This window comes from Pokkaliibacter plantistimulans (assembly GCF_003194385.1).
Taxonomy (GTDB): Bacteria; Pseudomonadota; Gammaproteobacteria; order Pseudomonadales; family Balneatricaceae; genus Pokkaliibacter; species Pokkaliibacter plantistimulans.
Genome location: NZ_LAPT01000009.1, coordinates 1 through 54,972, shown reverse-complemented (window position 1 = coordinate 54,972; position 54,972 = coordinate 1). Strand labels below are relative to the sequence as shown.

Here is a 54,972-nt window from a genome sequence, read left to right as displayed (position 1 = left end):
TTTTCTTGTCTCGGCTGCCTCGATAACGTTTTTCAACAGCCTGCTAAGCCATCTGATCCTGATTAGCCACGGTAGTAACGCTGTGGCACAAAAGGCATCGCGGCAACGGTCATCTTCAGGGGTTTACCACGCACCATAGCAAAGACCTCACTGCCAACAGCTGCGTACTCGGTGGCAACGTAGCCCATGGCTACCGGAACCTGAGCCGTCGGACCAAAGGTACCCGACGTCACCTGTCCAATGACCTTGCCATCCGCATCCACCAGCTCAGTGCCTTCCCGTACAGGGGCGCGACCTTCACCTTTCAGTCCAACGCGCTTGCGTGACACTTCTTTGGTGCGAATCTGCTCGAGAATGGTTGCCGCTCCGGGGAATCCACCTGCACGCTCACCGTCCTGACGACGTGACTTGGAGATTGCCCACAGCAAGCTAGCTTCGACAGGCGAGGTGGTGGTGTCAATGTCGTGGCCGTACAGGCACAAACCTGACTCCAGGCGCAGTGAGTCGCGTGCGCCCAGACCGATAAAAGCCACCTCTTCATGCTTGAGCAGCTCGCGAGAGAAACGCTCGGCATCAGCGGCAGGCACGGATATTTCGTAGCCATCTTCACCGGTATAGCCAGAGCGGCTAACCATGCACTCAATACCCAGCAACTCATAGACGCCAGCATCCATGAACACCATTCTGGCCAGTTCAGGATTGATGCGCGCCATTACCTCGGCGGCTTTCGGCCCCTGTATCGCCAGCAAAGCACGATCATCAAGCACCTCAATGGTCGCCTGCTCGCCAATATGACTGCGAAGATGAGCAATATCCTGATCTTTACAGGCGGCATTCACCACAACGAACAGATGATCACCGAAATTGGCAACCATCAGATCGTCAAGGATGCCACCCTGATCATTGGTAAACAGTGCATAACGCTGCTTGCCCAGAGGCAAGTCCTGAATATCTACAGGCACCAGCTGCTCAAGCAACGACGCCGCTTGCGGGCCATGCAGCTTCAACTGCCCCATGTGAGACACATCGAACAAACCTGCTGCTTCGCGAGTATGCTCGTGCTCCTTTTTGACACCCATTGGATACTGGACAGGCATCTCGTACCCGGCAAAGGGAACCATCTTGGCACCTAACTCGACATGCAGTGCAAAAAGAGGTGTTTTCAGCAGGTTTTGTTCAGACATGACGTACTCCAGAGCAGCACCAGACAGGATCTGGTTCCAATCTTCTATGCACTTGCCTCAATTTTGAGATCCGTGCCCATTAACGATCTTTCATCAGCATTGACTGTGCTACGCATTCACTGCCAGCAGCACTTTGCAGAATGCACGCAAGCCTAAGTCTAGTTGAGGGAGAACTCAACAGCATCACGTTCACTATTGGAAACTCAATCAACCAAAAGTGATCAACATCCAGCGATGGAGAGGCATTCTAATATGAGCCCAGGCGGCCAAATCATTAATTATGCTAATGCTTCTATTAATCCATCCCCCTGCAGCAACGTTGAGCACTCCCCTATACTGCCATCTCATCAGAGCACACTGAGCAGATTAGTACTGATGATTGAACTACTGCAGATGCGGCAAGTTTCCAATAGGAAACTTACTTGAGCATCAGACCTGCCGTACCGATTGTCATTATCAGCACTGCAATAAGCCTCACAACCACCCCAAGTAAAGAGATGCAGCCATCTTTCTATCCCGAGAGGCAGCAACTATGCAGGTGGTACCGCATGGAAAGTGAGGCACAACCATAAAAATCTGGCTCGCGCTGCAGGAATCAGTAGCAGAGCCACCCGTAGCACAGGCACAGAGCGTATGTCACTTAGCGTGTTTGATCTGTTCAAAATCGGCATTGGCCCCTCCAGCTCCCATACCGTGGGGCCCATGTGGGCAAGCTTTCGCTTTATTCAGGAACTGAAAGACCGCGATGTTTTTGCCAGCACCGCTCGTGTCGATGCTCATCTCTATGGTTCTCTGGCCCTCACAGGCAAGGGCCATGCAACGGATGTAGCCACCTTACTGGGTTTGATGGGGGAACGCCCCGACCTGACAGACCCCGATCAGGTCAACCACCGGATTGAACTGCTACGCAGCTCGGGTGCGCTGATGCTGGGCGGAGAGCGCCCGATTCCTTTTAACGAGACAGATAATCTGGTGTTCCATTTCACCCACTTTCTCGCCAAGCATCCTAACGGCATGGAGCTGAGAGCCTTCGACAGCGCTGGCATCATCCTGCACCAACAAACCTACTATTCAGTAGGGGGCGGATTTGTGCTGTCTGAACCAGAAACAGAACAAAGCAGTGAAGACCGCACCCGCCGGGACGATGACGTACCCTACCCGTTCCGTAACGCACAGGAACTGCTGGCCCTGTGCAAAGAGCACAAGATGACACTGGCGCAGCTGGTACGTGAAAACGAAAAGACCTGGCGCAGTGAGGACGAGTTTCGTCAGGGTGTGCTGAACATCTGGCAGGTCATGGATAACTGCATCCGTCGGGGCTGCAAGGAAACCGGTGAGCTGCCGGGCGGGCTGAAAATCAAACGGCGCGCCGCCAAGCTTTATAAAGAGCTGACCGAACGCCCGGAAGCAGGTTTCAAGGATCAGTTGACCGTCATGGACTGGATCAACCTCTACGCCATGGCCGTCAATGAAGAGAATGCAGCAGGCGGGCGTGTAGTGACGGCGCCAACCAATGGTGCTGCAGGCGTCATCCCGGCGGTACTGGCCTATTACGACCGCTTTATCCCCAACTCCAATGAAGAAGGCATCATCAACTTCCTCACGGTCGCCGCGGCCATTGGCATGCTGTACAAACGCAATGCATCCATTTCTGCAGCTGAAGTAGGCTGTCAGGGTGAAATCGGTGTCGCCTGTTCCATGGCCGCAGGTGCACTTTGCGCAGTACTCGGCGGCACGAATGAACAGATCGAGAATGCCGCTGAAATCGGTATGGAGCATAACCTTGGCCTGACCTGCGACCCCATCGGTGGTCTGGTGCAGGTCCCCTGTATCGAGCGCAATACCATGGGTGCTGTGAAGGCGATCAATGCGGCTCGACTGGCGTTGCGTGGGTCAGGTGAGCATCACGTTTCTCTCGACAGCGTGATCGAGACCATGCGCCAGACGGGCATGGATATGCAGGCAAAATATAAAGAAACCTCCACCGGCGGCCTGGCCGTCAATGTCGTCAACTGCTGATCTCATGCATCTGGGGACGTGTGCTCAAAAACATGCCCCCTGCAACCTTTATCCGCGTTAGAGGCCATTTCATGTCAGACAATATCGCTGCGTTTTTTACCCAGTCACTGACGGAAAGTGATCCGATCCTGCACCAGGCACTGTCTGGTGAAGGTCACCGCCAACAGGATCAGATTGAACTGATCGCCTCTGAAAATCTGGTATCACAAGCCGTGCTTGATGCCCAGGGCAGCCTGCTGACCAATAAATATGCCGAAGGCTATCCGAGTAAGCGTTACTACGGTGGCTGTGAATACGTCGATATTGCTGAAGGTCTGGCCATTGAGCGGGTGAAAAAACTGTTCGGCTGCCAGTTCGCTAACGTTCAGCCCCACTCAGGCGCACAGGCCAATGGCGCCGTCATGCTGGCACTCCTGCAGCCCGGCGACACCATACTTGGCATGGCACTGGATGCCGGTGGCCATCTGACTCACGGCGCGCGCCCCGCCCTCTCAGGCAAGTGGTTCAATGCCGTGCAGTATGGCGTGAGAGAAGACAACCATCTTATCGACTTTGATCAGGTTGAAGCGTTGGCACTGGAACACAGACCCCGCCTGATCATTGCTGGAGCCTCTGCCTATCCCCGTGTACTCGACTTTCCTCGATTCAGGGCTATCGCTGACAAAGTAGGCGCCATACTGATGGTCGATATGGCCCATATCGCCGGTTTGGTTGCCACTGGCCATCATCCCAGCCCATTCCCTCACGCCCATGTTGTCACCAGTACCACGCACAAAACCCTGCGTGGTCCGCGCGGCGGACTTATCCTCACCAACGACGAAACGCTGGCGAAAAAGATCAACTCCGCCATTTTCCCCGGCTTACAGGGTGGCCCTCTGATGCATGTTATTGCAGCGAAAGCTGTCGCCTTCGGCGAAGCACTGCGCCCGAGCTTTACCGGCTATATCGAAAAGGTGATTGCCAACACCCAGGCACTGGCCGATGTCATGCTGGAACGCGGTTGCCAGCTGGTATCAGGGGGAAGTGACAATCACCTGCTGCTGGTTGACCTGCGCAGCAAAGGACTGACCGGCACCGCGGCAGAACAGGCACTGGAGCGTGCAGGTATCACCTGTAACAAGAATGGAATTCCTTTCGATCCACAGAAGCCTACGGTGACCTCAGGCATTCGTCTGGGCACACCGGCTGGCACTACACGTGGGTTTGGTAGCAATGAGTTTCGTCAGATCGGCCACTGGATCAATGACGTACTGGATGCGTTGCATCAGAACCCTGAAGGTGACGATGCCACTGAGCGACGGGTGCGCAGGGAAGTCCAATCCCTGTGCAAACGCTTTCCTATATACGACTACTAATTAGCGGGAAAAACCGGATAATAGCGGGAAAATTTTTCCTTTAATCAACTTTTTCAATAATGACGGTCAGAAATAGACCGTATTTAACCCATAGGAAAAGAAAATGAGTCAGATTCCAGCCAACCTGCTTTACACCGATACCCACGAGTGGATTCAGGACAACGGCGACGGCACCGTCACCATCGGCGTTACTGATCATGCTCAGGAACTGCTTGGTGATGTCGTTTTCGTTGAGCTGCCAGAAGTAGGCCGCGAGCTGGCTGCCGGTGAAGAGTTTGGTGTTATCGAGTCTGTAAAGGCAGCGTCTGATCTGTACGCCCCCGTCTCTGGTGAGGTGGTTGAAGTCAACGATGCGTTGAACGACAGCCCTGAACTGACCAACAACGAGCCTTATGCCGAAGGCTGGATCTTGAAAGTATGCCTGAGCAATGCTGATGAATTGTCTCAGCTGCTCAGCGCTGACAACTATACTCAGGTTGTCGAAGACGAAGCTCACTAAGAATGCAGCCAGCGATCGCGTGAGCAGAAGCCGCCAGGGCCGTTCTTCAAGCCGTGTGGCCGATGCGCAACCGATCATGAGCATGTCCTATTAGAAAGCTCGCCATTCAACATGCCAAGGAAGGCAAAACACCCTGAAGAGAGCGCCCCAGCTCATCTTCAGGATACTCGGTGAAATCTCAGCGGAACCTCCGATCAGGCTTTACCGAAAACCATTGGGCTTCGGGCCGGGCTACCGACCCAGCAAATTGACCTTTTTACGGTTGTCCGGGCTATCCCACTGATACAGGGAAGCACTTCCGGCCACATTGCGAGAAACAGGTACTACGATGAGCACCCTAAGCAACCAGAGTCTGCAGCAGTTAGAGCAGCACGACGATTTTATTCAACGTCACATTGGCCCCTCTGCCACTGACGTCAATGCCATGCTGGCCAGCCTCGACCAGCCTTCCCTGGAAGCCCTGATCAACAACACCGTGCCTGCCAGCATCCGTCTGCAGACTCAGCTCAATCTGGGTGACAGCAAAACGGAAGAGGAAGTGCTGGGTTACCTGCGCAGCCTCGCCGACCAGAACATCGTCAACAAGTCCTACATCGGTATGGGCTACTACGACACTATCGTGCCCCCTGTCATTCTGCGTAACGTGCTGGAAAATCCGGGCTGGTACACTGCCTACACTCCTTATCAGCCCGAAATTTCCCAGGGCCGTCTGGAAGGTCTGCTGAACTTCCAGCAAATGGTCATCGACCTGACTGGTATGGAGCTGGCCAACGCCTCTTTGCTGGACGAAGCCACTGCAGCTGCCGAAGCCATGGCACTGTGCAAGCGCTCCAACCGCCTGAAGACCGACAAGTTCTTCGTGGCCTCCGACGTGCACCCGCAAACCATCGATGTGCTGGCCACCCGTGCCAAGTACTTTGGTTTCGAGCTGGTTGTAGGCAATCCCTACACCGAACTGGCCAGTCAGGAAGTCTTTGGTGTGTTGCTGCAATACCCCGGCAGCACTGGTGAAGTGCACGATCTGGAATCCCTGATCAAACAGGCCCACAGTCAGAAAGCATTGGTTTGCGTAGCCGCAGACCTGATGAGCCTGGTGATGCTAAAGTCTCCCGGTGAACTGGGCGCAGACGTCGTTGTCGGCTCTGCCCAGCGTTTCGGCGTCCCCATGGGCTTTGGTGGTCCACACGCCGCGTTCTTCGCGACCAAAGATGCCTACAAGCGCACCATGCCCGGCCGCATCATCGGTGTTTCCATTGATGCCCGTGGCAAGATGGCCCTGCGTATGGCCATGCAGACCCGCGAACAGCATATCCGCCGTGAGAAAGCAACATCAAACATCTGTACCGCACAGGCGCTGCTGGCCAACATGGCAGGCTTCTACGCCACTTTCCACGGCCCTGAAGGTCTAAAGAAAATCGCTGGCCGCATTCACCGCCTGACCTCCATTCTGGCGCGCGGCCTGCAGCAGAAAGGCATGGCTCTGCTACATGACTCCTGGTTCGATACCATCACTGTGGTTGCTGGTGAGAAGCAAGACGCACTGTACCAGGCAGCACTGGATGCAGGCATCAACCTGCGTAAGCTGGATAGCGACAAGCTGGGTATCAGCCTGGATGAGCGCAAGACTGCTGCGGATGTTGCGGAACTGTTTGACGTTCTGCTGGGCGCTGGCCATGGTCTGAACGTCACCGATCTGGATGCCAGTATTGTGACTGACAGCTATACCGGCATTCCTGCCGCCTATCAGCGCAGCAGTGCCTTCCTGACCCATGAGACATTCAATCGCTACCATTCCGAAACCGAAATGCTGCGTTACCTGAAGCGTCTGGAAAACAAGGATCTGTCACTGGTTCACGCCATGATCCCGCTGGGCTCCTGTACCATGAAGCTGAACTCCACCAGCGAAATGATGCCTGTGACCTGGAACGAATTCGCCAATATCCACCCCTTCGCACCGAAAGATCAGACACGTGGCTACCATGCCATGATCAAAGAGCTGGAAGACGCACTGGCAGAAATCACCGGCTATGACGCGGTTTCCATGCAGCCTAACTCAGGTGCTCAGGGTGAATACGCCGGTCTGGTCGCCATTCGTCGCTACTATGCCAGCATTGGTCAGGATCACCGTGATATCTGTCTGATCCCCAGCTCAGCACATGGTACCAACCCTGCCTCTGCTGCCATGGCCAATATGAAAGTGGTTATCGTCGAGTGCGACGAACAGGGTAACGTCGATATCGCTGACCTGCGTGCCAAGGCAGAAGCCCACTCTGCTGATCTGGCCTGCATCATGATCACCTACCCTTCTACTCACGGTGTATTCGAGGAAGACGTGGTGGAAATCTGTGACATCATCCACCAGCACGGTGGTCAGGTGTACATGGACGGCGCCAACCTGAATGCGCAGGTAGGTCTGTCTCAGCCCGGCAAGTTCGGCTCAGACGTTTCTCACCTCAACCTGCACAAGACCTTCTGTATCCCTCACGGTGGTGGCGGCCCCGGTATGGGACCCATCGGAGTGAAGAGCCATCTGGCCCCCTTCCTGCCCAACCATGTGGTCAACAACATTGACGGTCTGGAAGTGGAAGGCAACACCGCGATTTCGGCTGCGCCCTTTGGCAGCGCCCTGATCCTGCCCATCTCCTGGGTATACATCAAGCTGATGGGGGCTGCTGGCCTGCGTCAGGCAACCCAGCTGGCCATTCTCAACGCCAACTACGTCATGAACCGTCTGGCACCGCACTACCCAGTGCTGTTCCGCGGCAAAAACGGCAACGTGGCGCACGAATGCATCATCGACATTCGTCCGATCAAGGCAGCTTCCGGTATCAGCGAAGAAGACATCGCCAAGCGTCTGATGGACTACGGTTTCCACGCTCCCACCATGTCCTTCCCTGTGGCAGGCACACTGATGATCGAGCCTACCGAGTCTGAATCGAAGGCCGAACTGGATCGCTTCTGTGATGCGATGATTGCCATCCGTGAAGAGATTGCCAAGGTACAGGAAGGTGTCTGGTCTGCGGAAAGCAACCCGTTGGTACTTGCTCCTCATACTCTGGGTGACCTGACCGATGGCTGGGAGCGCGCATACTCTCAGGCTGAAGCGATCTTCCCCAAAGGGGTATCGCCCACCAGCAAATACTGGCCAACCGTGAACCGTATCGACAACGTCTACGGTGACCGTAATCTGGTGTGCTCATGCCCAAGCGTTGACAGCTATCGCTGATAACGCGGGCAACCCTTCTGCAGCAACATGATCGTTACAGAAGAACCACCCCAGTAAAAGCAAAGCCCGGCAGAGATGCCGGGCTTTGTTGTTTCATGATGACAAAACTCACTCATCCTTTCAGGACAACAGATCGTAGTCACGGAATTTATCAGCCAGAAAGCGGCTATGAGCCTCAATGGCGTTGATGTCTTCACGATGCAGGATATCGATAACCTTTAACGTCTCGTCCTGAAGCAACTGTAATTGCTGACCAAATAAGTCACTGCTGGTTTTCCCCTCTTTGACTATATGCAATCGCCGGTACGCTGGAGGGAGATTCAGATAGTGCTGAATAGCCGTTGGCAGGTAATCCGTCACAGTTTGGGTTACGAAATGGACCAGAAAGGGTGAAGCATTGAACTCAGCGGTCTTACCGATGACATAACTGAGGTTATCGCTCAATTCCTGCAGCAAAGCAGCCAGTCCAGGCGTCAACCTGGGTTTCACCCGGCGTGTCATTTTCTGCAAAGCGTCCTGCAGCTGTTCTTCTTTTTGCGACATTTCCTGCCGCAGGTCCCAGGTCTGAGAGCGCGGCACCCCCAGAGCACCAACGCCATACAGCCCCAGTACGATGGCCAGCCAGTAATCGGCAATAATGCCCCCGAAATAAAGCGCCATACCGATGATGCCCAGCAGGCAACCTGCAATATTGCTGTTGGAATAGAGATAGCGCCACGCCCGGTCCGACACTTACTGATATCCCCTGATCGCTTTGAATACCTGCACCAGATCCTGTTTGCGTGCATCAAAGGTACGCCCACCAGTGGTACTGGCGATAGCTTCCATTTCGTCATTGCTGGCGCTGCCAAACAGTATGGGAAACACTCGCACTCGCTTCAGATAGGCCGGTGCCGATTGCCACCATGACCGCCAGGCAGTGAAGTCAACGCCCTGGTTATTCTGCCCATCGGTCATCAGCACGATGGTGTAGTAACGCTGCGGGTCCTGCCGATACTGCTCGTCGATGTCCTGATAGGCTCTCAGCAAAGCATCATAAATGGCCGTACCTCCCTGCGCCTCCAAACCCGCCACCGTGTTGCGGATGGCCATCATGTCGCCACTGTCCTGCCGCACATCATGGATGGCAAAGCTATGCTCATCACGTACCTGATTTGAGAAGGGAATCAGCGTTAGCTGCTCACGGGCACGAAAACGTGCGAACTTCCCACTCAGAGTGGTATCCACGCCAGTCAGGTTGGTCACTGCTGCGCGTAACTGAGCGATACGTTCACCCGCCATGCTACCCGATACATCCAACACGAACAGCGATGAGGACGGCACACGATTCTGGTCAAGGAACATGAACAACGCCTGATCAACCGTCTCCAGCGTGCCGGGGAACGGAAGTTCAATCAGCCCGCTCCTGAACTCGCTGGCGAGTTTGACCTTGCGATTGACTGGCCTGCGGAAAGTCTTTTCCTGAATCAGAGCCTGAAAAGCCTCAGAGGTCAGATAGGTCACCAGACGGTTATAGGCTTCACGCTTGTCGGCCTTCAGCAGCATCAGCGGATAATCTGCCGTGACAATACCCTCCTGCGGATACAGCAAGAGCAGTGGCTCCTGTAACTCACCGGACTGATTAAGCGACAACAGCACACTTTCGTAGTTCACCAAGCCATCAAAGTGCTGCTGCTCCTGGACATAACGGTCAGCCAGCCAGCCTGAGCTGCCAGAGCGTCCGGTATTACCCTTGAAGAACGCCTGCAGTAACGTCTGATCCACATTCGCAAAATCAGGCTGCGCCGGATTGGGCGAAAACGCCGCCAGCAAACCAAACAGCGCAGAAAACCCACTGTTGGACGCAGTGGCATCGGTCATCATGAAGTCCAGCTTGCCCGCACTGGCCTGTTCGGCCATCTGCCGCCAGGTGACAGGGGTCTTATCATCCCACCCAAGGCGGGCAGCCACAGAGCGCTTGATACCCATCACTACCGGCGACAGCATGATTTTTTCCTGAGCGACAATCAGCCTGCTTTTCGCCTGCTCCTGTGTCAACGCGATATATTTGCCATGGCTGAACCAGGCCAGATCATAACGGCTGTCATGCATCAAACGATCGGCACCATCCAGCGTGCCAATATAGTCAAATGCCAGCTGCACACCCGTTGCATCACGGATCTGCTCAAGATAGGGCTCCAGATCCTTGAGCTCCGATCCCGCCAGCACATGCATCACCTCCGTGTCCTGCTTGTTGCAGGCTGTCAGTAACAGCAGCACAAACAGGCTGATCATCAAACGCATGACCACCACCATATCTCCTCCTACAGACTCAGCTCAGTAGCATCCTTGCTCTCCAATGCAGCCACCGCTGCGCTTTGTCGCTGCTCAGACATATATTGCTTGGCCTTGCCAACCTCGGCTTCCAACACGCCGATGGTTTGTTTCATCGTGTCCAACGCCTGAAGTTTGTAGTTATTGACGTTGTCGATGGATTCGTAAATATCACGGAAGGCCGCTTTCAGCGCCTCAATCTGCACCGCAGGTTCAGCGGCCTGCCTGGCCACTTCACTTCCCTGCTGCTTGAGCAGTGCGGCAGTTGACTGAATCAGGCTGCTGGTCGTGGTGTTGAGTGCATTGATCTGGTCAAGCACGAGCTTCTGGTTCGCCAGCGCCTGTGCCGTCATCACGGCATTGCGCAACGCCTGAATGGTGGTGGTAGTAGCACGATCAACGCCCTTCACCAGCTCCAGATTATTCTTGCGCACCACATCCAGCGACAGATAGGTCTGCACGTTGACAGCCAGATTGACCAACAAATCCTGCACTTTCTGCCTGACGTAAAACAGCATTTCCTCCTTGACGATGCGTGCCTTCTCCGGGCTTTGCGCCTCAATCTCGGCAATGCGCCTCTCCAGCTCTTCATCAATACGTTTACCGAGAAAAATGTACTGCTCAAGCCTGGACATCAATGTCCACAACGTGGCCCGTTCCTGCTCGATAGCGGCATTGTCTTTACGCAATTCGTCCTGACCATTCAACAATGCCTGAATGATGCCATTGAGGTGTGTTTGCGCACTCTGATAACGCTGGAAGTAATCACGCAGCTTGTTGCCAAAGGGTATTAACCCTAACAACTTGCGAGGTTCGAGCAGGTTACCCTGACGGCTGGGATCAAGCTCCTCACAGGTATTGCGCAGATCAACCAGCGCGCCCGCGACAGGAGACTTGTCATCCATCAGCCCCTGATTAATGGCATTAACAGGACGCTCCATCATGCGATTGGAGACTGAAACCGCAGTACGAAGCTCGGCATTCCCCATACTATGAATGGCCGACACCCGCTCCTTGAACTCGGCGGAGTCAGCCTCGGCACTGACAACCGTATTGACGAAGCCAACCACACGCTGCTCCAGATCGGCCCGTTGCTCTGCCGAGAGCGGCACCATGCCATAGGCTTCTTCTGCGGCGACAGCCGCAACTGCTGCAGGCGGTTGTAATGGGGTATGGCTCATAGCTGACTCCTGTCCGTTGCCTGAGGATTATTGATATGCCGACTCAATACGCGAGATGACTCTTTCGATCACTTCGTAGCTGGGCGGCTCTATGACATCAATGAAACTGGGGGCCAGTTGCAGCCCCAGCGATTTGACCTGCTGATCGAAGTAATCTCGCTGGTCATTACGAAAGCCATGAATGTTGGCCAGCCGCTTTAACTCCGGATCATTCTGCAGCAGCTCACCCAGCTTCCTGCCCCCTTCCGTCAGCGCCAGAAACACATGCTTGGAGAAGATCTCCGGTTGCGGATAGAGCAACGCTGCCTGGGGTGGCAAGCCTCCCTGCTCGGCATGGGCAGCTCCGATGTACTGCGCCTCATAGATGAACAACAGCGGTGTGTGCCCCATGCCCATCACCAGATAGTCGTCGAACGGTACCTGCGAGCTGCTTTCAACAAAGCCCTGATCAACAAACAACTGCTGGATTGTCGGAAACAGGCCATCGACCGAGGCACTGTCGGTGACTACCTGCTGCTGGTTAATCAGATACGCCATCAGCGCCAGATACATGGCCGCCGAGTTGCTTTTGCGCACATCGGTCGTTTTGATCAGGATCTGTCGTGACGAGGGATAACTGCGGTTGCCGGGCAGATCGGACCAACGCAACTGGTGTTTGAAGGCATCGAGGTAAGCCCTCATGTTCAGCACTTTATAACTGCCCTGAGATTGCACCAGCCCAGCCTGCTCCAACACTGCCGTGATGGGTTGCCAGGTAGCGATGGCCATAGGAGCGTAGAAAGGGGTGAAAGCAACCGCTTTCGGTCTCTGCTGCCTGATCAGCGCAGCAGCAGGTGTCCCGGCCGGGAAAGCAAAATCGACTTTATCCAGATCCGGGTGAGTTGCAATCTGGCGCGAACCAGCTTGCCGGGCGTCCACCACTAAACCGTGCTGAGCTAACACAGCGATGACCTGAGGGTCCTGAAAGAATGGCAGTTTTTCACTGCCCGTCAGCCCGACCACATGCAGTTGTTTACGTGCGGCCCACTGATCACTGGCAGAAAACCAAATACCTATACCGACCAGCACCAGCAATACCATTGCCAGTAGCGGGCCAAACAATCGCTTCATCTTTCGCCCTACCTTCCGTGTAACTCAGCGTTCAGACAATTTATTGCATAAATATTTCAAAATTGTGTCAAAACAACCTGTACACAGCAGTGCCTCGAAATTCTACCCAAATATAGGAAGCAATTCAGAGACAGGCGGAGAGATATGCCATTGCTAGCCACATTTGCCCATAGCGTTAATCCCCATCAGGTGAATGATGTCGTGAATGTGACAGCGATGGCCGTGATTATGGGCAGGTCCATTAGCAACTTTAAGATGGCTCCGGGTTGAATACTTATTAACCCTGAGTTGAGGATTCGTACCTGAAGTGTATTGATTAGGACTCCGACAGCAGCTACGGCGGCGCCGAATACCGCCTCTCCCGATAACAGATTCTTCGCCCTCCGGTCTGGTTTGCTGTAAGGCACCGCTGACCCTGTTACGCACCAACCAGCCGGATGGCGTTGACTGCCCGGCTGCGCCTGGCCGAATAAAGAACACAAGTCCACCTTCCAGTTCTGTGAGAACGGCGCCAAAACCGTTACCTGGGAAGCCACCTCCAAACGTGCCCCCCCGGAGTACTTCGCCCGTCATCCTGTCGCCACCCTGCTGAATCGCTCCGGCTATGAGCTGCGTTTAACCCATCCGATGGCCTGTGACCGTGCCTCCGATACCAATCAGCCCGTCAGCTGGGTGGACGCCTTTGCGGATATCGGCAAACCCTGCGCAGTCTGGCCCCTGACTCGGTGGCGTTTTATACCTCTGGCCGAGCCTCCAACGAGGCCGCTTATCTCTATCAGCTGTTTGCCCAGCCTTCGGCACCAATAACTTTCCCTACTGCTCCAGCATGTGCCACGAGCCCGCCATTGCCCCTGGTACCGCCATTGACGCTGATCCGTACCGGGGTGCATAGCCCGGCACTAACCTGCAGCGATGGTGGCAATCCGATTACCGGGCGAAGCCTTTTCAACCTTGATGGCGACAAATTTCGAGGTGGGCGTGAACGTGCGGTCACCATAGCTCTCAAGCGGCACCAGCGGATTGGTTTCGGGATAGTAGGCCGCCGCCTGCCCTTCCGGGATGTCATAGGCCACCAACTGGAACCCGCTTACCCGCCGCTCCTTGCCGTCTTCCCACAGGGATACCAGATCCACCTTGTCTCCCGGTGCAAAGCCCAGCCGCCGAATATCCTGCTCATTAACAAATACCACATCACGCAGCCCAAACACGCCACGATAACGGTCATCCAGTCCGTACAGGGTGGTGTTGTACTGATCATGAGAGCGTATAGTTTGCAGAATCAGATCCGGCTGATCACCCCGCTCCGTCACCCGCTCGTTGACCAGCTGTCCGGGCAGGGTCGTGGCGGTAAACTGCGCCTTGCCGCTGGCCGTTTTCCAGAGACGCTGCGCGGCGGTGTTCCCCAGATAGAAGCCGCCGGGCTTTTGCAGGCGAAGATTGAAGTCCTGAAATCCGGGAATGGTATCAGCGATCAGGTCACGGATGCGGTTGTAGTCTTCCAGCAGCCAGTCCCAGTCAACCGGATGGTTACCCAGTGTGGCTTTAGCGATACCGGCAATAATGGCAGGCTCGGAGCGCAGCTCGACTGAATGGGGCGGCAGCTGACCAAACGACAGATGTACCATGCTAAACGTGTCTTCAACGGTAATGCCCTGAACACCCTCCACCTGCATATCGATTTCGGTACGCCCGAGGCAAGGCAGAATCAGCGAATCATGCCCGGTAACCAGATGTGAACGATTGAGTTTGGTCGCAATATTGACGGTCAGGGCACATTGTCGCAGGGCATCGTGGGTTCGTCGGGTGTCAGACGTGGCCTGGGCAAAGTTGCCACCCAGACCAACAAATACCTTGGCCCGCCCCTCCTCCATCGCCTGAATGGCCCGCACGGCATTGTGTCCGTGGGCACGCGGCACCCTGAGCCGAAAGCGTTGCTCAATCGCATCCAGCAGCCATGCGGGCGGCTGCTCATCAATGCCCATGGTTCGATCACCCTGCACATTACTGTGGCCACGCACAGGCGACAGACCTGCTCCGGGTTTACCCACATTGCCGCGCAACAGCTGCAGGTTGATCACTTCCTGAATCGTCGGTACGGAGTGACGGTGCTGTGTCAGCCCCATCGCCCAGCACATGATGACACGCTCGGCCCGACAGTAGATGCGTGCAGCCAGCTCGATATCCGCCAGCGTCAGCCCTGACTGTGCCTCAATATGCTCCCACGGAGTGGCATCCACTTCAGCCAGATACCGCTGCAGCCCCGAGGTGTGCTTGTTGATGAAGGCATGGTCAAACACGGCAGGAGCCCCTGTCACCTCCGCTTCACGCTCCCACTTCAGCAGGAACTTGGCCATGCCGCGGAACATCGCCATATCCCCGCCCAGCGCAGGCCGAAAGTAGGCACTGCTGGTGGGCTCAGAGCGATTGCTGAGCATTTCCAGCGGATGCTGCGGATGCTGGAAGCGCTCAAGACCCCGTTCCTTCAGCGGATTGATACACACCACCTGTGCACCGCGTTTGACCGCTTCACGCAGCGGCTCCAGCATGCGGGGGTGATTGGTCCCCGGGTTCTGACCGATAACAAAGATGGCATCAGCCAGTTCCAGATCGTGAAACACCACCGTGCCTTTACCCACCCCGAGGGTCTCCTTCATGCTGACACCACTGGCTTCATGGCACATGTTGGAGCAATCCGGGAAGTTGTTGGTGCCGTATGCTCGGACGAATAGCTGATAAAGAAAAGCCGCCTCGTTGCTGGCCCGACCGGAGGTGTAAAACTCGGCCTGATCAGGTGACTCCAGACGATGCAGATGATCGGCGATCAGGGTAAAAGCGTCATCCCAGCTGACAGGGACATAGTGATCGGTAGTACGGTCATATTTCATCGGCTGTGCCAGGCGCCCCTGATACTCCAGCCAGTAATCCGTCTGCCGGGCCAGCTCACTGACACTGTATCTGGCAAAAAACGCCTGGTCCACGGAGCGCCCGGTAGACTCCCAGTTCACCGCTTTGGCGCCGTTTTCACAGAACCTTACCAGAGCACTTTCACTGGATTCTCACCAGGCACAGCCCGGGCAGTCAAAGCCGTTGCTCTGATTGGTCTTGAGCATGGCCTTCAGGTTCTTGAAGGCATTCTCACTGCCTAACCAGCTTTTGGTAACGCTTTTCAATGCGCCCCATCCTGCCGCCGGGCCACCATAGGGACGAATATGACCTTTTTCATTCATCTTGATATCTCTGCGATTAGGCCATTTACGTTTCAGCTCAACTTTAATTGAGATCCAATTAACGCTTTGGCTCTGTTTCTATGGAAAGGGAATTATTGAGGCGCAGACATAAAGAGAAATAAGCCATATTCAAATGCCTTGTTAAAAGGACAAATAGCGATTAGGCCTGGATCTTTTTACGTCGCATCGATTCACGGATCGCCTGTATTAATAGCCTACGACCAGTAATGAGCGGCCGTCCAATCGAAAGTAATGACGGCATCATTGATGGCGTCTATCAATAAGAGTTACGGAAAAATAAAACGACCCAAAAACAAATCACTTCAATTCATGATAGATAGCCTTTATTACTCAGTCAGCTTTTTCGATTTGACCTGTTACAGGATTAATCAAACAATTCCCGAACTAAAGGCTGTATTCAGTGTGATACGTGATATTCCACAAAAAAACGACCGGCAACACGGAAAAGGGGTACTGAATGAGCATCATCCGGCATGCACTGGTCGACCCTTTTCAGCGTCAGATCGACTACCTGCGGCTTTCTGTCACCGACCGCTGTAATTTCCGCTGTGTGTACTGCATGGCTGACGATATGCGCTTCCTGCCCAGAGAACAGGTGTTGAGTCTGGATGAGCTGGCACGTGTTGCTGAACGCTTTGTCGCTCTGGGCACACGCAAGATATGCCTGACCGGCGGAGAGCCTCTGATCAGGCAGGGTATTGTTGACCTCTGCCGACGTATAGCCCGTCTCGATGGCCTCAAGGAACTGTGCATTACCACCAATGGAGCGCTGTCGCCCACGCTGGCCACCCCGCTGTTCGATGCCGGTGTCGACCACATCAATATCAGCTTTGACAGCCTGAATCCCTCACTGTTCAGGGCCATGACCCGCACTGGCGACCGGGATCAGGTGATTGCCGGTATTGATGCCGCTAAAGCAGCGGGCTTCCGGCATATCAAGCTCAATACGGTGGTCATGCGCGGCCGCAACGATACTGAGGTCAATGAGCTGGTCCGGTTTGCCATTGAACGCCAGCTTGATCTGGCCTTTCTCGAAGAAATGCCACTGGGCACCATCAGTGATCACCAGCGTGGCGACACCTATTGCTCCAGTGATGAGGTAAGAGCCCGCATTGCAGAGCAATTCAGCTTGATGGCGGCAACGGACAATACTGCCGGGCCAGCACGGTACTGGCGCATAGCAGAAGCACCTGACATACGTATCGGCTTTATCTCCCCCCACAGCCACCATTTTTGCAGTAGCTGCAATCGCGTCCGAGTGACGGCCGAAGGTCGGCTTCTGCTTTGTCTGGGCAATGAGCATTCTCAGGATCTGCGCGAGGTATTGCGGAGCGCGCCTGGCGATGATGCTCTGCTCGATAACGCCATCATCAGTGCCATGGCCAACAAACCATATCGTCATCACTTTGAAGTCAATAACGAGGTGCAAATCGTCCGTTTCATGAACATGACCGGCGGTTAATCCCAGCGCAGGCACCCGATTATGATCGTTGCACCCAAGCCCAATTTCATCAGTATACTAACCACCCTGCGTGGCTCCATCGCCCGGAAGATAGCCGTACAGATTGTCATGGTAACCCTGCTGGCTTCGCTGATTGTCTATATCGAAGGGCAACACCCGCAGTTCTTTTCTCACTTCAGTGCCACTCCTTTCACCTTGTTGGGTATTTCCCTCTCCATCTTCATGAGCTTTCGCAATAACGCCTGTTATGACCGCTGGTGGGAAGGCCGGAAAGCCTGGGGCAAGGTGCTGGTGGAGGTGCGCTCTTTTATCCGTGAAAGTGTCGTTATCACCGACCCGGCTACACGAGCCTCGTTGCTGTCAGCGTTGTGCGGCTACACCCACGCACTCAATGCCCGTTTACGCAATGAAGATGAATTCGAAGCCGCACGTGAGTGGTTATCCTGCCCTGAAGCAGAGTATGGCATTCACGTCAGCGCAGGCATTCTGCGCCAGATCGGCCATCGCTGCTCAGAACTAGCGGCGCAGCAACAGATCAGCGAATGGCGTTACATCACTCTCGAGCAACGCCTGACAGGGCTGTCTGAAGCTCAGGCTGTCTGCGAGCGACTCTAGTTCACGCCCTTGCCTTTCCCCTATACGTTGTTGCTGCACCGGACCATCTATCTGTTTTGCGTACTGCTGCCCTTTGTGATGGCGCAACCGCTGGGCTGGCTGGCACCGGTTTTCACCGCCATCGTCAGTTACACCTTCTTTGGTCTGGATGCCATCAGTGATCAGCTCGAAGACCCTTTCGGTCATGATGACAATGACCTGCCCACCGATGCACTGGTACGCACCGTGGAGCGGGAAATACTCGACAGTCTCGGGCACACCGAGCTGCCACCCGCTCTGGTGCCCATCGACCATGTACTGAATTGAATAGATATGCACACCGTTTGCCCTATTTGTGCAGAGCAACAAGCCCGTCGGCTTCTGGCACGGTATACTTCGCCCACCAGCGAGGACCGGGACGTCCTGATTGCGCCTATCAACCAGGAGACCGTTCGATGGATATCAAACAGCTTAAATTCCTTATTGCTCTCGACCAAACCCGTCATTTCGGTCAGGCTGCGGCGCTCTGTCATGTCACTCAGCCGACACTGTCAATGCGTTTGCGTAATCTGGAAGAAGAGCTGGATCTGGTACTGGTCGCCCGGGGCCAACGTTTTGAGGGCTTTACTGAAGAAGGTGAACGCATTTTGGCCTGGGCCAAAACCCTGCTTGCCGCCCACGATGGACTGCAGGCAGAGGCAGCAAACTGTCGGGGCCAGCTGGTTGGCAATCTGCGCCTGGGCATGGTCCCGTTGTATAGCATGGACCCGATGCAGCTGCTGACACCCTTGTCGCAACGCTACCCTGAACTGCGCTTTCAACTGTCGTCCCTGACTTCCGAGCAAATTATTGATGGCCTGAGTCGCAACCTTCTGGATCTGGGGCTCTGTTATCTTGATCAGATCGACACCAGCTACTTTGATGTCATCGAACTGACCTCAACCACCATGGGGTTACTCTACAACCCTGCACATTTTGCCTTTGACCAGCATGAGTTGCCCTGGGAGGCACTCGCCTCTATTCCCCTTGGCTTGCTGACACGGGGTATGCACTTCCGCCAGTCCATTGATCTGGCGTTCCGTGGCCGGGGGATCACACCGCATATCCTGCTGGAGAGTGACTCAACCTTTCAGTTGATACAGGCCGTCAACTCGGGTCTGTGCTGCGCCATCATGCCTTTGCAGGGCGGCTATGAATCCATCAATGTCAGCTTGCGTATTGCCGCTATTGCCGATGCCACCGTTCATGCTCCGATTGGGTTACTGATTCGGCGTAATGAACCTCGGTCTGCGCTGGCAGAGCGCTGCTTTATGGAGGCCAAGACCATCTGGGCAGACAAGAACTTCGTGTCATAAGCGGGAACAACGCCAGTGTCCGCTGGGAGGCGATACGTCAGAGGGTACTCAAGGCTTGCCGTCTTTTTTCTGCCGCTTGAGTGAGTACATGGCCTGATCAGCAACCTCAATCAGACTGGCGATTTCCTGCCCATGATCGGGAGCGACGGCATAACCAATGCTGGCACTGAGGGAAAGCGGACAGGATTCAAACACGAAGTCGCCGCTAATCAGGTGTTCAAGCTGGCGAATAAACCGATCTATACGTAGCAGTGCCGCCTCAGAACGCAGAATAATAACGAATTCATCCCCGCCTATTCTTGCCAGCAAGTCAGTATTGCTGACCCCTTCACTGATGCGTCTGGCCACTTCGCAGATGGCGGCATCGCCCGCACGGTGCCCATAGCTGTCATTGATCCTTTTAAGGTCATCAAGGTCGATGATCAGCAACCCGATTGCTCGGCCATGGGCAATGCTTTGTGCCAGATGATAACGGAACTTGTCAAAAAACAGCGCCCGGTTAGCCAGCCCCGTCATTTCATCGTGCGTTGCCTTGTAATACAGATCACTCATGGCGTATTTCGCCGCATAGAACATGTGGGCAGCCAGTACATCCGAGAGTATTCCCAGCACCGCTTCATCGACTTTATTGAAGGAGTCAGTGGTTTTCGAAATCACCTTGAGCACGCCTACGGTGATGTCGGCATAGCGCAAAGGCACCACCATCATGGAGCGAATCCCCGTCAGACGACAGGCCGCGCGATCAACGCGAGGGTCAGTCTCGGAGTCGGCACAATACTGGATCTGTCCACTGGTCAGGCACAGTCCAGACAAACTGTTTTTAATCGCCAGGCGCAATCCTAACAGACCATCGGCCATACCATAGACAGCCCGATAGACCATTTCGTCGTTTTCCTGCAACTCAATGACGGCGCCATCTGACTGAATAAGGTCAACAGAACGTTCAGTTACCAGAGACATGACCTGGTAAAAATCCAGACCCAACTTAGCCACATCCGATTGAATTTGAATGATGCTCAGTAATTGCTCACGCGAGGGTAAGCTAAGGTCAGGTTTTAACGACATACCACACCTGTAATTGCAGATCCAATTCCGGCCAATATCGATAATGACCGGACTAATCAGAGCCGAAAGAGCATCAGTGGATGCTATTTAGTCAGCGGCTCCTCATTAGCAATCAGGAATCAGATAACAGCGAAGTATAGAATTTGCCTTGGGCGGGGATGTGTCAGTTTTTCCCATTCTAATGACAGCTTGGAGTTCATTCACACAGGGAAAAACTCAATTAGCTGTCTAAACAGACATTGCTTCAAATCAATCGTTGTCAGCCAGCTTAAATAAAAAAGCCTCCGCTATTTGGCGGAGGCTTTCCTGAAATGAATGATATATATGAATCGATATCTGGATATGGGTTACGAAGCCTGTAGCTCCTCTTTGCTGTACCCCATCATGGCTGAGTGTCGCTCGAACAACACCGAAACGATCATCACCATCAGCCCACCCAACGCCAGATAGGCACCGACCCAGCCAGTCGACTGCCAGCCATAATTGAGGCTGATCGCCACACCGCCAAACCAGGCACCGAGCGCATTGGCGATATTGAAAGCCGAGTGATTGAGGGCTGCCGCTACTGACTGTGCATCCCCAGCTACATCCATCAATCGGGTCTGTGCTGCAGGGACCACAGCCACACCAATACCAATAAGGAAGATAATCAGCACAGCGCTCCAGACCTGATGGACAGCCAGAGTAAACAGCGACAGCACGATGGCGTTCCAGATCAGCACACCAATAATGGTCCAGATGCGCGACCGATCAGTGAACCAGCCGCCAATCAGGTTACCCACCGTCATTCCGACACCAAACAGCCCGAGCACCAGGGGTACGGATGACTCAGCAAGACCCGTGACATTAACCAGCGTGGGTGTGATGTAAGTGTAGATCGAGAAGACCCCGCCGAAGCCGATGGCTACCACGCCAAGTGTCAACCACACCTGCAGGCGTTTGAATACACCTAGCTCTTTTGCCGGACTGGCACCTTCATGGGGCACGACCGGAACACACAGCCGGACCATGGTCGCCGTCAATATGCCAAGCACACCCACGATCACAAATACCGAGCGCCAGCCCAGAGCCTGACCTAACCAAGTAGCGAACGGAACACCAACAATATTGGCGATGGTCAGCCCGAGCATGACTTTGGCCACGGCCCTGCCACGATGGTCAGGAGGTACCAGCGAAGCAGCCACCAGTGCAGCCAGACCAAAATAGGCACCGTGAGGAATGCCCGCGACAAAACGTGAAAGCACCACGGCACTGTAACTATCAGTGATGGTGCTCAGCAGGTTACCCACGGCAAACAGCAGCATCAGGCAAATCAACATGATGCGCCGGGGCACCCGTGCGAACAGAATGGTAATCAGCGGTGCACCAACCACCACGCCAAAGGCATAAGAGCTGATCATATGCCCCATCTTTGGTACAGATGTTCCCATGTCGTCGGCAATATCCGGCAAGATGCTCATGGCAGCAAACTCACCAGTACCGATGGCAAGGCCACCAATAGCCAGCGCCAGCTCGGCAAAGCCGACACCGTAGGGCGTGGCAACCTGAGTCCTAGAATCGTTCATGTGATGTATCTTGAAACAGATGAGAAAAGTTGAAGCCAGTGGAAGAGGCTTCAAGATGAGTGAATCTGTGAGATTATGTTGCAACTACATCCAAAGGCCAATGACCTCGGGAAGAATTATTCGGTAATCATGCCGTTTTGCCCCAGCCAGTCTGTTGCCATGAAGAAACAAACAGCATCGGGTTAGTAATCTTACTTTGCGTAAGAAAACTCAGCGCTCGTTCCCATCCTGTGTCGTCAGGATATTTTGCCGAACCCAGGCAGCTAATGGGAATACTGGCAGGTGGCTTCTTGAAACCGGGAAATGCTAACTCTTTTACATTTGTAACAGATCAATTTTTGTTCAACCTGGGGCTTGCAAGCCTCCTCAGGCCATTTTAATATCGATCGCTATGAAAACACTAAGCACCTGTCCTCCCAAACCACGTGGCCGTCCCCGCGCTTTTGACCGGGACAAAGCACTTGATGCTGCTATGCGCCTGTTCTGGCAACAGGGCTATGAGGCGACATCTCTGAGTGACCTGACCTGCGCCATGGGAATCAATCCTCCTAGCTTATACAGTGCCTTTGGTGACAAAGAGCAGCTGTTTCTGGCAGCAATCGAGCACTATCTGAATGAAGGCCCCGGTACCTCACTGAGCTGCCTGCTCAGTTATGGCACTACAGCCAAAGAAGCTATCCAGAAAGTCCTTACCAATGCAGCCAATGAGCTGGCTAATCCTGACCATCCCCCTGGCTGCATGGTCGTGACATCTGCCACTAACTGTTCAGTAGGTTCTGCCAGAGTTCAGGAAGCCGTTGCGCGCTACCGGGCACGCAAGGAAGAGGAAATTATTGCTCGTATCGAGAAAGGCAAAGTGGACGGTGATTTACCCGCCGATACCGATGCCGTTGCACTGGCACGATTTTACGGCACGGTGATGCAAGGCATGACCATGCAGGCGCGAGATGGCGCCACAGCAGATGTATTGTTGAATATTGCGATGGCGGCTATGCGGGCATGGCCGTCATCCTGAAAAAGTCACTCCACTGAAGAGTGATACCCCCATGCCCACAGGGAGACGCACCATGTCTGTGTCGATGTACGAAGCTTCAATTCCCGTGTTTGTTCGTGGTCTGAAAAACCTTTCAGCCATTCTTGAAAAGGCGGTCACCAACGCCGAGATCCGTCGCATCAAACCAGAGGTTCTGGTCAATGCCCGCCTCGCACCTGACATGCTTCCTCTATCTGCCCAGATTCAGATTCTCAGTGACTCAGCCAAGGGTTGTGCAGCCCGGCTGGCTGGCGTTGAAGTCCCCTCCTTCGCCGACGCCGAAGTGACCTTCGATGATCTGCAGGAGCGCATTGAAAAGACGCTGACCTTTATTCAGGGTATTGCGGCTGCAGATGTTGATGGCAGTGAAGATCGTACCGTCGTTCTGAAAATTGGTGGTCGTGAACTGAGCTTCAGTGGCAAGAGCTATCTGCTGAACTTCGCCATGCCTAATTTCTACTTTCACCTGACCACTGCGTACGCGATTCTGCGACACAACGGTGTGGATATAGGTAAGCGGGATTATCTGGGCGATATCTGACGAAAGTGGTCAGCTAATTTCACCACGGCTATAAACAGAAAACCCGGCATCGCGCCGGGTTTCCTGTTTATGACGGATTAATGTTTACTGAAATGAGCAAAGGGATTGGAAAGGAAGAAAATCAATAGCGACAGCATAAAGAATACCGGGATAAACATTTCCACGGTTTCTTCGAGATAGTTTCGCGTATAGCCAGACATTGTCAGATCAAATATCTGTACGGCACCATTTCCCGCATCCAGCATCGTACTCAACACCATGGCCAGAGCCGCCAGAAATGTGGCCACCGCCGCCGGACTGAACTCAAACAGGCCTTTAACGAAAGGCTTCGCACAATATCGCGCTAATTGAAACAGACACGTACCGAGCGTCGCTCCATAGGCGACAATTAATAGCTGCCACCACAGTGCCAGCTTTTCAAAGCCGCCCCGGTATAGGGGGGCAATCCAATACTGCAGATCCAGCTCTCGTAAACCCAGCGACACCAGCAGAAAAATAAACACCAGAGGAAACCTGAGACGTCCGGCCAGTAACAAGGTCAGTAACGCACATACAAAATAGCCGGCTGCGGAAAGGTTCTCTACTGGCCCATCTTCACGAATGATGCTCATGGCCTGATCTGTCGGCAACACATCAAGCCAGATGGTCAGCAGGAACGGTAGCAGCAGGATCACACCAAAGAACAGCGCTGTATTTCTTGTCATGGTACTTCGACATCCAACAAGCCAGACGTTAATTACCCACCCATTCTGAACCAACCCCGTGACAACAGGATGACGTCTTCAGTGGGCCGGAAACAATACCACAGTGCCCGCGGCCACCCTGCTTCCATATGTTCCAGATTTTTCAGGCTTTGGTCAGGATTGACCATGTAACTTGATATATACATCTACTGCCACCAACTGAAGGCTACCAAGTAGCTGTGTAGCGCCAGAGCAGCCATTGCAAACCACGGCGCGGGCAACAGTGGAAATAAACCTGCCGGTAAACCAGGGCCAAATATCAATGACCGACAACCACAACAGTTCCAACCTGCCAGAACAGATGACGGCAATTGCCATCCGTGAATTCGGTGGCCCGGATGTTCTTGTACCAACACAACGTTCCCTGCCTTCTCCTGATGCAGGTGAAGTGCTGGTCAAAGTAAAAGTTGCGGGTGTTAATCGGCCGGACGTCATGCAACGCAAAGGGGGTTATGCACCACCTGGTGCATCTGATCTTCCTGGGCTCGAAATCGCCGGTGAAGTCGTGGCACTGGGCACAGGGGTGAGCCGCTACCAGCTGGGCGATCAGGTCTGTGCACTGGTCGCAGGGGGTGGCTATGCCGAATATTGTACCGTTCACGAAAGCAACGCCTTGCCAGTCCCCCAGGGCTACTCACTGACAGAAGCGGCAGCTCTGCCAGAAACCTTCTTTACCGTCTGGACTAACGTCTTCCAGAGCGGAGCACTTAAGTCCGGCGAAACCTTGCTGGTACACGGTGGCTCTTCTGGCATCGGCACGACCGCCATCATGCTTGGCAAAGCTTTCGGTGCGCGGGTTATCGTCACGGTCGGGTCTGATGACAAAGCAGCCAGCTGCATCGCGCTGGGAGCCGACGCAGCCATCAACTACAAAACCCAGGACTTCGTCGAAGAAGTGAAACAGCTTACCGGTGGCGCAGGGGCCGATGTGATTCTGGATATGGTCGGCGGCGACTATGTCCCTCGCAACTATCAGGTAGCCGCCAAGTTTGGCCGCATTGTACAGATCGCCACCCAACACGGAGCCGTCGAACGGCTTAACCTGTTGCCCCTCATGGTCAAGCGTCTGGTGCACACCGGCTCCACCCTTCGCCCGCGCAGCGTGGCAGAAAAAGCGGAGATTGCGGTGGAACTGGAAGAAAAGGTGTGGCCGTTATTGAACCGCGGGGAAATCAGACCGCAAATCTTCAAATGTTTTGCGTTGAAAGAAGCCAGCAAGGCCCATGCCCTGATGGAGAGCAGCAGCCATACCGGCAAGATCATGCTGCTGGTGGACAGTGAACAGTAAAGCCCGGGCGCAATAACGACACCAGCACGCCTGAGTAACATTCTCGAAGCGATGCCTGCCAGAAGGTACTCACCTCTGGCAGGCATGATGTCACTTTTGCAGCAGTGCCAGTATCTCAGCATGCAGGCGTTTGTCGCCACAGGCCACGATAGCACCACCGTTTTGCGCATCACCACCATCCCACGTGGTCATCACACCACCCGCCCCCTCGATGATAGGCATCAGCGCCTGCACATCGTAAGGTTTGAGATCCGCCTCAACCACCGCATCAATATGACCCGCTGCCAGCATGCAGTAGGCATAGCAGTCACCACCGAAACGCACCAGTCGGGCCTTCTCAGCAACACTATTGAACAGAGCCAATTGCGGTGTATCGAACATCTGCGGCGTAGTGCAGGTTATCTTTGCTTGTGCCAGTGAGGCACAGGGGCGAACCTTCAGCGGTTCGCCGTTGAGCCAGGCTCCCTCGGGGGTACCGACAAAGCGCTCTCTGGTGTACGGCTGGTTCATCACCCCAATGCGCGGATACTGGCCATCATTCAGTGCGATCAGCGTACCCCACAGCGGTAAGCCAGTGATAAAGGCACGGGTGCCATCGATAGGATCCAGCACCCAGGTCAGCGGACTGCTACCCACATAGCGATCCTCTTCCTCTCCAAGGATGCCATGCTCAGGATAATGCTGAGCCAGCAGATCACGCATGGCGCGCTCAGCCGCCTTGTCACCCAGCGTTACCGGATCAAACAAGGCACGGCCTTTATCCTCAACATCCATCTGTGTGCGGAAGTAAGGGGCAATGGCCGTAGCGGCCGCCTCTGCCAGCTGCTCAGCAAAAGCGCGGTAAGTCTGAATGTCCTGTAGGGTCAACGTCATGGTGCAATATCCGCCTGCGGAGGTCAGTGTCCGGTAGTCTTTAATTGGCTCTTGAGCTGATGCTCTTCTATGGCCAGCTCAATAATGCGGCTGATCAGCTCGGTATAACTGATACCTGATGCCTGCCACAGTTTGGGATACATACTGATGGAGGTGAAGCCCGGGATAGTGTTGATCTCATTAACGAACAGCTCACCTGTCGCGCTCAGGAACATATCTACCCGCGCCAGACCACGTGCTTCCAGCGCCCTGAAGGTCTGAATTGCCAGGATTCGGATACGCTCGAAAGTGGCATCATCCAGAGCAGCCGGGATAACCAGCGTGGCACCCTTCTCATCGATGTACTTACGCTCGTAGGAGTAGAAGCCGTCCTCGGTCACTATCTCACCGGCAATGGAGGCCATTGGCTGGTCATTCCCGAGCACAGCGCATTCGACTTCACGACCACTGATATTGGCCTCGATCAGCACCTTGGTGTCGTACTGGAACGCGTAATCCAGTGCCTCAGCCAGCGTCGACAGTTCTTTCACCTTGACCACGCCCACCGAAGACCCCATGTTGGCGGGCTTCACATAGACCGGAAAGCCAAACTCCTCAGCGACCTTCGTCAGCAGGGTATCGTTGACCTCATACCGGCGCAGACACACATGACGAGCAACGGGTATCCCGGCGTCACGCAGTAATCGTTTGGCAACGTCCTTGTCCATGCCCACGGCAGAGCCAAGAATATCACTGCCCACACAAGGCACATTGGCCAGACGAGCAAGCCCCTGTACTGAACCATCCTCACCATAAGGGCCATGCAGTACCGGGAAGATCACATCGACCGCCTCGGCCATACCGGCATGCTGCAACCTGACCAGCTGCCCGGCAGACTCACCCGCCACCAGAGACACCGCTTGTGAACGGGCATTCAGCACGCCCAGTTCGGGATTCTCGCTGTTGAGCAGAGCCAGTGAGTCGGTATTCAGATACCAGGCGCCCTGACGATCGATACCGATCAGAACAGGTTCGAAGCGCGTTTTATCCATCGCCTCAATGACGTTACGTGCTGATTGCAGCGATACCTCATGCTCGGCAGAGCGACCTCCAAAGAGCACAGCGACCTTAAGCTTCTTGGTCATTGCAACATATCCATACTGACAGGGTGAACGACAGGCAGGGTCCGCACCAGAGCGGAGCAAGGCCCTACTATAACAGCAGCTCAGCAGGATTTTTGACTTAATAATGAAGGTTTTACAGGCCGACGGCCTGTATCGGTAGCACGATTACACGCCTCCGAAGGCCGCGCCATTGCAAGATGTTGCCTAAACCGCGATGGATGTAGCATTGCCGCCCAGAAGTGTAACTTTACATTCTCCGACAGCCTCAAGTAGCATCCTTCGCAAACCCGCCCTGTACCCGTCACCGCGTGCCCTATGACAGTGACTGCCAGTACAGGCGCAGCAAGCGATACACCGTACAAGCAGCAAAGATTTCCTCTCCCGGCGTTGGCTGCTGGGCTACACTTTTCCAACCCATTTATTTGCCTATCGAAAGAGAACCATGCTGAATCGTCGATCATTTATGGCTGCCGCAGGCACCTCCCTGGGTTTGACCGCACTAGGCCTGCCGGTGCAATCCCTGGCAGACGCTGGCCTGAAGCTTGGCAAGCCGGAAGGATTTTCCTTTGATAGCCTGATCGAACAGGCCAAAGAGCTGGCCAGAAAACCCTACCATCAGGAAAACAAGTTACCCAAGGATGTGCTGGAACGGATCGACTATGACCAGCACGGCAAGATTATCTTCAATACTGATAACGCCCTGTTCAAAGACGGTCCGGGTGAGTTTCCGGTGACCTTTTTCCACCTAGGTCGCTATTTCCAGATTCCCGTGCACACGCATGTGCTGGAGAAAAGCGGTGATGAGTGGGCAGCGAAGGAAATTGTCTACGATCCGGACTACTTCAGCATGCCCAAGGACAGCCCGGCGCGTGAGCTGCCCAAGGGCGCGGGCTTTGCAGGTTTCCGCTTTCAGGAAAGCCGCTTTGGTGACCAGAAAAAGCTCGATTGGCACAAGAATGACTGGGTAGCCTTCCTTGGTGCATCCTACTTCCGCGCTATCGGCGAACTCTATCAGTACGGCCTGTCAGCGCGTGGTATTGCCATGGATGTGGCCATGCCCAATGCCGCAGAAGAATTCCCAACGTTCACCCACTTCTATTTCGAACCACCATCGGCCTTTGCCAATGACCACCAGGTCACTGTCTATGCCCTGCTGGAAGGTCCAGGTATCACCGGTGCCTTCAAGTTCATCATGCAACGTACCAATAAAGTGCTGATGGATATCGACAGCCACGTCTTTTTGCGTCGTGACGTGGGCAGACTCGGCTTTGCTCCCCTGACGTCCATGTACTGGTTCTCGGAGAGTGTGAAACAGACGGCCATTGACTGGCGCCCGGAAGTGCATGATTCAGACGGTCTGGCGCTGTGGACCGGCAATGGCGAACATATCTGGCGCCCACTGGTCAATCCTCCCCACACCTCGGCATCGGCCTTCAGCGACAAAGCACCGCGGGGTTTTGGTCTGCTGCAACGGGACCGCAACTTTGATCACTATCTGGATGGCGTGAACTACGAGCGTCGCCCCAGCCTGTGGGTGGAGCCTGTTGGTGACTGGGGTGAAGGTGCGGTACAACTGATTGAAATCCCCACCGATGATGAAATTCATGACAACGTCGTCGCCTTTTGGGTACCCAGTGCACCTGCCCAGAAGGGTAATGCCTACCACTTCCAGTACAAGTTGCACTGGAGTGCGGATGAGCCCTACCCCACCACACTTGGCCGCTGTGTAGCCACCCGACTGGGACGCGGCGGTCAGCCCGGCCAGCCAAGGCCTCAGGGCGTGCGCAAATTTATGGTGGAATTCTCCGGCGGTCCGCTCAAGGATATCCCCTTTGGCGTCAAACCTGAGGTGGTGCTGTGGTCATCCAGTGGTCACTTCTCCTATGTTTTTGCCGAGGCCGTACCGGACGGCGTACCCGGTCACTGGCGCGCGCAGTTTGACTTCACATCAGACAGCCCGCAGCCGGTAGATATGCGCCTGTACCTGAAAAATGGGGATCAGACCCTGACAGAAACCTGGTTATATCAATATCATCCGTTCTGAATCAGCCGCTCTGAGCAGGTCAGAATCTAACCTCAAAAATAAAGAAGGCGAGCCATTGGCTCGCCTTCTTTGTCTTTGCACTTGTCTCGAACCTGGAAACCTCGCTCTACGCACCACAGCACCGACTGAAATCATGCATGTCGTCCAGACAACGGCCGTCATCTGCCACTTTCTTGCAAGGCTGGCGACGAAAGGGGATGACGTTATCGGGCAACTCCGCCTCTGCACTCTGAGACTCCGCCAAAGCAGGCACCACCGCAATATCATCAACACTGAAGGAAGGCTCGACTGCATCCACTGACGCTGCCGCCTGAGCCACCTGCTGAGAACGCTGACTGGCACCGCGCAGCTGACGAGCAATCACTACCAGCGCCGCGAAGGTGGCTACAACCACGCCGATAATCATCCCTGCCTCCTTGATGATCTGCACAAGGTTGTCGACCTGATCAGAGAAGGTCACACCAGACAGTAGTCCGAAACCAACCCAGATACCTGAGCCCAGGGCGTCATAGCGAACGAAGGACAGTGTAGAAACGGAGGAAGCACCGGCCATAGGCACGGCCACCGCAGACAAACCGGGAATGAAACGGGCAAACAACAGGATATAGAGGCCATTACCCTGCAGCCCCTGACGACCAGTCGCAGGACGACGGGTCAGACGCCGCAGACGCGACAGAACACGCTCACCATAGCGCGCCCCGATCCAGTACCAGACGATGTCCCCCACCATGGCACCGGCCAGGGCACTGGCGAAACTCACTGCCAGTACGCTGGAATCAGCCTGCGCCAGTGAGCTGCCCACCAGAATCAGAGTCAGCATGGCAGGCACCGGAATGCCCAGAGAGGCCAACAGAACGATCATAAAGGGCACCAGCACACTGAGTGTCTGTTGATCCATGTAGCTGGTGAGTATGCCGTTCATCAATGTATCTCCTTGGTTCCCTTTCGGGCATTGCTTATCTGATCGGGGCAGAACGTGGCATTTATGTACTACTCAATACAAAAACGATGTGAGCACTTTACGGGGCAGGGAAAAGTCAGTCAATCGAATTTCTTAATGACTGATATAGAATTATTTGAACGACTTGCTCAGCGTAGTTGAAGAGCGCAAATGCAACACTGAACGGATGACCTGAAAGGCCCAAAAACACTGGAATATCAGTCTTATCAGCAAATCGATAACCAATACAATTTCGCACTTCAGACAATCAGAACATATTGTTCCAATGTTTTGATCGGGGTATGCAGGAGGGGTTTTATCGCGAGAATGCAGCAGTGAAACCTGAGGTTCAGACAGGTCTCACCGCTGTTGTAACACTATACAGATCAGCGTTTCGCCAGCTGGTTGGCTGGGTTGTCAGCAGCATTCTGCTGTGCCGCGACGGCTGGCTTGCTCGCCTCCCAGCTACCGCCAATCGCCCGGATTAACGCAACAGTGGCCTGATACTGCTCAGAACGTACCTGCAACGCCTGTCTGCGATTACTCAACTCGCTGCGCCGGGCATCCAGCAAGTCCAGCTGACTGATAAAACCATCGCGGTAGCGCGCGTCGGAAATGGCGGTCGCCCTCTCTGCCGCCTGCACTGCCAGCGCCTGACTCTGCGCCTGTTTATCCAGCAGACGCAATGCTGACAGCTGATCCTCAACATCACGGAAGGCAACCAGCACTTGCTCACGATAGCTGGCCAGTGCTTCCTGCAGCTGTGCGTTGGCCTGATCGACGCCCGCCTGACGACGCCCGCCATCAAACACAGGCAATGACAGCAAGGCTCCGATACCCCAGGAGCGGGCAGACCAGGTGAACAGATCTGCCAGATCAGTTGAGGCAAAACCTGCACTGCCCGTCAGATTGATATCCGGGAACCAGGCACGTTCAGCCACACCGACGCGGGCTTCGGCGGCTTTCATGGTGCGTTGAGCTGCCGCCACATCAGGTCGCCGCGCCAGCACCGTACTGGGAACGCCTGCCGGAATCACCGGTAATGCCGTCTGCCACCGGGCCACGGGTAAGGTAAAGGTCGATGCGACCGAGCCAGTCAACACCGCCAGCGCATGCTCCAGCGCGGCACGCTGACGATCCAGCGCCAGTGCATCTGACTCCGTTGAGGAAACCTCCGCGCGGACACGCACAACATCCAGCTCTGGCACATCGCCCGCATCGTAACGTTGTTCGGTCAGCGTCAGGGTGTCCTGATACGCTGCCACGGTATCGCGAACCAGTTGTCGCTCTTCATCCAGCGCACGCAGCTGCAGATAGGTCTGCGCGACATTGGCCTGCACCAGCAGGCGGGTACTTTGCAACAAGGCCTCGCGTGACTGCGCATCCAGGCTGGCAGCCTGCGATGCCTTGTCCAGCTTACCGAACAGATCGACTTCGTAACTCAGCCCCAGCAGCGGTGATTGATTAGTGTAGGTATCCAGCGAATAGGCACGCTGCAATCCGCCACCGGCGTTAACCTGTACGGCCTTGTCAGCGTTAGTAGTACGCAGCAGTGCCTGAGCCTCTTTCAGGCGCGCTGCGGCCACCTGGATATCGTTATTCTGTTTACCTGCCAGGGTAACCAGTCGGCTCATTTCCGGGTCAGCAAACGCAGCCCACCATTCCCCCCTTGGCTGAACATCAGCAGGAGGCACCGCAGCCCAGCGGCCATCCCCTTCCTTGAAGGTGACCGGCATAGGCGTCGGGTCGGTCAGCCCTGCGGTACTGGACGGATTACTGACACAACCGCTGAGTACCAGGGCAGCCAGCAACGGCGCCAGCACCCAGCGCCCTGCTCCTTTGGGGGCGCCGGGCGCCCCAGTATTAGACGTTAGAACTCGCATAATTTCCTCGCACTGACACTGTTGATCATCAGTCTTGATGAGGTTCAGAACTCATGGGCAGGGCATGTACCAGCGGACGACCGTCGGGCTGCGCCTCGCCACCCTGCTCGGGCTGGGCGGGAACGCCACCGTGGTGACGCAATGGCCGGTTCCCGGTCAGGCGACGCATCAGCACATAAAACACCGGCGTCAGGAACAGGCCAAACAAGGTCACTCCAATCATTCCGGCGAACACCGCCACCCCCATGGCCTGACGCATTTCAGCGCCCGCCCCGGTGGACAGCACCAGCGGCAGTACCCCCATGATGAATGCCATCGACGTCATCAGAATCGGCCGTAAACGCAGACGGCTGGCTTCAATCGCCGCTTGCAGTGGCTTGCGTCCGGCGAACTCCAGCTCACGGGCAAACTCGACAATGAGGATGGCGTTCTTGGCCGACAGCCCCACCAGCACAATCAGGCCGATCTGGGTAAAGACGTTGTTGTCACCATGGGATAGCCACACCCCGACCATCGCCGCAAACAGACTCATAGGCACGATCAGAATGATGGCGATGGGCAGTGTCAGGCTTTCGTACTGCGCCGCCAGCACCAGGAACACCAGAATCAGCGCCAGAGGGAACACCAGTACGCCTGAATTGCCCGCCAGAATCTGCTGATAGGTCAGGTCAGTCCATTCATAACTGATCCCTGCTGGCAGCGTTTCTCTGGCAATACGATCAATCGCTTCCTGCGCCTGTCCGGTGGAATAACCCGGGGCAGGAGCACCGTTGATGTCTGCCGCCAGGAAGCCGTTGTAGCGCATGGCACGATCCGGTCCGAAGGTGGATGACACATTCAGCAGTGCCGACAGCGGAATCATCTCACCTGTCGAAGAACGTACTTTCAGCTGGCCAATATCTTCAGCATGAGCGCGGAAGGGCGCATCGGCCTGCACACGTACCGAGTAGGTACGTCCAAAGGCGTTGAAGTCATTGACGTAGAGGCTGCCCAGATAGATCTGCATGGTGTCGAATACATCCGTCACCGATACCCCCAGCTGCCGTGCACGGGTGCGGTCAAGATCGGCATACAGCTGTGGCACGTTGATCTGATAGCTGGAGAACATACCTGTCAGCTCCGGTGCCTGTGCAGCCTTGGCCATAAAGGCTTTGACAGCATTGTTCATACCCTCGTAACCCAGTGATCCACGGTCTTCCAGCTCCAGTTTGAAACCACCGGTCGTACCCAGCCCCTGCACAGGGGGCGGCGGGAAGATCACGATAAAGGCATCCTGAATAGCCGCGAACTTCTGGTTCAGCTGTGCCGCAATGGCAGCACCGGACAGCTCAGGCGAACGGCGCTTGTCGAAGTCATCCAGTGCGGCAAAAACGATGCCCGAGCTGGAACTGTTGGTGAAGCCGTTGATAGACAGGCCGGGGAAAGACACCGCGTGGGTGACACCGGGCTGTTTGAGGACGATGTCACTCATGCGACGGATAACATCTTCGGTACGATCCAGCGTGGCGCCATCCGGCAACTGGGCGAAACCGATCAGGTATTGCTTGTCTTGTCCGGGGACGAAACCACTGGGCACGGATTTGAACAGCCCGCCCGTTACGCCTACCAGAATCAGATACAGCACAACCATCAGACCCTTACCTGCAATCGCACGCTTCACGCCGCCACTGTAATGCTCAGCACCGCGATGGAATGCCTTGTTGAACAGGCGGAAGAAGCCGCCCAGCAGAGAGTCCATCAGGCGGGTCAGACCGTCTTTGGGGGCGTCATGACCTTTCAGCAGCAATGCAGACAGTGCAGGTGACAGCGTCAGCGAGTTGATAGCCGAGATCACAGTGGAGATGGCGATGGTCAAGGCAAACTGCTTGTAGAACTGACCGGTCAGTCCACTGATAAAGGCCAGTGGCACGAACACAGCAATCAGCACCAGCGCGATGGCAATGATCGGTCCCGACACTTCCTGCATCGCCTTGTACGTCGCCTGACGTGGAGACAGACCCGACTCGATATTACGTTCGACGTTCTCCACGACCACGATGGCGTCATCCACCACGATACCGATGGCCAGAACCAGACCAAACAGACTCAGGGCATTCACCGAAAAGCCAAAGACATGCATAACGGCAAAGGTACCAACCACCGATACCGGCACGGCCAGCAGCGGGATGATCGACGCGCGCCAGGTCTGCAGGAACAGGATGACTACCACCACCACCAGCGCAATGGCTTCCAGCAGGGTATGCACTACCGCTTCGATGGAAGCGCGGATGAACTGGGTGGGATCGTAGACGATGCTGTAGTCCACACCTTCGGGCATGTACTGTTTCAGCTCGGCCATGGTCTTGCGCACATTGTCAGAGATCTGGATGGCATTGGAGCCAGGCGCCTGGAAGATCGGGATGGCGACCGCATCCTTGTTATCCAGCAGTGAGCGCAGTGCGTACTCGGACGCGCCCATTTCAATGCGGGCAATGTCACCCAGACGGGTAACAGCGCCATCCGCGGTGCTCTGCACAATAATGTTGGCAAAGTCAGACTCATTCTGCAGGCGACCACGCGCATTGATCGGCAACTGCAGCTCAAGACCGGGAACGGAAGGTGAGGCACCGATCATACCGGCAGCCGCCTGCACGTTCTGCTCACGGATAGCCGCCACCACTTCACTGGCGGACAGACCATGCTCGGCAACCTTCTGCGGATCCAGCCAGATACGCATGGAATAATCGCCCGAACCAAACAGGTTGACCTGCCCGACCCCTTCAATACGAGCCAGACGATCCTTGACGTTGAGCACCGCGTAGTTGCGCAGATAAGTCATGTCGTAACGATGGTTGGGCGACAGCAGATGCACCACCATGGTCAGATCAGGTGAACTCTTGATGGTCGTCACTCCCAGCCGGCGCACTTCTTCCGGCAGGCGCGGCTCGGCCTGAGTCACGCGGTTCTGCACCATTTGCTGCGCCAGATCCGGATCAGTACCCAGTTTGAAGGTAATGGTCAGCGTCATCAGGCCATCGGTTGTGGCCTGACTGCTCATGTAGAGCATCCCTTCCACACCATTGATGGACTCTTCCAGAGGCGTTGCGACCGTCTCAGCGATGACCTTGGGGTTGGCGCCGGGATACTGCGCCCGCACCACCACGGTCGGTGGCACTACTTCGGGATATTCCGAGATCGGTAATACCCGCATTGAGATCAGACCTGCAATCAGAATCATCAGGGACAGCACCCCGGCGAAGATCGGTCGGTCAATAAAGAATTTGGAAAGATTCATGGTTGGCTCCCTGGTCCTGATTTAGCTCAGGACGGGTTAGCATCGCTGCCTTCAGCCCCGGCAGAGGCTTCGGATAAGGCAGGTTTATTGGAGGCATTGGCAGCCGCTGCGGCCGCATCGCTGGCCATCGGGACGACCTGCGGCATGACCAGTGATCCGGGGCGGACACGCTGCAAGCCGTTGATGACGATACGCTCTCCGGCATGCAGGCCACTGGTGACTTCACGCAAGCCATCGATAGAGTCACCCAGTGCCACTTCGCGATAGCTGGTGATGTTGTCTTCTTCCAAGACCATCACGAACTTCTTGTTCTGGTCTGTACCTACGGCGCGGTCATTGATCAGCACCACGGGCTCGGCGGCCGCTTCACCCAGATGGATACGGGCAAACTGACCAGGAATCAGGTTACCGTCCTGATTATCAAACACCGCCCGCAGACGAATGGTGCCGCTGCGACTGTCGACCTGGTTATCAACCAGCTGCAGATGCCCGCTGATTTCGGCATCGTTACCTGTGCTGATCTGTACCGGTACGCTGTCCAGCTGCTTACGGCTGCTGAGCCCTTCAAGCGTGCGGGCAACCGTCCGCTCATCAGCATCGAAGCTGGCATAAATGGGGCTGACGGACACCAGACTGGTCAGCACCGGCGCACCGGGGCCAGCCGCTACCAGGTTACCGACCGTGATTTCCACCTTGCCAACCCGACCGGCAACCGGAGCACGGACTTCGGTATAGCTGAGATTGAGCTTGGCCGTTTGTAGCGCAGCCTGAGCGGCCAGCAAATTGGCGTCGGCTTCGCGGCGCTCATTCAGGCGCTGATCCACTTCACGCTGGGCAATGGCATTTTTACTGACCAGACGCTGAGCGCGCTCAAGCTCGCTGCGGGTATAGGCCACACGGGCTTTGGCAGCAGCAACCTGAGCCGCGGCCTGATCAACGGCAGCCTGATACAGCGCCGGGTCAATGCTGAACAGCAAATCCCCTTTCTTCACCAGCGCACCTTCGACGAAATGCACTTCCTGTACGGCACCTGCCACCCGTGAACGCACATCCACGCGTTCAACCGCTTCCATACGACCGGAGAATTCGCTCCAGCGTGTCACGTTACGCTTGATGACCGAAGCCACTGATACGGGGGTCGCCTGAGGGACGGCAGCGGGCACATCCTCTGCCTGAGAGGACTGCAAGCCAAGGGCGGAAACCAGCACTGCGGCCAGTAGCGTCATGGCGCCCCCCGCAGCAAAGGTCAGTTTGGTTTGTCGTTTCATGATGTTCGCTCTTGCAATCGGTTCAATTCAGAAGTCAGAAAAATCTTTGGATTATTGTTGTGCCTATAGTGAAGAATCCGGCCTATCCCGTGTTAGATGGATGGTCTTGATGTCTTGCACGATATTCCAGGGTGATTTCTCAGCAGCCGGTACAGGCCGGAACAGCGAGATGAATGGTTAAAAAAGTTGTCTTCACACCCTTGAAAGAACCGGGAAGAGACAACAAAAGAGGCGGCTGAGCGTGAAAACAGGAAGTAAGTGATGGCATGCTGGCGGCTCCTCCGGACATTAATGTATCGATCAATACATATATTTGACGCCAATGTAGTGATCGTTACGTAATGAGTCAACAGTTTTTATAGTGATCACTACACTTTATTCAGCAGTACTGCCAGATAGCGCCATTGAAAGCGGCAAATAGCCGTGAGAAAGGTGGCTGAGGAAAAGCGCGCCTGAGAGACAAGGCGCTCATGGAGTCAGGCACAATCGTGCGCATCAGAGGCCAACAAGGCGGTAGTAGCGGTAGATAAAGCACCCTGCCCTATAGCACTGCGGTGCAAGATGGCGCCGCTGTTTCAAATAACGCGCTAATCACATCCTTATCTGCGCACTTCATAAAACATCTGCGGCTCCAACACTCCAAGGTAGTGGCCGCGAACTCATCTCTTATTGCTCCCTGAAGACCCCAAAAACCTCTTTTTCAGAATTTCTTTGATATTTTTTCTTTATTAAATTCAGAGACTTAAAACCAAATTCAGGTCCGACTGCGATTCTTCTGAAAATTAGCGCTTGCTTTTAAATAGCGCGCTATACAATAATGCACTCAACGAAGCGATACACCTCTCCAGACAGCACACAGAACAATCGCAGACGGATGAGGAGGATAGGCAAGCGTGCTTCAACCAGACTTACCGTGCTTCAAAGCAACACCAAATACATAGCGAGCTATTTAATAGCAAAAAAACAGACACCTCAGGAGAAAGATCATGGCAATTGAACAAGTCCTTTACCGCGCTCAGGCAACCGCTACCGGTGGTCGTGATGGCCGCGCCATCTCTTCCGATAACGTACTCGACGTCAAACTGACGACCCCCAAAGAACTGGGCGGCGCTGGTGTAACGGCACCAATCCTGAACAGCTGTTTGCTGCTGGCTACTCAGCCTGCTTCCTGGGTGCCATGAAATTCGTCGGCGCCCGCGACAAGATCAGGGTGCCTGCGGATGTCGCCATCGAAGGTCACGTGGGTATCGGAGCCATCCCGAACGGCTTCGGCATCGAAGTAGAGCTGAAGATTTCTCTGCCCGGTCTGGAGCGCGCAGTAGCTGAAGAGCTGGTGAGTAAAGCTCACGTCGTCTGCCCCTACTCCAATGCGACTCGCGGCAATATCGACGTGACCCTGACCATCGTTTAAGCGATGGTCTGACACCAGACTCTGAATACAACGAAGCACTCAATAAGTAGCGCACGATTTAAAATCAGCTGCGCAACAGGAGAAAGATCATGGCAATTGAACAAGTCCTTTACCGCGCTCAGGCAACCGCTACCGGTGGTCGTGATGGCCGCGCCATCTCTTCCGATAACGTGCTCGACGTCAAACTGACAACCCCCAAAGAACTGGGCGGCGCTGGCGGTAATGGCACCAACCCTGAACAACTGTTTGCTGCTGGTTACTCGGCCTGCTTCCTGGGAGCCATGAAGTTCGTCGGCGCCCGCGACAAGATCAGGGTACCTGCTGATGTCGCTATCGAAGGGCACGTGGGTATCGGTGCCATTCCGAACGGCTTCGGCATCGAAGTAGAGCTGAAGATTTCTCTGCCCGGTCTGGAGCGCGCGGTGGCTGAAGAGCTGGTGAATAAAGCTCACATCGTCTGCCCCTATTCCAATGCGACTCGCGGCAATATCGACGTGACCCTGACCATCGTTTGATGAACCCAACATCTTCTCTCAGCGGCTGGGGCTGATACTGCCCCGCCGCTGACTTCAGGCACTCGTTCCGGGTGCAGCAAACAGGAGAGAACAGCATGCAAGGCTATAAAACCCTTTTGGCTTCCGCCGTCATGGCATTTTCTGTCGCTAGCGTTTCACAGGTGCAGGCAGCCACTGACAGCGGCGTGGAACATCAGGTACAGGGCTTTCTGACTGCGCTGGCTCAGGGTGGCGGCAAGCCCATCGAGCAGCTGTCGCCGAAAGACGCGCGGGCAGTGCTGGCCGGTGCTCAGGCCAGTGTGAAAGAAGATATGTCCGGGGTCAGCATCAGCGACAAAACCATTCATGTGGATGGCCAGGACATCAAGCTGACTGTTGTCCGCCCGGCTCATGCCAAGGGCACGCTGCCCGTGTTCATGTTCTTCCATGGCGGTGGCTGGGTACTGGGAGACTTCCCCACTCACGCCCGGCTGGTGCGCGATCTGGTGGAGAACTCGGGTGCAGCAGCGGTCTTTGTCAATTACACACCCTCTCCTGAGGCGCACTACCCGGTCGCCATCAATCAGGCATACGCTGCCACACGCTGGGTGGCTGAACACGGTCAGGACATCCATGTGGATGGTTCGCGTCTGGCCGTCGCGGGTAACAGCGTAGGTGGCAACATGGCGGCGGTGGTCAGCCTGATGGCCAAACACTATGGCACCCCGAAACTGCGCGCTCAGGTACTGCTCTGGCCGGTAACCGATGCCAACTTTGAGAATGGCTCCTACAGCGCCTATCAGGATGGTTACTTCCTGACCCGCAACATGATGAAGTGGTTCTGGGACAGCTACACACTGGATAATCAGCAGCGACAGGAAATCTATGCCTCGCCTCTGCAAGCCAGCACGACTCAGCTACAGGGCTTACCACCGGCGCTGATTCAGACTGCAGAGTTCGATGTATTGCGTGATGAAGGTGAGGCCTATGGCCGCAAACTGGATGCCGCAGGAGTGGATGTCACGGTGACCCGCTACAACGGCATGATCCATGACTTTGGTTTGCTGAACGCACTGGCCGAAGTGCCGGCAGTCAAATCCGCCATGCGGCAGGCGGGGCAGGAACTCAAAGCACATCTTGAATAAAGCCTCAAATAAGTAGCTTGCTATTTAATAGCAAAAAAAGGTAGCCATCATCTGCTGGCTACCTTTTGTCTTTCTACCCTACATCGCTGACACGCTGCAGGTAGCAAGCCCACTATCAGAGCATACCGAGCAACGACTGATGAGCACCCACGCCTGCATTCACTCCTGACGCGGAGGCCAGCGTGGCATTATGTCGCTGGATGGCGATGTCGCCCGCGGCGAAGACCCCTTCTACCGAGGTTCGCCCCCAGACATCGACGTCCACACAGGGGCCGAGCGGGCCGTCCAGTAAGCGACAACCCAGTTGCTCAATCAGGCCACTGTTCAGATGTACGCGTGGTGCGGTAAACAGCGCCTTCATGACGATTTCCCGGCCATCCTCAAGACGCACAGCATCCATCTCTGTGCCGTTGCCCAGAATGGCTACAACGGGGCTGGATTCAATCTGGATGCCCCGCACCTGCATGTGTTGCCGCTGCTCCTCATCAGGTGTGAACTGCCCTTGCGAGAAATAGATCACCGGCCCCCAGTCGGCAACCAGCAATGACTGGTGCGGTGCCATGGCGTGATTGGCCAGAATACCCAGCTGCCCCTCACCAATTTCATAGCCATGACAGTAAGGGCAATGCAGTACCGACCGCCCCCAGCGTGGCTGCAGTCCGGCAATGTCGGGCAGCTCATCACGCACACCGGAGGCCAGAATGAGTTTCCGCCCGACCACCTGACGATCATCGCCGAGCATCACGATGAACTCATCTTCGACCCTGAACACCCATTCTGCACTCCCCTCCAGCCAGCTGACCGTTGGATACGCCAGCAACTGACGTTTGGCAACGGCCTGAATAGCAATCGGAGAAGATCCATCCTGCCCCAGAAATCCCTGAGATGCAGAAGCAAAACGATTACGTGGCTGCCCGGCATCCACGACCACGACCCGCTTGCGCGCACGGGCCAGCTGCATGGCAGCCGACACCCCGGCAAAGTTACCTCCGATGACGATGACATCGCTCTCTAACCTGATGACATCACTTTCCATAACGCCTCCTCCATCGACTCTGCATAACCGACCACTACACGCCAGTCATTTCAAGTAACACATTAAGTTACTTGAAATACATCCGTCAACTCAGGAAACTTCATTTGTTTCTTGAAGTACTCGCTCGCATTATCCAGACCGGATCAGCGGGTGTGCTATTGTCTGCCTCCCGGCTTATCAGGAGAGACCGCCATGCGGACCGATAACCGACTGTCACGGATGCTGCACGTACTACTGCACATGCAACAACATGACTGTTCGGCGACATCAGACAGCCTCGCGCAAATGCTCAACACCCACCCGGTAGTGGTGCGGCGGACCATGGCCAGCCTCAAACAGCAGGGTTATGTGGACGCTGTAAAAGGGCATGGCGGCGGCTGGACACTGAGCTGTGACTTTGAGCAGGTCACCCTGCTGGATATCTACAAGGCGCTGGGAGAGTCACCGGTCTTTGCGCTTGGTCTGTCCATCGACAACCCGGACTGCCTGATCGAACAGGCCGTCAACGCAGCACTGGCGGAAGCCATGCAGCAGGCGGAAGCCGTACTGATCGAGCGACTGGGCCATCTGACGCTGGCTGAGCTGGCACGAGGTATCGTGCAGAAGATTGGCTACTGTGCTGAGCCTCAGCCAGCCATCGATGCGGTGGATGAGGAACCACCCGGGGTGGAGTAGAAACGTTGTAGTTTTAGAAAGGTGAAAGGCGCTGAGGCAGCGCCTTTATCCGTGAGAATGAGGAGTTGCCCGGCGTAAGTATTTCGCAAGGCTTGTTAACGCCGTCGCCGACATACCGCAGAGCGTAAACACCTGCTCAGCCAGCAGAGTAGGCACTCATGCGCCTGCCCACTGCACCTCGATCTGATCCTGACAGACCCGTACCGGCCAGACCCGCAGGCGCAACTCGGATTTTTCCAGACACTGTCCGGTTTCCAGATTGTAGTGCTGCTTCAGCAAAGGCGATGCGACTACCCACTGGCCTTTCAGATCGCCGATGATGCCATGGCAGATCACATTGGCATCCATCACCGGGTCGTGATTGTCGATGGCGAAAACACGATCCAGCTCGGCCTGATAAAACAGTGCAATCTGGTGCCCATGGACCAGTGCTCCCACACCGGAATCGTCCGGCAATTCACTCTTTCTGCAAACCTTGACCCACTCAGTCATCATTTCGCCCTCACTGATCACTATGCGCAGGAGCGATGGTTGCATCGCTCCTCTCTGGTTCTATCTGGAAAGTGGTTTCTATCTGGAATGTGGTTTCTATCTGGAACGTGGAGAGATGCTTAACCCACCTTCGCCAGTGGAATAAGCTCGCCCTTCTCGGCCTGTGTGGCGGGTCGCAGCTGACCGCGCTCCTCAACCATCACGATGCCACTGTCCTTTTCTGCCGAGTTGATGAACGGGCGGAAACGCTTGAGTTTTTCCGGATCATTCAGCGTGGCTTTCCATTCACACTCAAAGGTATCGACCACACTGGCCATGTGAGACTCCAGCTCTGCGCCAAGGCCCAGACTGTCTTCGATGATGACCTGCTGCAGGTACTCAAGCCCCCCTTCCATGTTGTCCAGCCACACTGATGTGCGCTGCAGGCGATCAGCAGTCTTGACGTAGAACATCAGAATGCGGTCGATGTAGCGGATCAGGGTTTCAGTATCCAGATCGGTGGCGAACAGATCCGCATGACGTGGCTTCATGCCGCCGTTGCCGCAGACGTAGAGGTTCCAGCCGTGCTCGGTCGCAATCACGCCGATGTCTTTACTCTGTGCCTCAGCACACTCGCGGGTACAGCCAGATACGGCAAATTTCAGTTTGTGCGGTGAACGCAGGCCCTTGTAGCGGTTCTCGATATCCAGTGCCAGCTTGACCGAATCCTGCACGCCGTAACGGCACCAGGTGGAACCCACACAGGACTTCACAGTACGCACTGATTTGCCATAGGCCTGACCGGTTTCAAACCCGGCATCGATCAGCTCGCCCCAGATGGCAGGCAGGTCTTCCAGACGGGCACCGAACAGGTCGATACGCTGACCACCGGTAATCTTGGTGTACAGCTCATACTTCTTCGCCACCTGACCGATGACGATGAGTTTTTCCGGTGTAATTTCACCACCGGGAATACGGGGCACGACGGAATAGGTGCCGTTTTTCTGCATGTTCGCCAGAAAACGGTCATTGGTGTCCTGCAGGCCACGGTGGGGCTTCTTCAGGACGTGTTCATTCCAGCAGGAGGCCAGAATCGAGGCCACCGCCGGTTTGCAGATGTCGCAACCGTGGCCCTTACCGTGCCTGCTGATCAGCTCGTTGAAGGTTTTGATCTGGTCATATCGGACCAGCGTGAACAGCTCCTGACGGGAGTACGGGAAGTGCTCACAGATATCCTTGCTGACTTCCACTCCGCGACTGGCCAGCTCATGGTTGACTACCTGAGTCAGCAGTGCTGAGCAGCCGCCACAACCGGTGGCCGCCTTGGTGGCCGCTTTCACTCCACCGACATCGACACAGCCCGCATCCAGCGCAGCGACAATATCGCCCTTGCATACGCCGTGGCAGGAACAGATCGCCGCGGTGGCAGGCAGTGCAGCTACACCGAGACCGGCAGGCTTGCCACCTTCACTGACCGGCAGGATCAGACCTTCAGGATTTTTTGGCAATTCAATGCCATTCAGGGCGTACTGCAGCAGCGTCCCGTAATCTTCCGCATCACCTACCAGAATGGCGCCGAGCAGATGCTTGCCCTCGGCATCCACCACAATCTTCTTGTACACCTCGGTACGCTCGTTGAGGTACACATAGCTGCGGCTGCCTGCACTGCGGCCGTGCGCATCGCCGATGCTGGCCACATCCACACCCAGCAGTTTGAGTTTGGTACTCATATCCGCACCGGTGAAGCTGTCTTCACCGCCGAGCAGATGGCTGACGGCCACCTTGGCCATCTGATAACCCGGGGCGACCAGCCCGAATATCTGCCTGTTCCACAGGGCACATTCGCCGATAGCGTAAATGGCCGGGTCCGATGTCTGACACTGATTATTGATGGCAATACCGCCCCGCTCACCCAGCTCCAGCGATGACTGGCGTGCCAGCGCATCCTGTGGCCGGATCCCTGCCGAAAACAGGATCAGATCGGTTTCCAGCACCTCACCATCGGTAAACACCATGCGATGACGCGACTGCTCGCCATCCTCGATCACCTGGGTGTTCTTGCAGGTATGCACCCTGACGCCCAGTGATTCGATCTTGGAGCGCAGCAACGCACCGCCAGCATCATCCAGCTGCACGGCCATCAGACGCGGAGCAAACTCCACCACGTGGGTTTCCAGCCCGAGATCACGCAAGGCTTTGGCAGCTTCAAGGCCCAGCAGCCCGCCACCGACAACCACGCCCGTTTTAGCGCCCTGCGCCGAGGCCATGATGGCTTCCAGATCCTCAATGGTGCGATACACCAGACAGTGCTCGCGATCATGCCCCGGCACCGGAGGCACAAAGGGATAGGAGCCGGTGGCCAGCACCAGCGCGTCGTAGCGCAGCTCAGCACTACTTCTCAGGGCAACGGACTTGGAGCCACGATCAATGGCGGTGACGGGATCCGCCAGCACCACGTTCAGCCCCCAGTTTTCATACTGGTCGGGGGCAACCATGGACAACTCCGCAGCACTGCGACCAGTGAAGAATTCAGAAAGGTGAACACGGTCATAGGCCACACGAGGCTCGCCGGAGATCACTGTCACCTCGTAATGATCCAGACCGCCCTGATCAGCCAGGGTTTGCAGGTACTGGTGGCCGACCATGCCGTTACCGACAACGATTAATTTGGCTTTGCTCATCTCTGTTTCCTCATGCCCATCTCAAGCGGCCGTTGCCACGGGTTCATTTGCGTCTTCCACCGCCTCGGGCTCAGCCTCAAGTGCCGTGGTTTGCGGTCCGAATAGCAGGTCAGTGCCCAGATGGCTGACCTGTTTTTGTTGTTTCATCAGATCAATAAAGGCGTTACCGGCACTGACATCGCCATAGAGCACGATGCCGCTGATACGCCCCTGCTCATCCAGATTGATCCGGCGATAATGGCCATACTCGCGGTCTTCATAGGTCAGGCAGCTGTTGCTGCTGGTCACCCCGGCCGCCAGCAGATCGATGCCGGAAACCTTGAGCCTGGTCGCGAAATCCTGATAGCGATAACCGTCCTGCTCCCCGGCCAGCGCACGGGCCAGCACTCTGGCCTGATCCCAGATCGGTGCGACCAGACCGAAGGTCTGGCTTTGCCACTGGCAGCACTCGCCCAGGGCATAAACACCACTGGCGCTGGTGGCCATCTGGTCGTTGACCAGAATGCCTTTGTGTACCTGCAGCCCAGCCTGACGGGCCAGCTCGGTGCGTGGCGTCACCCCCAGTGCCTGCACTGCCAGATCGGCGAAGAGAATTTCGCCATCATTCAGCTCCAGCGCCTCCAAATGCTCTGCGCCGATAAAGCGTCGGGTACTTACGCCGAGGCGAACCTCAATGCCGAGTCGCTGCAGATGACGCTGCAAGTAGCCGCCCGCCACTTCATCCAGCTGTCGATTCAGCAGCCATTGACCACGCTGCAACAGGGTGACCTGCTTGCCCTGCTGCACCAGACCGTAAGCCGCTTCGATACCCAGCAAACCACCACCAATCACCACTACCTGCCTGCACGCTGCGGGCAGCTGCCGCAGATAACGGGCATCTGCCAGGGTGCGAAACGCCATCACGCCGGGTAGCTGCTCACCTTCAACCCCGAGTGACAGCGGCAACGAACCGGTAGCCATTACCAGCCGGTCAAAGTCATGGCGACGGCCATCGCTGGTCATGGCAAAACCCTGCTCAACATGCAGCTGTTCAACCGCACCGCCGAGATGAACCTCAATGCCACGCTCGCGATACCAGTGATGCGTCTTCAGGAACAGATCCTGCTCGTTGTACTCACCGGTCAGATAGGGCGACAACAGAATGCGGTTATAGGCGGCGCTGTTTTCTTCACCACACAGGGTGATGGCATAACGGCCGGGACAATGGTGATGGAGCTCGTCAAGCAGGCGGTCTGCGGCCATGCCGTTGCCGACAATGAGAAGGCGTTCTGCTGTCATCTCGTGCATCCCCTCTTGGCTTGCCTGCTGAACGGCTGGGCCGATGCTCAGTGGCACGCTTTTTCCAGAAGCAGAAAACAAAAAAGGCGTTCCCCTCTGATGTTATTCAGAGCGAGAACGCCTTCGTTCGTGTGCTGACCCGACAACGTAACCGGATCAACACTGCTGTAATTAATGCGAGGTCCCTTCGCGGTGGCTTCCTGCCATTCCCCAAACTCACTTTCACTAAAGCAGATCGCGTGCCAACTTCCGTATGCGGTCCTTAGCCATTGAATAAGGGGTTGAAGTTTCGATCATTTTCAGTGGAGTCAGCCAGGTTTACGCAGGCACGAGCCTGACCAACAGGATATTCTGGCAAACGGCAGCGCCCAAACACAGGTCATCCTGCGAACGGAACGCACTAACAGGAGGCACCGCCGACAGGAGGCATGGCCAATAGCGTAGAAGACATCACCAGTAGTCAGGCTGCCATCAGAGGCGGAATACAAGCAGACGGGAGGTGAACAGGAAGCAGAAAAAGAAAAACCCTGGATGAAGGGGGTATCCAGGGTCTTCTGTAGAAGTCGATCAGGCAGTAACGTTCAGGATCTGACCAATAGTCTGACCGCTTGCATTGGTTGTGGGCGCCGAACTGCTTGAACTGGCAGCAACAGTTTTGTCATCGCTGTCACCATCACGATCAGGTCCGGCAGTCTTGGGCTCTGCAGATTCGGGCTTTGACTGCAGGGATTGCGGTCCATAGTAACCAGCACCGCCACTCACCGAATTGATATTCATGGAACCTCCATACTCCCGCAGGAGTGTTGAACCAACCAAGATGTTAGCTAGTGCTCAGAGGTTAGATAATCAACCTTAACGCAAACTTAACTTTCCCCTTTTACACGTCAAAGTTTCCGTTAGCAGCATCTACCCAACGCGCAGCCGCCCCGTCACCCTCCTGATGGACACGTTCTAGGCAACTTTACCCCGCGCGGCGACCCGTTCACACCTCTCAACTCTGGCTTCACCCTGACTGTCCCGGCGATAGAAATACACCTCGTCGAACAGGTTGGACACCGGGCAAGCATGATTGGGTAACAGCAACAGCTGATCACCAATCTGTGGTTGCTGCACACAGGCGGTGGTATCCAGCGTGCCATGTTCCTCACTCAGCCCCACCACCTGACCATATCCGTCCAGACCAAGCAGATCCGATGTCAGCGCCTTGCTGCCCGCATCGACAATCACCCGCTCTGCTACAACGACGGTTTAACGAGCGGCTACGACCGTCAGCCTGATGCGCCGTGCCAGTGCCAGCAGCCGTTGCAGCTTGGGCGCGCCGACAATATTGAAGGTCAGCAAGATGTCATCGCCCCCTGCGTCGGCAAACACTTCCGCCTCGCCAATCTTCTGACAGGTAATGCCACAGGCACCGGCTCTGGAAAACATCCGCCGGATCAAGCATCAGCTGATGGCATACCGCGATCACGACGATGACAGTCAGCCACTGGTCGAATGACCGTACGCTGCTACAGAAAAGCAAGAAGCCGATGGAGTGATTCCATCGGCTTCTTGTATTGTGGGCTCTGTACCCGCCTGCTACCGGGTACGTTATTGAGCAGGTTACCTAGTTGGGCAGGTTACCTTATTGGGCGGGTTGATAGTGGTAGAGGCTCTGGCTTTCCTCTTCCATGTACAGGCACTTGAAGCCCTTATCGGCGGGCATCAGAGTGCAGCGCGCGGTGTAGGGCTCAGGTGCTGTCCACTCTGCATCACAGCTGTCGCGGTGAGTGGATTTACCCTCGCTCATGACCATGGCACTGCCTTTCTGGGTCCACTTGTAGTCGATCTTGGACAGATCACACTGACCAGCATCGTCTTTCATGACGTACGAACCCGTGCCATCAGCGCGAATCTCTTCGCTACCCACCATGTCGCCCTGAGCGCAGTCGAAGGTCTGATCATAAACGTTGAACTTGCCCACCGGAGAAATCGCTTTCTCTGGCTGCTCTTTGGTCAGCGTCATGGAGGTATTTGCCAACAGGCCATCCTTGCTGAAGTCAGCGTTGTAGCTGATGACAGCGGGCAGACGCAGCATGTGCGCCAGCGTCGCTTTCTGCACGCAGCCACTGCCCATCTCATTGGACATGGCATCGGTCACCATACCGGGAAGCTGATCAACCAGCTGAGCCACTTTCGGGTAGTTGAACGACAGGCTCTGCATGCCGTTGGCATCGATGGTTTCCTTATCCAGCGCATCCACCGCCTTCTGCGCAGGCTCACCGGCGTAAGCAACAATGAACTTCCCTTTCACCCCTGCCTTGATTTTCAGACCAGGAGCAACGTCAGACAGATCGACATCAGCGATACTGCCGTCGGCCGGAATCTGCACCATGGCACCAAACGGAGAACTGCTCAGCATGGACAGCAGCATCTGCGGGTTCTCGGTGGCAATACTGAGCAGGAAGGAATACTTCTCAGGGATGGGGCTGTCTTTAGACATCACCAGATCGTAAAGGGAGAAACCAGCCCCTTTTACGCCCTGCAGCATACCGGTCGCCATCCCCAGATAGGCGGGGCTGACACTGGCCATCTGCTGCTGAGCCTCAACCAGCTCAGGGCAACTGAACTTGGCCTGAGTGAAAGCATTCCACAACTCGGTAGTAGCAGGCACCAGATTATTAACATCCAGACCCAGACCGAAACCGACGATCTGGCCATTGGCATCCAGAGTGTGTGCGGGAATATGCCCACGCAGTTTCTGCAGGCTGGCCAGGGTAGGCGCATTCTTGATTTCCAGTAGCAGCGGGCTGCTTTGTGTCATTTTGCCGTCTTTTTCTACCGCTGGCAGATAGCTCGACATCAGACGTGGTACCTGGCCTGCAAGGCCAGCCATTTCCTGACGGCATTCGGCGGTGAAGCGGGTTGCCACGGGGGAAGGCTTGCCACCATCAGTCAGGATGGCATTCAGTTCGCGTCCGAAACCATTGCTGTCTGGCAACAGGATGCCTTCAGCCAGTCGCTTAATATTCAGCATCGCCACGGTAGAACCCGTCCATCCGTAGGTTTTGGACAATTCGGCGATTTCGCCGCTGTCCGTCAGTGACTTCTGCGGCTTCACATAAGCCAGGCGTTGCAGCCTGGACTGCTCGGTATCCTTGAAATAGAACGCGGTCACTGTGGCAATGCCATTTTCGACACTCACCACCAGATCAGCCGTTTTGGCTTCGCCCTCAGGCGTCAGACGCCAGCGGGTAAATGTGTGGCCCTGAACGGTTTCCTGCTGTGCTTTAAGCCCACTCTTTTCAGAAGCTTCGTTGAATGCCTTCCAGAAGGTGTCCTGGTTGGCCAGACTGATGCGGATGACAGGTACAACGCCATCCATGTAGAACGCTTGTGGCTTGCTGACATCAATACCGTAATGATCGACCAGCTCACCGTAAGTGGTCATATTGCCGAACAGGTCGACAGCGAGGTATTTGATGAATCGGACGGTCGGATTGTCCTTCAGCTCGCCCTTATCCATGTCCGCCAGCATTGAATCCAGGTCACCCTGCATGCCGCGGAAGATGTCCATATTACGCAGGTACTCGAAGGCTTTGGCATCAGCGGTACCACCAGCGTAGAACACGGTATCGGCCGGTACGTAGTCGGTCATATTGACCTTGGCAGACATGGAAGTGGTATTCAGCCATCCTTGCTGCCAAGCCACACCCGCTCCCACTGCGACAGCAAGAACGCCGATACCTATCCATTTATTCATTACCACTACTCCTTTTGTTAGCTGACGGAGGCTGTACTGCGATGCCTTCACGCCCATTGACCGGCTCCACTGATGCAGGGCCTACAGAATGCAACGCAATATATATACAAACTTACAAACAATCCAGATTGCGCCGGAAGCGTGTGCTGATTATGGATGCCGGTAATCAATTACACGAATCAGGTGGTTTCTGCAGATGTCTGCACAGGCGAATCACCCGCAGCTTTGTCAGGATGTCCGGCAGAAAAAAACCGGTATGGGGCGTCATACCGGTTCTATGTAAACGTCAGCAGCGATCAGCCAGCCAGACGCTCACTCAGCATTTTTTCCAGCTTGTTCTGATCAACAGCAAACAGGCGAATGCCTTCAGCCAGCTTTTCAGTAGCCATGGCATCTTCGTTGTGCAGCCAGCGGAACTCAGCCTCTGACAAGGCCTGGGGTTTGTCGGCACTGGCCGCCTGAGCGTGCAGACGTACCTGAAGATCACCTTCACTGGCTGACAGCTCTTCGAGCAGGTTGGGGCTGATAGTCAGTCGATCACAGCCTGCCAGCGCAATAATTTCCCCGATGTTACGGAAGCTCGCGCCCATGACGATGGTGTTATAACCATGACGCTTGTAGTAGTTGAAGATATCACTGACAGAAATGACACCAGGCTCTTCTTCAGGTGCGTAGTCGGTGCCAGGGTTTTGCTTCTTGAACCAGTCCAGAATGCGGCCAACAAAGGGAGAAATCAGAAATACACCCGATTCCGCACAGGCACGCGCCTGCGCAAAGCTGAACAGCAGGGTCAGGTTGCAGTTAATACCTTCCTTTTCCAGAATCTCAGCAGCTTTGATGCCTTCCCATGTAGAGGCAATCTTGATCAGCACACGCTCACGGCCGATGCCAGCGTCTTCATAAAGCTTGATCAGCTTGCGAGCCTTGGCCAGTGTTTTCTCGGTATCAAAGGAAAGGCGGGCGTCCACTTCGGTAGAAACACGACCCGGGATGTACTTGAGGATTTCCATGCCAAGGCTGACCACCAGTTTGTCGGCGGTATTGTCCAACTGGGTAGCCTGATCACCACCCTGCTTTTTGGCCCAGGCAACAGCGGTGCTGATCAGAGACTCAGCCAGCGGCTGGCCCATGGCCTTGAGTACCAGAGATGGATTGGTGGTGGCATCGATTGGCTGGAAAGCCTGAATAGCTGCAAGGTCACCGGTATCGGCGACGACAGTGGTAACGTTACTCAGTTGTTGCAGAAGCGTAGCCATATTCCCTCACGCAAAATACGACAGACGGCGAGTCCGTCTGGCTGACGGGGCTCAGGAGGGGCAAATCAGAAGATTTGTCCACTGCTGTAACCGGTGCGCCGATTATGCACCAGCCTCGACATATGATCACGGGGAAATAACGATTTGGTTACAGACGGCAGTACAAGCACTGACAACAGCAAAACAGCACACCAGATAAGGAAAAACCCGCTGGGAGGCGGGTTTTTGAGGGTAAAACAAAGTCGGTGGTATGCGCTGAACCGCTGAATCAAGTAACGCTATCAGAAAGCACGGGAACTGATAGTCAAATGCAATCAATGTGCGAGGTATTGATTGAACAGAAAAAATAAAGTGACTCAGTTGCAGCGATAGTTAGTCAAATTCGTTTCGAGATACTGGTCCACCAGACATCGTTTTGGTGTCTGTTGCTGCGGATGCGGCATCCTTTTCCTCATCTTTCACAACGACATGGCATTTTCCATTTATGCCGTGTAACAAGTGTACTCTGGGCGTCTTTTTTGTCAATTTGCGACAACATTGTCAGGCCAGTGCAATGGCATGTTTCCGCACCTGAACGAAGGGATTGTTTCAGCTATTGGACAGTCACGATGCATCGTACGCAATAATAAAATTTTCGTTTGAAACAAAATAAAACCACCACAACGCGCGAATGAAGAACTACAATATGAAACATATTTTATCCAGATCATGCCCTTTCATCGCCTACCAGTAAGGAACTCAACCATGATGAGACCAGGAGGGTTGCCGGAGACTCTGCCCTTTTTGCCTCGTTACCTGTTCACTGATGTGGATGACACTCTTACGTGGCAGGGCCGCCTGCCCGCTGAGACTTACTCCGCGATGGAAAACCTGCAGCAGGCAGGCGTGAAGATCATCCCTGTGACCGGCGCCTGCTCTGGATGGTGCGACTGCATGATTCGCACCTGGCCTATTGCCGCTGTAATAGGTGAAAACGGCGCATTCTGGATTCAGAAGGATCAGCAGGGGCGCCTGCAGCAGCGCTTCCGCTTACCCTTTGCAGAGCGCTCCCAGAATCGATCACAGCTTGAACAACTGATCGAGAATATTGCCAGAGAGTTACCCCAGGCCAGACTGACCCAGGACCATCCTTATCGGTTGACGGATATTGCATACGATATTGGTCAGGATGAACGGCTCGCTAACAGCGATTTAGACAGGCTACTCGCACTCATTCGTCTTTCGCCAGCGTCAGTAAGAGTCAGCTCGATTCACGTCAATATCTGGATGGGTGCCTATGACAAAGCCTCCAGTGCGCTGGCCTGGTTAGAGCAGGAACAGCAATTGAGTCGCGAAGAGGCACTGGCGCAGAGCATATTCATCGGCGACTCACCCAATGATGCCAACATGTTTTCGGCCTTCCCTCACACGGTAGGCGTCGCCAATATCCAGCGTTTCCTGACTACACTCAATCCACCACCGCGCTATATCACCTTTAACCCCGGTGGATACGGTTTTGTCGAACTGGCAGACACTGTTCTGCGGAGTCTTTAGAGAAGTTGACGCTATGAATCTCGATGTAGTGCAGCCTAAAGCCAAAGATTCATCATTTCGACGCAAAAGGGTAATAGGTTTACAACGTGGTGAATCCGATATCCAATACGGCCAGACGCGCCACAATGCCTCAGCTAAGCCCGAAGTACTGGTTGCCTGTCAGCGCACGCAGCTGTTGTCAGTGACATGGAATGCAAAGCGGTAAGTTGAGGTATCGACCTCACCATGCGAATGAGCGAACTGGCCTGTGAAACGAATCATATGACATTGGCTGCCCAGGCAAGCGATGTACTCAGGAGATGCGATCTATGGGGTTGTCTTCTAGACAAAAAAAGATTCTGGACTGGTTACAACAGACGGGTGGAACACTTTCCAGCGGTACCATTACCGAAGCCTTCGGCGTCTCCGCGCAGACCATACGCAAAGATCTCAATGAATTAAGCGATCAGGGTCTGGTCAAGCGTGTGCACGGTGGCATTACCCTACCCACCACGAACCGCAACCTGTCTTTCAGTAATCGTCAGGTTATGAATCTGGGTGCCAAACAGGCCATTGCCAAGGCGATCGTAGACAGCCTGCCGGAAGGTTCCAGCGTATTTCTCGGCATCGGCACCACACCCCAGCAGATTGCGCTGGCCATGGTAGATCACCCCGGCCTGATCGTCGTAACCAATAACCTCAACGTCGCTCTCACCCTATGCCACAACCCTCGCATCGAAACCTTGCTGGCCGGCGGCAGAGTACGCCCGGATGACCAGGACATCATGGGCGAAGACACCACACGCTTCTTTCGACGGTTCCGCATCAATTACGGCATTTTCGGCGTTGGGGGAATCGGTGCCGACGGCACACTGGTCGACTTCTCTCCTGAAGAGTCACATCTGTCTCAGTCCATTATCGCCAACAGCGAGAAACGTATTCTGGTCGCCGATGCCAGCAAATATTTGCGCAATGCACCGGTGATCAGCAGTCACCTGAACGAAGTGGATGAGTTTTTTACCGACTATCTGCCCGCCCCGCTACGCGCCCTGTGTGAGACTGAATCCGTACCAGTGATTGAATGCCTGCCACAATCCGAGCTTGCCGCCTCGCTTTCAACTGCTGAATGACAGGGTCATCGAACAGATGAAGATTCTTACCTGGAACATCCAATGTGGTCTCGGTTGCGACGGGCAAATCAGACTGGATCGCATCATTGAAGAGGCGAAAGCCTTTGCTGCCGATGTGCTGTGTCTACAAGAAGTAGCAAGACACTTTCCCGAATACTGCCATGCGCAGCAGCCAGATCAGTTGTCGGCCATCACTGAAGCTTTCACCGACTATGTGCCATTTTGGGGAGCAGCCATCAACTGGCCGGGCGAAGGTGGCAGCAGGCGCGAATTTGGTAACCTCACACTGGTGCGCCAGCCTCTGGCTCTGGATGGCCGCATCCATACTCTGCCTATGCCACCCGCCCACGGCGTCAAGCAGATGCCACGCTGCGCAGTGGAAGCCATAGTGCAAATGCCCGAATCAACCCGATCACTGCGTATCATGAACACTCATCTGGCATTCCATAGTCAGGCAGAACGTCGGGCACAGCTTGGCTATCTACTTGATTGGGAGCACAGCATCAGGCAGTGGAACGAAGCTCCCTGTGCAACTGCTCAGGGCTCCTATCAGTTTCCTCCCCGACCACTGGCCAGCATGCTGTGTGGCGATCTGAACCTTGCCGAGACCAGTGATGACTACCAATGGCTGCTACAGCAGCATTTCTGGCTGGATGCCTGGCATCTGCTGCACCCGGAAAGCGCACACGCCCCTACCTGTGGTGTGCATGATGCTGACCAATGGCCTGAAGGCCCTCATTGCCGTGACTTTGCCCTGGTCAGTGAAGCTCTGGCCAGCTGGGTCAAGGCCATTGAAGTCGATGTCAGGACAGCCAGTTCCGATCACCAACCCCTGCTGGTCACCTTGGCCTGAGTCAACATCCAACCCAGCAGGCTGTTGAAAAACGTTATCGAGGCAGTCGAGACAAGGAAATACCCCGAGGGCACAAGAAACAGGCGAAAAAGCGGAGTTTAGTGAACTAAATGAGCATTTGA

41 protein-coding genes and 2 pseudogenes are annotated in these 54,972 nt (G+C 55.2%); 18 read left to right on the top strand and 25 right to left on the bottom strand.

Going from position 1 to position 54,972, the window contains the following annotated elements; all coding sequences use genetic code 11:
- Positions 1 to 62 precede the first annotated feature (62 nt).
- Positions 63 to 1,184 carry a glycine cleavage system aminomethyltransferase GcvT gene (gene gcvT, locus WH50_RS02955; protein ID WP_110185951.1) on the bottom strand — a complete coding sequence of 374 codons (1,122 nt, stop codon included), beginning with the start codon at positions 1,182 to 1,184 and terminating at the stop codon, positions 63 to 65.
- A gap of 633 nt (positions 1,185 to 1,817) precedes the next feature.
- On the opposite strand from gcvT, the gene WH50_RS02950 reads away from it, so the two are divergent.
- The 4 genes from WH50_RS02950 (at position 1,818) to gcvP (ending at position 8,283) form a co-directional block, all read left to right on the top strand.
- Positions 1,818 to 3,203, top strand: a complete 1,386-nt coding sequence (locus tag WH50_RS02950; protein ID WP_110185950.1) for an L-serine ammonia-lyase — start codon at positions 1,818 to 1,820, stop codon at positions 3,201 to 3,203.
- 71 nt (positions 3,204 to 3,274) lie between these two features.
- The gene (gene glyA, locus WH50_RS02945) at positions 3,275 to 4,558 is read left to right on the top strand and encodes a serine hydroxymethyltransferase (RefSeq protein WP_110185949.1); all 1,284 of its coding nucleotides are present in this window, start codon (positions 3,275 to 3,277) and stop codon (positions 4,556 to 4,558) included.
- Between the two features lie 103 nt (positions 4,559 to 4,661).
- The gene (gene gcvH / locus WH50_RS02940; RefSeq protein WP_110185948.1) at positions 4,662 to 5,057 is read left to right on the top strand and encodes a glycine cleavage system protein GcvH; all 396 of its coding nucleotides are present in this window, start codon (positions 4,662 to 4,664) and stop codon (positions 5,055 to 5,057) included.
- 328 nt (positions 5,058 to 5,385) lie between these two features.
- Positions 5,386 to 8,283 carry an aminomethyl-transferring glycine dehydrogenase gene (gene gcvP / locus WH50_RS02935; RefSeq protein WP_110185947.1) on the top strand — a complete coding sequence of 966 codons (2,898 nt, stop codon included), beginning with the start codon at positions 5,386 to 5,388 and terminating at the stop codon, positions 8,281 to 8,283.
- A 120-nt stretch (positions 8,284 to 8,403) separates the two neighbouring features.
- On the opposite strand, the gene WH50_RS02930 is transcribed toward gcvP, so the two are convergent.
- The 6 genes from WH50_RS02930 to WH50_RS27215 form a co-directional block, all read right to left on the bottom strand.
- Entirely contained in the window at positions 8,404 to 9,015 is a 612-nt protein-coding gene (locus tag WH50_RS02930) for a hypothetical protein (protein WP_110185946.1), read from the bottom strand.
- The gene (locus tag WH50_RS02925) at positions 9,016 to 10,566 is read right to left on the bottom strand and encodes a VWA domain-containing protein (RefSeq protein WP_165838285.1); all 1,551 of its coding nucleotides are present in this window, start codon (positions 10,564 to 10,566) and stop codon (positions 9,016 to 9,018) included.
- 20 nt (positions 10,567 to 10,586) lie between these two features.
- Complete coding sequence (locus WH50_RS02920; RefSeq protein ID WP_110185944.1) at positions 10,587 to 11,777, bottom strand: toxic anion resistance protein; 1,191 nt, start codon at positions 11,775 to 11,777, stop codon at positions 10,587 to 10,589.
- Between the two features lie 27 nt (positions 11,778 to 11,804).
- Positions 11,805 to 12,887, bottom strand: coding sequence for a hypothetical protein (locus WH50_RS02915; protein WP_110185943.1), 1,083 nt, complete (start codon positions 12,885 to 12,887; stop codon positions 11,805 to 11,807).
- A gap of 899 nt (positions 12,888 to 13,786) precedes the next feature.
- Positions 13,787 to 15,925 (bottom strand): FdhF/YdeP family oxidoreductase, encoded by a 2,139-nt coding sequence (locus WH50_RS02900; protein ID WP_341476819.1) that lies wholly within the window; start codon positions 15,923 to 15,925, stop codon positions 13,787 to 13,789.
- 18 nt (positions 15,926 to 15,943) lie between these two features.
- Positions 15,944 to 16,114 (bottom strand): hypothetical protein, encoded by a 171-nt coding sequence (locus WH50_RS27215; protein WP_341476818.1) that lies wholly within the window; start codon positions 16,112 to 16,114, stop codon positions 15,944 to 15,946.
- 478 nt (positions 16,115 to 16,592) lie between these two features.
- Here WH50_RS27215 and moaA point away from each other — a divergent pair, with 478 nt between their 5' ends.
- The 3 genes and pseudogenes from moaA (at position 16,593) to WH50_RS02885 (ending at position 19,546) form a co-directional block, all read left to right on the top strand.
- On the top strand, positions 16,593 to 17,597 hold the full coding sequence (moaA, locus tag WH50_RS02895) for a GTP 3',8-cyclase MoaA (protein WP_110185941.1): 1,005 nt from the start codon (positions 16,593 to 16,595) through the stop codon (positions 17,595 to 17,597).
- Between the two features lie 21 nt (positions 17,598 to 17,618).
- A pseudogene (locus tag WH50_RS02890) lies at positions 17,619 to 18,518 on the top strand (bestrophin family protein).
- A 128-nt stretch (positions 18,519 to 18,646) separates the two neighbouring features.
- Positions 18,647 to 19,546: a LysR family transcriptional regulator gene (locus WH50_RS02885; protein ID WP_110185940.1), complete on the top strand. Its 900-nt coding sequence runs from the start codon at positions 18,647 to 18,649 to the stop codon at positions 19,544 to 19,546.
- Between the two features lie 48 nt (positions 19,547 to 19,594).
- Here the strand turns inward: WH50_RS02885 and WH50_RS02880 are convergent, their stop codons facing one another.
- Positions 19,595 to 20,611 (bottom strand): sensor domain-containing diguanylate cyclase, encoded by a 1,017-nt coding sequence (locus WH50_RS02880; protein ID WP_110185939.1) that lies wholly within the window; start codon positions 20,609 to 20,611, stop codon positions 19,595 to 19,597.
- A gap of 347 nt (positions 20,612 to 20,958) precedes the next feature.
- Positions 20,959 to 22,176 (bottom strand): MFS transporter, encoded by a 1,218-nt coding sequence (locus tag WH50_RS02875; protein ID WP_110185938.1) that lies wholly within the window; start codon positions 22,174 to 22,176, stop codon positions 20,959 to 20,961.
- Between the two features lie 391 nt (positions 22,177 to 22,567).
- On the opposite strand from WH50_RS02875, the gene WH50_RS02870 reads away from it, so the two are divergent.
- Together WH50_RS02870 and WH50_RS02865 are read left to right on the top strand one after the other, a co-directional pair.
- Complete coding sequence (locus WH50_RS02870; RefSeq protein WP_110185937.1) at positions 22,568 to 23,191, top strand: TetR/AcrR family transcriptional regulator; 624 nt, start codon at positions 22,568 to 22,570, stop codon at positions 23,189 to 23,191.
- A 52-nt stretch (positions 23,192 to 23,243) separates the two neighbouring features.
- The gene (locus WH50_RS02865; protein WP_110185936.1) at positions 23,244 to 23,750 is read left to right on the top strand and encodes a DUF1993 domain-containing protein; all 507 of its coding nucleotides are present in this window, start codon (positions 23,244 to 23,246) and stop codon (positions 23,748 to 23,750) included.
- Between the two features lie 77 nt (positions 23,751 to 23,827).
- Here WH50_RS02865 and WH50_RS02860 read toward each other — a convergent pair whose 3' ends face one another.
- The gene (locus tag WH50_RS02860; protein ID WP_104154783.1) at positions 23,828 to 24,454 is read right to left on the bottom strand and encodes a hypothetical protein; all 627 of its coding nucleotides are present in this window, start codon (positions 24,452 to 24,454) and stop codon (positions 23,828 to 23,830) included.
- A 301-nt stretch (positions 24,455 to 24,755) separates the two neighbouring features.
- On the opposite strand from WH50_RS02860, the gene WH50_RS02855 reads away from it, so the two are divergent.
- On the top strand, positions 24,756 to 25,781 hold the full coding sequence (locus WH50_RS02855; protein ID WP_110185935.1) for an NAD(P)H-quinone oxidoreductase: 1,026 nt from the start codon (positions 24,756 to 24,758) through the stop codon (positions 25,779 to 25,781).
- A gap of 90 nt (positions 25,782 to 25,871) precedes the next feature.
- On the opposite strand, the gene hisN is transcribed toward WH50_RS02855, so the two are convergent.
- Together hisN and ddlA are read right to left on the bottom strand one after the other, a co-directional pair.
- On the bottom strand, positions 25,872 to 26,654 hold the full coding sequence (gene hisN, locus WH50_RS02850) for a histidinol-phosphatase (protein ID WP_110185934.1): 783 nt from the start codon (positions 26,652 to 26,654) through the stop codon (positions 25,872 to 25,874).
- A gap of 23 nt (positions 26,655 to 26,677) precedes the next feature.
- Positions 26,678 to 27,778 carry a D-alanine--D-alanine ligase gene (ddlA, locus tag WH50_RS02845; RefSeq protein ID WP_110185933.1) on the bottom strand — a complete coding sequence of 367 codons (1,101 nt, stop codon included), beginning with the start codon at positions 27,776 to 27,778 and terminating at the stop codon, positions 26,678 to 26,680.
- Positions 27,779 to 28,199: 421 nt separating this feature from the next.
- On the opposite strand from ddlA, the gene WH50_RS02840 reads away from it, so the two are divergent.
- Positions 28,200 to 29,801 (top strand): OpgD/OpgG family glucan biosynthesis protein, encoded by a 1,602-nt coding sequence (locus tag WH50_RS02840; RefSeq protein ID WP_110185932.1) that lies wholly within the window; start codon positions 28,200 to 28,202, stop codon positions 29,799 to 29,801.
- 106 nt (positions 29,802 to 29,907) lie between these two features.
- Here the strand turns inward: WH50_RS02840 and WH50_RS02835 are convergent, their stop codons facing one another.
- From WH50_RS02835 to WH50_RS02820, 4 genes are all read right to left on the bottom strand, one after another.
- Complete coding sequence (locus WH50_RS02835) at positions 29,908 to 30,723, bottom strand: DedA family protein (RefSeq protein WP_110185931.1); 816 nt, start codon at positions 30,721 to 30,723, stop codon at positions 29,908 to 29,910.
- Positions 30,724 to 31,127: 404 nt separating this feature from the next.
- Entirely contained in the window at positions 31,128 to 32,624 is a 1,497-nt protein-coding gene (locus tag WH50_RS02830; protein WP_104154789.1) for an efflux transporter outer membrane subunit, read from the bottom strand.
- Between the two features lie 28 nt (positions 32,625 to 32,652).
- Positions 32,653 to 35,898 carry an efflux RND transporter permease subunit gene (locus tag WH50_RS02825; protein WP_104154790.1) on the bottom strand — a complete coding sequence of 1,082 codons (3,246 nt, stop codon included), beginning with the start codon at positions 35,896 to 35,898 and terminating at the stop codon, positions 32,653 to 32,655.
- A gap of 26 nt (positions 35,899 to 35,924) precedes the next feature.
- Positions 35,925 to 37,166: an efflux RND transporter periplasmic adaptor subunit gene (locus WH50_RS02820; protein ID WP_110185930.1), complete on the bottom strand. Its 1,242-nt coding sequence runs from the start codon at positions 37,164 to 37,166 to the stop codon at positions 35,925 to 35,927.
- Positions 37,167 to 38,152: 986 nt separating this feature from the next.
- Here WH50_RS02820 and WH50_RS02815 point away from each other — a divergent pair.
- The 3 genes and pseudogenes from WH50_RS02815 to WH50_RS02805 all read left to right on the top strand — a co-directional run bounded on the left by WH50_RS02815 (position 38,153) and on the right by WH50_RS02805 (position 40,216).
- Positions 38,153 to 38,577, top strand: a pseudogene (locus tag WH50_RS02815) (organic hydroperoxide resistance protein).
- 89 nt (positions 38,578 to 38,666) lie between these two features.
- Positions 38,667 to 39,092: an organic hydroperoxide resistance protein gene (locus tag WH50_RS02810; RefSeq protein ID WP_104154792.1), complete on the top strand. Its 426-nt coding sequence runs from the start codon at positions 38,667 to 38,669 to the stop codon at positions 39,090 to 39,092.
- 95 nt (positions 39,093 to 39,187) lie between these two features.
- Positions 39,188 to 40,216, top strand: a complete 1,029-nt coding sequence (locus tag WH50_RS02805; protein ID WP_110185929.1) for an alpha/beta hydrolase — start codon at positions 39,188 to 39,190, stop codon at positions 40,214 to 40,216.
- Positions 40,217 to 40,331: 115 nt separating this feature from the next.
- Here the strand turns inward: WH50_RS02805 and WH50_RS02800 are convergent, their stop codons facing one another.
- Positions 40,332 to 41,252, bottom strand: coding sequence for an NAD(P)/FAD-dependent oxidoreductase (locus WH50_RS02800; RefSeq protein ID WP_110185928.1), 921 nt, complete (start codon positions 41,250 to 41,252; stop codon positions 40,332 to 40,334).
- Positions 41,253 to 41,444: 192 nt separating this feature from the next.
- Between WH50_RS02800 and WH50_RS02795 the strand changes: the two genes are divergently transcribed.
- Positions 41,445 to 41,927 carry an Rrf2 family transcriptional regulator gene (locus tag WH50_RS02795; protein ID WP_110185927.1) on the top strand — a complete coding sequence of 161 codons (483 nt, stop codon included), beginning with the start codon at positions 41,445 to 41,447 and terminating at the stop codon, positions 41,925 to 41,927.
- 156 nt (positions 41,928 to 42,083) lie between these two features.
- Here WH50_RS02795 and nirD read toward each other — a convergent pair whose 3' ends face one another.
- From nirD to tal, 8 genes are all read right to left on the bottom strand, one after another.
- Positions 42,084 to 42,464 (bottom strand): nitrite reductase small subunit NirD, encoded by a 381-nt coding sequence (gene nirD, locus WH50_RS02790; RefSeq protein WP_243409972.1) that lies wholly within the window; start codon positions 42,462 to 42,464, stop codon positions 42,084 to 42,086.
- A 74-nt stretch (positions 42,465 to 42,538) separates the two neighbouring features.
- Entirely contained in the window at positions 42,539 to 45,079 is a 2,541-nt protein-coding gene (gene nirB / locus WH50_RS02785) for a nitrite reductase large subunit NirB (RefSeq protein ID WP_110185926.1), read from the bottom strand.
- A gap of 21 nt (positions 45,080 to 45,100) precedes the next feature.
- Positions 45,101 to 46,357: an NAD(P)/FAD-dependent oxidoreductase gene (locus WH50_RS02780; RefSeq protein WP_165838284.1), complete on the bottom strand. Its 1,257-nt coding sequence runs from the start codon at positions 46,355 to 46,357 to the stop codon at positions 45,101 to 45,103.
- 567 nt (positions 46,358 to 46,924) lie between these two features.
- A complete protein-coding gene (locus WH50_RS02775; protein ID WP_110185924.1) occupies positions 46,925 to 47,134 on the bottom strand; it encodes a hypothetical protein in 210 nt (69 codons plus the stop codon).
- Positions 47,135 to 47,308: 174 nt separating this feature from the next.
- The gene (locus WH50_RS26555; RefSeq protein ID WP_207780149.1) at positions 47,309 to 47,584 is read right to left on the bottom strand and encodes a type III PLP-dependent enzyme domain-containing protein; all 276 of its coding nucleotides are present in this window, start codon (positions 47,582 to 47,584) and stop codon (positions 47,309 to 47,311) included.
- Positions 47,585 to 47,605: 21 nt separating this feature from the next.
- A complete protein-coding gene (locus tag WH50_RS26550; protein ID WP_207780148.1) occupies positions 47,606 to 47,785 on the bottom strand; it encodes a hypothetical protein in 180 nt (59 codons plus the stop codon).
- Positions 47,786 to 47,981: 196 nt separating this feature from the next.
- Positions 47,982 to 50,099: a hypothetical protein gene (locus WH50_RS02765; protein ID WP_110185923.1), complete on the bottom strand. Its 2,118-nt coding sequence runs from the start codon at positions 50,097 to 50,099 to the stop codon at positions 47,982 to 47,984.
- Between the two features lie 296 nt (positions 50,100 to 50,395).
- Positions 50,396 to 51,355 carry a transaldolase gene (gene tal / locus WH50_RS02760; protein ID WP_110185922.1) on the bottom strand — a complete coding sequence of 320 codons (960 nt, stop codon included), beginning with the start codon at positions 51,353 to 51,355 and terminating at the stop codon, positions 50,396 to 50,398.
- 744 nt (positions 51,356 to 52,099) lie between these two features.
- Here tal and WH50_RS02755 point away from each other — a divergent pair.
- The 3 genes from WH50_RS02755 (at position 52,100) to WH50_RS02745 (ending at position 54,850) form a co-directional block, all read left to right on the top strand.
- Positions 52,100 to 52,888 carry an HAD-IIB family hydrolase gene (locus tag WH50_RS02755; protein ID WP_165838283.1) on the top strand — a complete coding sequence of 263 codons (789 nt, stop codon included), beginning with the start codon at positions 52,100 to 52,102 and terminating at the stop codon, positions 52,886 to 52,888.
- A gap of 308 nt (positions 52,889 to 53,196) precedes the next feature.
- A complete protein-coding gene (locus tag WH50_RS02750; protein ID WP_110185920.1) occupies positions 53,197 to 53,997 on the top strand; it encodes a DeoR/GlpR family DNA-binding transcription regulator in 801 nt (266 codons plus the stop codon).
- A 16-nt stretch (positions 53,998 to 54,013) separates the two neighbouring features.
- Positions 54,014 to 54,850, top strand: a complete 837-nt coding sequence (locus WH50_RS02745; protein WP_110185919.1) for an endonuclease/exonuclease/phosphatase family protein — start codon at positions 54,014 to 54,016, stop codon at positions 54,848 to 54,850.
- The last annotated feature ends 122 nt before the right edge of the window (positions 54,851 to 54,972 follow it).

What these genes read in the sequence shown, in the direction of transcription:
- gcvP (WP_110185947.1), top strand. Translation starts at nt 5,386, where the DNA reads ATGAGCACCCTAAGCAACCAGAGTCTGCAGCAGTTAGAGCAGCACGAC.
- nirD (WP_243409972.1), bottom strand. Translation starts at nt 42,464, where the DNA reads ATGCAACCATCGCTCCTGCGCATAGTGATCAGTGAGGGCGAAATGATG.
- WH50_RS02835 (WP_110185931.1), bottom strand. Translation starts at nt 30,723, where the DNA reads ATGAACGGCATACTCACCAGCTACATGGATCAACAGACACTCAGTGTG.
- WH50_RS02880 (WP_110185939.1), bottom strand. Translation starts at nt 20,611, where the DNA reads ATGTCGTTAAAACCTGACCTTAGCTTACCCTCGCGTGAGCAATTACTG.
- WH50_RS02860 (WP_104154783.1), bottom strand. Translation starts at nt 24,454, where the DNA reads ATGACAAGAAATACAGCGCTGTTCTTTGGTGTGATCCTGCTGCTACCG.
- WH50_RS02950 (WP_110185950.1), top strand. Translation starts at nt 1,818, where the DNA reads ATGTCACTTAGCGTGTTTGATCTGTTCAAAATCGGCATTGGCCCCTCC.
- WH50_RS02870 (WP_110185937.1), top strand. Translation starts at nt 22,568, where the DNA reads ATGAAAACACTAAGCACCTGTCCTCCCAAACCACGTGGCCGTCCCCGC.
- WH50_RS02795 (WP_110185927.1), top strand. Translation starts at nt 41,445, where the DNA reads ATGCGGACCGATAACCGACTGTCACGGATGCTGCACGTACTACTGCAC.
- WH50_RS02875 (WP_110185938.1), bottom strand. Translation starts at nt 22,176, where the DNA reads ATGAACGATTCTAGGACTCAGGTTGCCACGCCCTACGGTGTCGGCTTT.
- gcvT (WP_110185951.1), bottom strand. Translation starts at nt 1,184, where the DNA reads ATGTCTGAACAAAACCTGCTGAAAACACCTCTTTTTGCACTGCATGTC.
- WH50_RS26550 (WP_207780148.1), bottom strand. Translation starts at nt 47,785, where the DNA reads ATGTTTTCCAGAGCCGGTGCCTGTGGCATTACCTGTCAGAAGATTGGC.
- WH50_RS02775 (WP_110185924.1), bottom strand. Translation starts at nt 47,134, where the DNA reads ATGAATATCAATTCGGTGAGTGGCGGTGCTGGTTACTATGGACCGCAA.
- ddlA (WP_110185933.1), bottom strand. Translation starts at nt 27,778, where the DNA reads ATGACCAAGAAGCTTAAGGTCGCTGTGCTCTTTGGAGGTCGCTCTGCC.
- WH50_RS02865 (WP_110185936.1), top strand. Translation starts at nt 23,244, where the DNA reads ATGTCTGTGTCGATGTACGAAGCTTCAATTCCCGTGTTTGTTCGTGGT.
- WH50_RS27215 (WP_341476818.1), bottom strand. Translation starts at nt 16,114, where the DNA reads ATGAATGAAAAAGGTCATATTCGTCCCTATGGTGGCCCGGCGGCAGGA.
- WH50_RS02920 (WP_110185944.1), bottom strand. Translation starts at nt 11,777, where the DNA reads ATGAGCCATACCCCATTACAACCGCCTGCAGCAGTTGCGGCTGTCGCC.
- WH50_RS02825 (WP_104154790.1), bottom strand. Translation starts at nt 35,898, where the DNA reads ATGAATCTTTCCAAATTCTTTATTGACCGACCGATCTTCGCCGGGGTG.
- WH50_RS02805 (WP_110185929.1), top strand. Translation starts at nt 39,188, where the DNA reads ATGCAAGGCTATAAAACCCTTTTGGCTTCCGCCGTCATGGCATTTTCT.
- WH50_RS02885 (WP_110185940.1), top strand. Translation starts at nt 18,647, where the DNA reads ATGGATATCAAACAGCTTAAATTCCTTATTGCTCTCGACCAAACCCGT.
- WH50_RS02820 (WP_110185930.1), bottom strand. Translation starts at nt 37,166, where the DNA reads ATGAAACGACAAACCAAACTGACCTTTGCTGCGGGGGGCGCCATGACG.
- nirB (WP_110185926.1), bottom strand. Translation starts at nt 45,079, where the DNA reads ATGAGCAAAGCCAAATTAATCGTTGTCGGTAACGGCATGGTCGGCCAC.
- glyA (WP_110185949.1), top strand. Translation starts at nt 3,275, where the DNA reads ATGTCAGACAATATCGCTGCGTTTTTTACCCAGTCACTGACGGAAAGT.
- moaA (WP_110185941.1), top strand. Translation starts at nt 16,593, where the DNA reads ATGAGCATCATCCGGCATGCACTGGTCGACCCTTTTCAGCGTCAGATC.
- gcvH (WP_110185948.1), top strand. Translation starts at nt 4,662, where the DNA reads ATGAGTCAGATTCCAGCCAACCTGCTTTACACCGATACCCACGAGTGG.
- hisN (WP_110185934.1), bottom strand. Translation starts at nt 26,654, where the DNA reads ATGACGTTGACCCTACAGGACATTCAGACTTACCGCGCTTTTGCTGAG.
- WH50_RS02915 (WP_110185943.1), bottom strand. Translation starts at nt 12,887, where the DNA reads ATGAAGCGATTGTTTGGCCCGCTACTGGCAATGGTATTGCTGGTGCTG.
- WH50_RS02765 (WP_110185923.1), bottom strand. Translation starts at nt 50,099, where the DNA reads ATGAATAAATGGATAGGTATCGGCGTTCTTGCTGTCGCAGTGGGAGCG.
- WH50_RS02780 (WP_165838284.1), bottom strand. Translation starts at nt 46,357, where the DNA reads ATGACAGCAGAACGCCTTCTCATTGTCGGCAACGGCATGGCCGCAGAC.
- WH50_RS02830 (WP_104154789.1), bottom strand. Translation starts at nt 32,624, where the DNA reads ATGCGAGTTCTAACGTCTAATACTGGGGCGCCCGGCGCCCCCAAAGGA.
- WH50_RS02810 (WP_104154792.1), top strand. Translation starts at nt 38,667, where the DNA reads ATGGCAATTGAACAAGTCCTTTACCGCGCTCAGGCAACCGCTACCGGT.
- WH50_RS02750 (WP_110185920.1), top strand. Translation starts at nt 53,197, where the DNA reads ATGGGGTTGTCTTCTAGACAAAAAAAGATTCTGGACTGGTTACAACAG.
- WH50_RS02925 (WP_165838285.1), bottom strand. Translation starts at nt 10,566, where the DNA reads ATGCGTTTGATGATCAGCCTGTTTGTGCTGCTGTTACTGACAGCCTGC.
- WH50_RS02800 (WP_110185928.1), bottom strand. Translation starts at nt 41,252, where the DNA reads ATGGAAAGTGATGTCATCAGGTTAGAGAGCGATGTCATCGTCATCGGA.
- WH50_RS02840 (WP_110185932.1), top strand. Translation starts at nt 28,200, where the DNA reads ATGCTGAATCGTCGATCATTTATGGCTGCCGCAGGCACCTCCCTGGGT.
- tal (WP_110185922.1), bottom strand. Translation starts at nt 51,355, where the DNA reads ATGGCTACGCTTCTGCAACAACTGAGTAACGTTACCACTGTCGTCGCC.
- WH50_RS02855 (WP_110185935.1), top strand. Translation starts at nt 24,756, where the DNA reads ATGACCGACAACCACAACAGTTCCAACCTGCCAGAACAGATGACGGCA.
- WH50_RS02745 (WP_110185919.1), top strand. Translation starts at nt 54,014, where the DNA reads ATGAAGATTCTTACCTGGAACATCCAATGTGGTCTCGGTTGCGACGGG.
- WH50_RS02755 (WP_165838283.1), top strand. Translation starts at nt 52,100, where the DNA reads ATGATGAGACCAGGAGGGTTGCCGGAGACTCTGCCCTTTTTGCCTCGT.